Consider the following 56,464-nt stretch of genomic DNA (forward strand, 5'->3'; position numbering starts at 1 on the left):
GGGGCGACGCACCGGCGCAAGCCGGTTCATAATCAAAGAGCATCCGCAGCGTTGGATAATAAAGGTTCCACAAACACGACACTCGGCGACGAGCCGCCGCTGGTAGCGGACGGCCGCAGCGGCCCGCCCGATCGCCGCGAGATCTCCGCGCGATGGCTGCTGGGCACGTTTTTGACCGGCGTCACCTCGACCGTTCTCATGGGTGTCGCGCTCTCGGCCGCCCTCGACGGCCGCGAACAACTGGCCACCCCTCCCGAACTCGTAGGGCTCGGCGAGATGGAGCATGGTTCCGGCGAGGCCGCCAAGACCGCGCGTCTCATCCCCTCGCGCACACTGGCCAAGCCCAGCGACCGCCGGCGCATGGAAGTTTCCACGGTCCTGAAGGAAGGGGACCGCGACGTCGTGCGCACCCTTCCCTTCGTGCATGTCCGCATGGCGCTCGCAGCCGGCCACACCGCCGGCCGGGACTATCCGCCATTCGACCCGCTGACCGTGTTCGCAGAGGACGGCGCCACCGCCCATGCGCAGACCGGCCTCATCTATGGCGCGCGTGTGGAAAGCGAAGTCAGCCTGCGCACCCTCCCCTTCCCCATGAAAAGCGCGTCCTTCGACGAAAACAGCGACCTGTCGGCCGAGGAGGTCGAGGAGGTCGTGCGCAATACCAGCGCGATCCTGACCGACGGCGACGTCCAGGTCGCGGCACTTCACTATGTCGATCCCCAGCGCTTCGGCGGCGATGCGCTGTCCGCCCAGTCGCTGGCCAATTTCGGCGTCCGCATCGTCCAGGAGAACGTATCGGTTGCGCCGATGACGAGGCCGACCGGCCCGTCCGACGGCTTTGCCGAGGACGTCGTCTTTTTCCAGACAGACCAGGACATCGCCGAGGCGCTTGCCGGCTCGGGTTATGACGGAGACGACGCCGCCGACATGGCGGAGGCGATCGCGAAGCTGATGAACAGCAATGCGCTGAAGGCCGGAACGATGCTGCGGGTTGGCGTTCTGGTCGAGGGAGAGATGAGCCGCATCGTCCGCACCAGCGTCTATGACGGCCGCCAGCACATCCTTACCATCGCCGTCGACGATCGCGGCCAGCACGTGCCGGCCGAGGAGCCAAACGCGGGCACCGAACTTCTGGCCATGCTCGACAACGAGCCTCAGCCCCCCGCGCGCGCGCCGACCTGCCGCGCACCTATGACGCCATCTACAATGCGGCCTATTCTTACGGTCTCAACGAGCGTCTGACCCAGCGGCTGATCAAGCTGCTCGCCGCCGATGTCGACTATCAATCGCGGCTTTCCTCGTCGGACCGCATAGAGGTGTTCTTCTCGCAGCCGAATGAAGATGGCAGCGCCTCCGAAAATTCGGAGCTGCTTTATGTTTCGGCGGCGTTCGGCGGCAAGGTCCGCACCTATTACCGGTTCCAGATGCCCGACGGGACGGTCGACTACTTCGACAGCGAAGGGAAAAGATCAAAGCCCTTCCTCTTGCGAAACCCCGTGCCGAACGGCCGCTTCACCTCCGGCTTCGGCATGCGCCGCCATCCCATCCTCGGCTATTCGCGCATGCATACGGGCGTCGACTGGGGGGCCCCGCGCGGCACCCCCATCATCGCACCGGGCGACGGAACGGTGGAAAAGGCCGGATGGGCCGGCGGCTATGGCAGGCAGACGATCATCCGTCACGCCAACGGCTACCGCACCTCGTACAACCATCAGAGCGCCATTGCCAAGGGCGTGGTTCCCGGCGCGACGGTCCGCCAGGGACAGGTGATCGGCTATGTCGGTTCCACCGGCCAGTCGACGGGCAACCATCTGCACTACGAAATGATCGTGAACGACCGCAAGGTCGATCCGATGCGTGTGCGCCTGCCTGAAAGCCGCGCGCTCGAGGGCGAGGCCCTGGCCGCCTTCGAACGCGAGCGCAAACGCATCGATGAACTGCTCGGCGATTCCTTCGACGCCCCAGTGCCCGTCGCCAGAGCCCAGTAGAAGGCCGGGCTCCCCGCTCCTGCCGGCAAAGCTACTCGGCGAACTCGACGGTCACGCCGGGCTTGATCCTTTTGGCCAGTTCCTGCGCATCCCAATTGGTCAGGCGCACGCAGCCATGGGAGGAGGTCTTGCCGATCTTGGACGGCTCGGGCGTGCCGTGGATGCCGTAGGTGGGTTTCGACAGCGCGATCCAGATCGAGCCCACGGGCCCGTTCGGGCCCGGCGGGATCGTCAGAACCTTGTCGTTCTCCCCCTGCTTGAAATTGACCTTGGGATTGTAGGTGTATTCAGGATCGAAGGCGATGCGCGCCACCTCGTGGGTGCCGATCGGAGAAGGCGTATCGGCCGAGCCGATGGTCGCCGGATAGGCCCCCACCAGACGGCCCCGCTCATCATAGGCGCGCACCTGCTTGGCCGCCTTGTCGGCGACGATGCGCGCCACCTTGGCGTCGGCCGTCTCCCCTGGATTGACCACCTTGATCCGGGTTCCCGGGCGGCTGAAATCGGCATCGGGATTGAGAGCAACCAGATATTTCTCATCCATGTGGAACCGCTCGGCGAGCATCTCGCTCACCCGCGTGAAGCCGAGCCGCTCCAGCCTGGCCTTCTCGCCGTAGTCTTCGGGTACCGACGCGATATAGGGTCCGGCGGCATCCGCCGCCGTGATCGTGTAATCCACAAAGGCGGGACCGCCGGTCCTTTCCAGCTCGGCCTCGATCCATTCCTTGTCGTAGGTCCTCAGGCGCTGGCCGGTGATCTCCCGATAAGCGCTGATGGCCTTGTTCACATTGTCGCCGGTGCGCCCGTCTATCACGCCGGGCGAAGCGCCCGCGCGATCAAGGAGGACCTGGAACTGGGCTACATCCTCGCTGGCGCCGCGCGCCCCCGGAACCGTGACGGCGCGCTCGTCGCCCGGCAGCGCCGGCCGCAGGTCATCGCCGCCGGTGGGTGGCAGGCCCGTTTCATCCTGGGGGACAGCGGCATAGTCGTCGCGTCCGCTTCCGGGCGGGGCCAACGGTTCGCGGCGCACATCGCCATCATCCCCCCATTGGCCCGGCTCATCGGCAAAGCCATCGAAATCGTCATAGCCAGGCTCGCGCTCATAGCCGTAATCGTCCAACCCCCGATCGCGATAACCGGGGTCGCTATAGCGGGGCCCGCCATAGGGCGGCGGCTCGCGCGCGATGATGGCTTCCCGGTCGCGGCGAAGCCGCTCCAGGTCCCGCGGGTCGGTGAGATCGTAGCTGCGGCGGCCAAGCTCCCTGTCGCGCGCCGCGCGGCGCGCGGCCGGCGGCGGCTGCAAAGCAGGGCGCTGCATGACCGGAGGGCGGATTTCGACCACACGCCCCGTCCGCGGATCCACCACCACCTCTCGGCCATACTGGTCGATATAAACGTCGAAATCATAGGCCTGCGCAAGCTGAACCTGCGCCTGCGGCAGGACCGCTGGCGCATTTGCACGGCTGTCCGTAAACGGCACCGCGCCCGCCTGCGAGGCCATGGCCAGCCCGGAGAAAAATGGCACCAGATAGCGTGTCAATTTCGGCTCCCGATCGATATTGCCCCTGCCGCACCGCACATGCCTGCAAAGCAGTGTTAGCCGTTATGGTATGAACCGGGCATGAAAATGGCCGAACGGTCGCCACAGCATCGATCCGCCGTTTCCGTTACTCGGCAAAACCCAGCTCCCGTCGCAGCTTTGCGGTCAGTCCCAGCGCAACGAGACGATGGCTCTCCGTCAGATATTCGCATAGCGCCTGGTCATCCATGGTCTCGTCGGTCTGTCGCTGGATCCATTTCATCCCGCGCGACGCCAGATAGGGCGCCGGCCGCAGCCCCGGTTGCTCGCTGAGAATGTCGAAGGCAGCCGGAGAGCATTTGAACGTGACGGCAAGGGCCCCGCCATCGCCCCAGCCGCCGATAGCAAAGACTTTGCCGCCCACTTTCCAGACATGCGCGCCGCCCCACTGCACCACATGGGTGGCATGGGGCAAGGAGGCGCAGAAGCGGTTGTACTCGTCGAGCGTCATCCGCGCCTCCCCCGCTGGCGATTTCAGGCGGCCTGTTCGGCCGCGTCCGCAGTGTCGTTGCGGCGGGCCCGGAAGTCCAGGCGGTCCGCTCCGGCCGTCACCTTGACCGTCGAGCCGTCGAGAATGTCGCCCAGCAGGATCTTTTCGGCCAGCGGATCCTGCAGCTCCTTCTGTATGACCCGCTTCAAGGGCCGGGCGCCGTAGGCCGGATCGTAGCCCTTGTTGGCCAGCCACGCGACGGCCTCGTCGTCGAGCTCGAGCTGGATCTTGCGGTCCGACAAAAGGCGCTCCAGCCTTTCGAGCTGTATCCTGACGATCTGCCCCATGTCCTCGCGACGCAGCCGGTCGAACAGAATGACCTCGTCCACGCGGTTAAGGAACTCGGGCCGGAAGGCCGCCCGCACCACGCTCATCACTTCGTTGCGCACCTTGTTCACGTCCTCGCCCTCGCCAAGGCCCACGAGATACTCCGCGCCAAGGTTGGAGGTCATGATGATCAGCGTGTTGCGGAAGTCGACCGTGCGGCCTTGCCCGTCGGTCAGCCGTCCGTCGTCGAGCACCTGGAGGAGCACATTGAAGACGTCCGGATGCGCCTTCTCGATCTCGTCGAACAGGATCACCTGGTAAGGCCTGCGGCGCACGGCTTCCGTCAGGACACCGCCCTCCTCGTAACCGACATAGCCGGGAGGCGCGCCGATCAGCCGGGCGACGGAGTGCTTTTCCATGAACTCCGACATGTCGATGCGCGCCATCGCATGCTCGTCATCGAACAGGAAGTGGGCCAGCGACTTGGTGAGCTCCGTCTTGCCCACGCCGGTGGGGCCGAGGAACATGAAGGAGCCGATGGGCCGGTTCGGGTCCTGCAAGCCGGCGCGGGCACGCCGCACCGCCTTGGAGACCGCCTGCACGGCCTCGCCCTGGCCGACCACGCGCTTGGCGAGCTCGTCCTCCATGCGAAGCAGTTTCTCGCGCTCGCCTTCCAGCATCCTGTCGACGGGAATGCCGGTCCACCGCGACACGATGTGGGCGACGTGGTCCGGCGTCACCGTCTCTTCGACCATGCTGCCTGGCGCGCCGTCTTCCTGCGCTTCTGCCGCTGCCAGTTTCTTCTCGAGCTCGGGAATGACCCCGTAGGCCAGCTCGCCGGCGCGTTGGAACTCACCCTTGCGCTGGGCGATGGCAAGGTCGTTGCGCGCCTCGTCGAGTTGCCGCTTGAGGTCGGCGGCAAGTCCAAGCTTGTCCTTCTCCGCAGCCCAGCGGCTGGTAAGCCGGGTGGACTCCTCCTCGAGCGCCGACAATTCCTTCTCCAGCTTCTCCAGCCGGTCCTTCGATGCCGCGTCCTTCTCGGCCCTCAGCGCCTCGCGCTCGATCTTGAGCTGCATGATGCGGCGGTCGATCTCGTCAAGCTCTTCCGGCTTCGAATCGACCTGCATGCGCAGGCGCGCGGCGGCCTCGTCCACCAGGTCGATAGCCTTGTCGGGCAGAAAGCGGTCGGTGATATAGCGGTTGGAAAGGGTGGCAGCTGCGACCAGCGCGGAGTCCGAGACCCGCACCTTGTGGTGCTGCTCGTATTTCTCCTTCAGGCCCCGCAGGATGGAGACCGTGTCCTCGACAGTGGGCTCGTTGATGAACACAGGCTGGAAGCGGCGGGCGAGCGCGGCATCCTTTTCCACATGCTTGCGGTACTCGTCGAGCGTGGTCGCGCCGACGCAGTGCAGCTCGCCCCGCGCCAGCGCCGGCTTCAGAAGATTGGAGGCGTCCATGGCGCCATCGGCCTTGCCGGCGCCGACCAGCGTGTGCATCTCGTCGATGAACAGGATCACATCCCCGCTGGTCGCGGTCACTTCCGCAAGCACCGCCTTCAGCCGCTCCTCGAACTCGCCGCGATATTTGGCGCCGGCGATCAGCGCGCCCATGTCCAGCGCCATCAGCCGCTTGTCCTTGAGCGATTCGGGCACGTCCCCGTCCACGATCCGCAGGGCCAGGCCCTCGGCGATCGCCGTCTTTCCGACGCCGGGTTCACCAATCAGCACAGGATTGTTCTTGGTGCGCCGCGACAGCACCTGGATGGTACGGCGGATCTCGTCGTCGCGGCCGATCACCGGATCGAGCCTGCCCGAGCGTGCGTCCGCCGTCAGGTCGCGCGCATATTTCTTGAGCGCATCGTAACCCTGTTCGGCGCTCGCCGAATCGGCGGTGCGGCCCTTGCGGATATCGTTGATCGCTTGATTGAGAGCAGTCGGCGTGACGCCGGCCTTTGAAAGGATATCGGCCGTCTTGGCGGATTTTTCCACCGCGAGCGCCGTCAGCAGGCGCTCCACGGTGACGAAGCTGTCGCCGGCCTTCTTCGCCATGTCCTCGGCGGTCGCGAAGACCTTGGCCAAAGGCTGGGCGAGATAGAGCTGGCTGTTGCCGCCCTCCACCTTGGGCATGGCTTTCAGAGCCGCTTCGACGCTCAGGCGCACGTTGCGGGCGCTGCCGCCTGCCCGCTCGATCAGCGAGGCCGCAAGTCCCTCGGGGTCGTCGACCAGCACCTTCAGGACGTGCTCGGGCGTGAATTGCTGGTGATTTTGCGAGAGCGCGTAGGTTTGAGCCGACTGGATGAAGCCACGCACCCGCTCGGAATATTTTTCAATGTCCATATCTGTCTCCATTTCCGCGCTGACCCGCTTGGCGGCGTCAGTCACGACCAATGCGACGGGTCCCCGCGACCGAAACGAACCGATCGATTGTGGCAGACCCAACCCGATGTGGATATGGGAACATTGGTCAAAGCGGACAAGATAGGACGCAAACGAAAGGCGGCGGGCCGAGCCTGCCGCCTCTACAGCATCGTGCTACAGCATCGGCCCGAAAATCGGAATCGATTTTCGGAAAGCACGATGCGTAGATTCAATGGTTTAGAGCGCCGTGCGTCTTGAAAGACGCACCGCGCTCTAACGTTCAGTCGCAGCAAGGTCTCAGCCTTGGGCTACGACTTCCTCGCTGATGTTTGCTTCGGACGCATCCTTGTTGGCGGTTGCGTCTTGCGAACCGGCCTCGTCGGCCTTCTTGGCACGGGGCCTGCGGGCGCGCTTGGCAGGCTTGGGCGCCGCCTCGTCGCCGGCGTCCGACGGCGGCGTACCGGCACTTTCCGCCCTGGCGGCGTTTTCGTCTTCGCCTGTCGCGCTGGCTCTGCCCCGACCGCGGCCGTTGGACCGGGCGCCGTTGCCCCGGCTTGATTCGCGGTCTTTCAGTGCAACTTCGGCTGGCGTACCCTCGATGACCGGCTGCGGCCCCGAACCGTCGCCGGACCGCTGGCGCGGCTGCTCCGGCGTGTGGTCGGAGAAACGATCCTCGCGATCGTCGCGATCCTCGTTGTCCTCGTAATTGTCCTCGCGCACATCACGATCGCTGTCGTCACGCGGGTCGCGCATGCTCTGCTGCTGGGCTTGCGCCTGGGCTGCGGCGATGATGCGGTTGTAATGCTCGGCGTGCTGCAGGTAGTTCTCCGCCATGACCCGGTCGCCCGAGCTATGGGCATCGCGCGCCAGAGTGGTGTATTTGTCGGCAACCTGTTGGGCGGTTCCGCGGATTTTCACGTCCGGCCCGTTGCTCTCGTAGCTGCGGGTAAGGGGATTGGGTCCCTTGCGGTTGTTGTTGTTACCGCGTCCGCGCATACGCCTGTTCTGCTGTTGTGGCCTCATTCCATTCTCTTTGTTTGAGACAGCTGATGATTTGTATTGTGATCAGCGGAGAAAAGCGCGCTAAGGCGCTGCAATTCTCGCAATTACCCCTTGGCGGTCTACCGCATCCGTAAGGCGGCCGCGAATGCCATCCCGTTCCGCGTCGTGTTCACTTGCCCGATGATCCCCGCACGAAGCATATGCGTCGATAACGCAAAAAGGCAGTCTGTCCGCGGGAACCGAATCTATGACGGCACTGCCTGCTTCGTCTCATCCGGCAGGCGGAAACTAGCGGCATTGTAAACGCTTGCCAAGTCTTTTTTCGCGTCCGTCTTTTGCCTCAACAGGCAACGAACAATATCGCGCGGTCGTGCCCCGCAAGATCGGCCGCGACGCTTGCCGTCCGAAAGCCGCTGGAAGCGAATACTTCTTTGACGTCAATCGCTTGGCTGCTTCCGACTTCCACGGCTACGGCACCCGCCGCATTGAGATGGCGGCCCGCCTTTGCGGCAATCTTCCTGTAGGCATCAAGCCCGTCGGCCCCGCCGTGCAATGCGGTGATCGGATCGTGCTTGCGCACTTCCCCGGGAAGATCGTCCATTTCAGCCGTTGCAATATAGGGCGGGTTCGACACGATGAGATCGAATGATTCTTCGATTTCGCCGAACCAATCGGACCTTCTGGTCACGAACCGCTCGCTATATCCATTCATATCGGCATTCGCCCGCGCCGTTGCAAGGGCATGGCCGGAAATATCGGTGCCCACGGCGCGGGCTTCCGGCACCGCGCTCAGGAGCGCCAGCGCGATGGCCCCCGTTCCGGTCCCCATATCGAGGATGGTGCAGGTCCCTTTGCGGCCGACGGTTTGGCGCAGATGCGGCAGCACCATATCGACCAGCGTTTCCGTGTCCGGCCGGGGCTCCAGCGTCTCCGGCGACAGCATCAGCTTGAGGCCGTAGAATTCGCGGTAGCCCAATATCCGATGGACCGGCTTGCCCTCTGCCCTCTCCCGCACGGCGGCAAGAACGGCCTTGGCTTCGTCGTCGGTCACCGCCCGGTCGGGTGATGCGATCAGCTCGGCCTGGCTTGTGCCGGCAAAGTGCTCGACGATAAGCCGGGCATCGAAGGCGGCTCCCGCTATGCCGGCTTCCCGAAGAATGGTCCTTGCCTGCCGCAGCAAAACGTCCAGCGAGCCGGGCAGGCGCGCCTCACCCATCGGCCGTCGCCGCCAGCAGCTTGGACTGGTGGTCGGAGATCAGCCCGTCGATCACCTCGTCCAGCTCGCCCTCCAGCACCCGGTCGAGCTTGTAGAGCGTCAGGTTGATGCGATGATCGGTGACGCGCCCTTGCGGGAAATTGTAGGTGCGGATGCGCTCGGAGCGGTCGCCGGTCCCGACCTGCAGCCGGCGCGCCTCCGAGCGCTCGTCGTCCGCCCTTGTGCGCTGCGCGTCAAACAGGCGGGCGCGCAGGATCTGCATGGCGCGCGCGCGGTTCTGATGCTGCGACTTCTCGGCCTGCATCACGACGATACCTGTCGGGATATGGGTGATGCGCACGGCCGAGTCGGTGGTGTTGACGTGCTGTCCGCCCGCGCCGGAGGCGCGCATCGTATCGATGCGCAGGTCTTCCGTCCTGATATCGACGTCGATCTCCTCCGCCTCCGGCAGCACCGCCACCGTCGCCGCGGACGTGTGGATGCGCCCCTGCGCCTCGGTCGCCGGCACGCGCTGCACCCGGTGGACGCCCGACTCGAACTTCAGCCGCGAGAACACGCCTCGTCCCGAGACCGTGGCAATGATTTCCTTGTAGCCGCCGGCCTCGCCCTCGCTGGCCGACACCACCTCGACGCGCCAGCCGCGCTCGGCGGCGTAGCGCTCATACATGCGAAAAAGATCGCCGGCGAAAAGCGCTGCCTCGTCGCCGCCCGTGCCCGCGCGGATTTCCAGGATGACGTTCTTGTCGTCCGCCTCGTCCTTGGGAAGCAGCAGAAGCTGGAGATCGGCCCGCAGCTTCTCGACGCGCTCTTCCACCGTCTCCAGGTCGGCTTCCGCCAGCTCGCGCATTTCCGCGTCGGTCGATTTGTCGGCGAGCATAGCCTCCAGGTCGCGGAGCTCGTCTTCGGCCTTCCTGAGCGAACGGATCGCGTCCGCAACCTGCTGAAGGTCGGAATATTCGGAGGCAAGCTTCACATATTCGTCCGGCGACGGGCCGGCAGCCATCTGCGCCTCGATCATCTCGAAGCGCTTCAGCACCTGGTCCATACGCTCGCGCGGCAATTCGGTCATGGCATGTATTCAGTCAAATAGGGATATCGTGTTCGCTGGCAAATTGCCGAAGCTCAGCGCGGATATCGGTTGTCGCGGCGTTCTTGGCAAGGGCAATCTCCATGCGCTCGCTCAGCGCCTCCAGCGGCAGCTCGCACAACATGGCCTTTACTGGGCCGACCGAGGCCGGCGCCATGGAGATCGCCCGATAGCCGATGCCAAGAAGCGCCATCGCTGAGATCGGCCGCCCGGCCAGTTCGCCGCACAGCGTCACGGGCTTGTCCGCTTCCTTGCCGGCTTGGGCGATCTGCCGCAGCAGACGCAGGAACGGCGCGCACAGCGGGTCGAAGCGATCGGCAATACGCGTATTGCCGCGGTCGGTCGCCATCACGAACTGAAAGAGGTCGTTCGATCCGACCGAGACGAAGTCCACCGCACTCATCAACTCGTCCAGTTGCCACAGGAGCGAAGGCACTTCCACCATCGCCCCCAGCTTCAGGCTGGTCGGCAGATGATGGGCGAAGCGGGACAGATGGCGCACCTCACGGTCGATGATGTCGCGCGCCCTGGTGATCTCGGAGATTTCCGTCACCATGGGCAGCATCAGCTTCAGCTCGCGCCCGCCCGACGCCTTCAACAGCGCCCGGACCTGCGTGCGCAGCAGGCCGGGACGATCGAGCGTCAGGCGTATGGCGCGCCAGCCGAGCGCCGGGTTTTCCTCCTGCTGTGCGCCCTTGAAATAGGGCAGCACCTTGTCGCCCCCGATATCGATCGTGCGGAAGGTGACCGGCTTGCCGTCCGCCGCATCGATCACTTCCCTGTAAAGGCGCTCCTGCGCCTCCACCCGCGGGAAGGTCGAGGCCACCATGAACTGCAACTCCGTGCGGAACAGCCCGATACCCGCCGCGCCGGACTGCGCGAGCTGCGGCAGATCCACCGCCAGCCCGGCATTCATCAGCAATTCGACAGCCACGCCATCCTTGCTGACGGGCGGCCGGTCGCGCAGTTCGCGGTAAAGCTGCTGACGCCGTGCCCGGAACCGCACCTTCTCCGAATAGGCGGCCTCGATATCGGCCTGCGGGCGCAGATGAACCTGTCCTTCCTCGCCATCCACGATGATCGCGTCGCCATTTTCCGAGAGCGAGACCGCGCCCTTTACCTGGCCCACCGTCGGCAGGCCGATGGCGCGGGCGACGATCACGATGTGGCTCGTCGGCGCCGCGTCTTCAAGCACCAGGCCGCGCAGCTTCTGCCTTGGATAATCCAGCAATTCGGCCGCGCCCATATTGCGGGCGACCAGTATGGCGTCCTTCGGCAGCACCTCCGCCAACGCATCCGGGCCCCGTCCCATGAGCTGCCGCAGCAACCGGTTGGCCAGATCGTCGAAGTCGCTCATGCGCTCGCGCAGATAAGGATCGGTCATGTGCAGCATGCGCGCCCGCATGTCGCTCTGCACCTTCTCCACCGCTGCCTCTGCCGTCAGCCCGTTCCGTACGGCCTCTTCCAGCCGCCGCACCCAGCCGCGGTCGTTGGCGAACATGCGATAGGCTTCCAGCACCGCCCGGTGCTCGCCCTCGAACGCGACGTCGCGGCGCGACAGCATGTCGTCGATGGAAAGGCGCAGCGAGCTCAGCGCCACCTCCAGCCGCTCCATCTCCTGGTCGCTGTCTTCGTTGAACAGATTGGTGACGACGATGCGCGGCTCGTGCAGGACGACATGACCGAGCCCGACGCCTTCATTGAAGGAAAGCCCTTCCATGCTGACGGAACGGCGCAGGTCGAGCTCCATGCCGGGGCGCGTCAGCCGTGCCAGGTCGCCCGTGGCGATCATTTCGGCGATGACCATTGCCACCGTTTCCAGCGCTTCCACCTCGTCGTCGCGATAATGGCGCTTGGTGCGGTTCTGCACGACCAGCACGCCGAGCGTGCGCCCGGCGCGAAGCACCGGCACGCCGAGGAAGGAATGATAGATCTCCTCGCCCGTTTCCGGCAGATAGGCGAAGGCTGGATGCTTCTGTGCGTCCGACAGGTTGAGCGCCCGTGCGCTTGCCGCGATGGTGCCGACGAGCCCCTGGCCCAGCCTCAGTTGCGCAAGGTGAACGGAGCCGGGGTTGAGACCCTCGGTCGCATAGAGCTCAAGAAAGGAATCGGCGCGCAGGATGTAGAGCGAGCAGACCTCGGCCACCATGTTCTGCGCGATTTCGCGCACGATGCGGTCGAGCCGCTCCTGTGGCTCCAGCGCCTCCGCCATCATCTCGCGGAGACGCCTCAGTAGAATGCGCGGACCGGCGGCTGTCTCTCGCATCGGACCCCTCTTTTTTCTGGTGCCATCCCACGACAGCACTGACAGGCGGCCGGCGGGAATTGTTCCAGTTATTGCTTATCGAGACCGTAGACAGAATGCAAAGTCCGCACGGCCAGTTCCGCATAAGCGCCGTCGATCAGGATCGAAATCTTGATCTCCGACGTCGTGATCGCCCGGATGTTGATGCCCTTCTCGGCGAGCGCTTTGAACGCCGTCGCCGCGACGCCGGCATGGCTGCGCATGCCGATGCCGATGACCGACACCTTGACCATCCCGGCCTCTGACTGAATGGCGTCGAAGCCGACCTGCTCGCGCACCTTGTCCAGCACGCTCAAGGCTTTATCAAGGTCGCCGGTGGGCACCGTGAAGGTCATGTCCGTGCGCGACCCGTCTTCCGAGATATTCTGCACGATCATGTCGACATTGATGTTGGCTTCCGCCAGCGGCCCGAAGATGCCCGCCGAAACGCCGGGCCGGTCGGCCAGGCGGCGCAGCGAGACCTGCGCCTCGTCCTTTGCATAGGCGATACCGGTGACGACTTGCTGTTCCACGATCTCTTCCTCGTCGCAAATGAGCGTTCCGGGCGGGTTGTCGAAATCGCCCATCCCCGGCGCATCCGGATCATCGAGCGACGATCTCACGAACGTCCGCACCTTGTATACCATGGCAAGCTCGACCGACCGGACCTGCAGCACCTTGGCACCGAGCGAGGCCATCTCCAGCATCTCCTCAAAGGAGATTCTGGCCAGGCGGCGCGCCTTTGGCTCGATGCGCGGATCCGTCGTGTAGACACCGTCCACGTCCGTATAGATATCGCAGCGGTCGGCCTTCACGGCGGCGGCCATCGCCACGGCGCTGGTGTCGGAGCCGCCACGGCCCAGCGTCGTGATGCGGTTGTCGGCGGCCAGGCCCTGGAATCCGGTGACCACCGCCACCTGTCCCGTTCCCATCCGGCGCACCAGTTCGCTCCCGTCGATTTCGAGGATACGGGCCGCGCCATGCGCATTATCCGTCTGGATTGGCACCTGCCAGCCCTGCCACGACCGGGCGTCAACCCCGATGGACTGCAGCGCGATGGCCAGGAGGCCCGCAGAAACCTGCTCTCCGGAGGCGACGATGGCGTCATATTCGCGCGCGTCGTAAAAAGGCGAATTGCCCCCCGACGCCTTCGGCATGTCGCGAACCCAACCGACCAGCTCATTCGTCTTGCCGGCCATGGCGGAGACGACGACGGCCACCTCGTTGCCTGCGTCGACCTCGCGTTTGACGTGGCGCGCGACATTGTGAATGCGGGCGATGTCGGCGACGGACGTCCCGCCGAATTTCATCACGATGCGCGCCATGGTCGCAAGACTGCCTTTGCCTGAAAGTTCCGGCCGCCCGGGGCGGGCGGATTTCACGCGGCCGCAGCGGCGGATTCACGCCACGGCCGCGGTTTCCATAGCCAAAAGCCGGTATATTCGCAAGCGATGCGCGCGCCTATTCCTTCAGCGGCGAGCCGATGGCCCAGCTATGGCCGAACGGGTCGCGCAGTTGCCCGTAGCGGCTTCCCCAGAACGCGTTCTCCAACGGCATGGTCGCGGTGGCGCCGGCATCGATTGCCCGCTGATACCATTTGTCGGCATCGTCCACCTCCAGGTGAATCGTGACGCCGCGCGGCGCGTCCGCCGACATGCCGAATTCGGGGAACAGGTCCCACATCATCAGATCGCTGCCATTGATGCGGATATGGGCGTGCATCAGGCGTTTGCCGTCTTCCGCCTCGGCCCGGCTCACCTCCTCCGCACCGAACGCCTTCTTGTAAAAATCGATTGCCGCAGCCGCGCCGTCGATGGTGAGACACGGGATGATTCCATTCAATTGCTGCATGGGAAATCTCCTCCTGGGAAAACAACCGCCGCTTGACGTGAGCATGGCATCGGATTAGCTGATATTCAAGAAATTACTTGAATGAGGAGCCGGATGGCGAGACGCTCGGCCGCCCACGATGTTTTCGGCGCGATCGCCGACCCGACGCGCCGGCGTCTTCTTGAGCGCTTGGCCAATAGGGAACGTTCGGTGAGCGAGCTGGCGGCGGGCACCGGCCTTACGACTTCCGCCATCTCCCTGCATCTGCAGGTGCTCCTGCGCGCCGGTCTGGTAAGCCGGCGCACTGCCGGCCGCCATCGCTTCTATCGTCTCGACCCTGGGCCGCTGCGCGACGTGGCGGACTGGGCAGCGCAGCTTTCAGCCTTCTGGGCCCACAATCTCGACCGCCTGCAGCAACTCGCCGAGGAGAAGGATGCTTCAATCAATCGAACTGAGGATTGAGCGGCGCATCGGGGCCTCGCTGGCCACCGTATGGGCCTGCATCACGACGCCCGAGCTGATCGCCCACTGGTTCTTCACGGTGGATTTCAAGCCGGTGGCGGGCCACCGGTTCACGATTACCGGCGCAAGCGTGCCTGGCTGGCGCGGCTGGACGAATGTCGAGGTTCTGGAACTCGAGCCGCCGCACCGGATGGTCTGGAAATTCGACTGCGTGGATGAGGCGCCGCCATCGCGCGTGACCTTTGACCTGACGGAGGAGGACGGAGGGGTGCGACTGGTCCTCACTCATGAAGGCGAAGTTCCCGCAAGAACCCGGCAGTTGCTGAAGGAAGGCTGGTCGAGCTACCTGCTCCGGCTGTCAAAACTTGCGGCCAAGATCTCGTCTTGACAATCTGCCCGCAGGACCCGACTTCATGACGGCGCGTTGGCGCAAGCCCAAGCGGCAACCAATGGAAACCAGAAGGGACCGGCGACGCCATGCCCCAGGCACGACAAACATCCATCGACCCGCGCGAGGTCGAGCGTTTTTCGGCGCTGGCCGCCGAGTGGTGGAACCCCAACGGCAAGTTCCGCCCCTTGCACAGATTCAATCCGGTACGCCTCGCCTATATCCGCGACCATGTCGCCGCGCATTTCGGCCGCGACCCGCGGGCCGCGAAGCCGTTTAACGGGCTGCGCATCCTGGACATCGGCTGCGGCGGCGGCCTTTTGTGCGAGCCGATGGCCCGGCTCGGCGCGTCGGTTGTCGGCGCCGACGCGTCGGAGACCAACATAGAAGTGGCCAGGCTCCACGCCGCCGAATGCGGCGTCGACATCGACTACCGCGCGACACCGGCCGAAACGCTCGCCGACCAGGGCGAGAAATTCGACGTCATCCTCAACATGGAAGTTGTCGAGCATGTCGCCGATGTGGACTATTTCATCGGGAAATGCGGCGAGATGCTCAAGCCGGGCGGGCTGATGTTCGTCGCCACTATCAACCGCACCACCAAAGCCTGGGGCCTTGCCATCATCGGCGCCGAATATGTGCTGCGCTGGCTGCCGCGCGGCACGCACCAGTATGAAAAGCTGGTGCGGCCGACCGAATTGGAGAAGGCCCTGGAGAAGGCGGGTCTTTCCATCAAGGAGAGGACCGGCGTCGTCTACAACCCGCTCGCCGACCGCTGGCAGCGCTCGAAGGACATGGACGTCAACTATATGGTGCTGGCGGAGAAGTCTTAGAGCGTCCCTTGTTGCCGGTTTATTCGGCTGTCAGGTGATTCCACCCGACGGCAAAAGCCTCGCGGCATCTCAGGGCTAGTTCCGATCCTCTGGAAACACCGGCAGCGGCAGGAAGTCGACCCCATCATCCACCAGCCCCTTCACGTCCTCGCTCGTCGCCTCGCCATAGATGCCCCGCGGATCGGTCTCGCCGAAATGGATCTTGCGGGCCTCCTCGGCGAACTTGTCCCCCACGTAATCGGCGTTCTCGCGAACCTTCTCGCTCAGCGCCTTGAGCTTCGCCAGCGCCTTCTTCTGCTCATCGCCCATGGCCAGCGCCACCTGCGATTTCTTGCGACTGGTGGAAACGGCGGGCGCCATCAGCGCCTTGCGCACGTCGTTGGAGCCGCAATGGGGGCAGGCGATGAGCCCCTTCTCGTTTTGAGCATCGAAATCCGCGCCATTGCGGAACCAGGCATCGAAAGAATGGTCCTGCGCGCAGGCGAGATCGAAGCGGATCAAGATGCAGGCTCCGCGTATAGCGCACGGGCCAGGTTGAATTCCCGGGCGTTGGCGAGATTGGGAATTTTGCGGCGCGCCGCGCCCGACTGCTCCACATCGATGTCGGCGACGACCACGGCCGGCTCGTCGTGCCCCGCTTCCGCCAGCACCTTGCCCCACGGATCGACGATGATCGAATGGCCAAAGGTCTCGCGCCCGTCCTCATGCCGGCCGCCCTGCGCCGCCGCGATCATATAGGCGCCGTTCTCGATGGCCCGGGCGCGCGTCAGGACGTGCCAATGCGCCTCGCCCGTCTGGCGGGTGAAGGCGGCGGGTGCCGTCAGCACCTGCGCGCCGGCCATGGCCTGACTGCGGAAAAGCTGCGGAAACCGCAGATCGTAGCAGATCGCAAAGCCGAGGGCGGCGATGGGCAGATCGGCCACCAGCGTTGCTTCGCCGGGGGCATAGGTGGCCGATTCCCGCCAGCTCTCGCCATTGTCGAGATCGACGTCGAACATGTGGATCTTGTCGTAGGTGGCGATGCGTTCGCCATCCGGACCGAAGAGGAAGGACCGGTTGGCAACCTTGCCGCCGCCGACGGCGATCGCCGTCGAGCCGATATGCACGAATATCCCATGCTCCCGGGCCAGCCGCGCCGCACAGGCCACCACGGGATCATTCGCCTCATCGGTGATGTTCTCGAGAAGGAGCGCCCTGTCCCGCACCAGGAGACCCGTCATCTCCGGGCTCTGCACGTAGCGTGCGCCCTGCTTTGCCGCTTCGCGGACCAGCCGCTCGAACTCGGCCACATTGGCCGCGACCATCATGCCCGAGCGCATCTGAAGGGCTGCTGCGCGGAAGGTCGTCATCGCACGCTTCCGCCAACGCCCTGTTCGGTCAGCAGATCATCGAGCCTGCCGTCCGCCTCCAGCGCGTAGAGTTCGTCGCAACCGCCCACATGGACATCGCCGATGAATATCTGCGGGAAGGTCGTGCTGCCCTTCGACCGCTGGATCATCTCCTGCCGCAGCTCGGTCGAGAAGCTGGCATCATGTTCGGTAAGGTCGACGCCTTTGCTTTCAAGCAGGCGTTTGGCGCGGCTGCAATAGCCGCACCCCAACCGGGTGTAGATCGTCACATCGGGCATGCGCTTATCCAGATCCATTGACGCCTATATAAGCGCGTCGTCGTTTTCGGCAAAGTCCCCCGGAAGGACTCTCGCAAAGGTAATGACATCGACGGTCAGTGCGCCTGCCCGCTTGAGCGACCGCGCAGCGGCGGCCACCGTGGCCCCGGTGGTATAGACGTCGTCGACCAGCAGCACCCGGCGCGCACGCACGATATGGTTGCTTTCGTCCGGCACGAGGAAGGCGCCGCGCACATTGGCCTCCCGCTCCCGCGCGCCGAGCCCCACCTGCTGGCGCGTGCTGCGCTTGCGCACCAGCGCCGCGCTCGAATATTCGAGGCGCGCCAACCGCGCGAATGCCCGCGCCAGCTCGGCCGACTGGTTGAACCTCCTGGCAAAGAACCGCCGGCGATGCAGCGGCACCGGCACCACAACATCGCAGTCTTCGGCAAGCTCCTTTCCGGCCCGCAGCATCCACCGCGCCATCCAGGGCGCCAGGTCCGTGCGGTCGGCGAATTTCAGCCCCTGCACCAGCCGCCGGGCAACGCCGTCATAGATCACCGCCGAACGCGCCCGGGCGAAGGGCGGCGGGTTGGCGATGGCCTCGGCTGACAGGAACCCCTCGCCCATGTCGTGGCTGAAAGGCGTGCCCATGACCGGGCACCAGGGCTGCTCCAGAAATCGTACTTTCGGCCAGCACGAAGCGCAGAGCGTGCCGGGTCTGGCGGTCAGGTTGCGGCATCCCAGGCAGACCGGCGGGAACAGGAGCCGCGCCGGCGCCGACAGCGCCGCCCGCACCAGCCCGGCTTCGAGCAATCCCATCACTTGTCCGCCCCGTCCAATCTCCCATCTTTGCATCATATGCCAAACGTGCGATGGCAGGTACCTCTTTAGCGCTCAGCAGTCAGGTGGAATCACCTGACGCCCGCACGGAAAACAGGAAGGTTGAGTGTCCATTGCGCGTCTGAAGGGGCGCGCACGTCGCTCAAGAATGGAAGCCCGGCGAACAGATGGTCGCAATATTCGATACCGATCTACTGGCCGCGCGCAAGCGGCGTGCGCTGCGGCTGGGCGACAAGGGCGCCCGCTTTCTGATGCGGCGCGCGGCGGAGGATTTGTCCGAACGCCTGGCAACCGTCGAACGCCGGTTCGAGGACGCCGCCGCGATCAACTGCCTGACGGACGATGCTGCCCGGGTTCTCCGCGACAGCGGCAAGGTGGGGCGGCTTCGGCGCGTCGAGATGGATGAAGCGATGCTCGCAGGCGACGGGGGCACGGTGTCGGTTCAGCCGGAAGTTCTGCCGCTGGAGCCGGAAAGCCTCGACCTCGCTGTCTCGCTCCTCACCCTCCACGAGACCAACGATACCCCCGGCATGCTGGTGCAGATCCGCCGCGCGCTCAGGCCAGACGGCCTGTTCCTCGGCGCGATGGGCGGGGCCGGCACGCTGCAGGAACTCAGGCAGAGCCTGCTCGAGGCGGAAACTGAAATTTGCGGCGGCGCAGCCCCGCGCATAAGCCCCTTCGCCGATCTGCGCGATATCGGCGCGCTCCTGCAGCGCGCCGGATTCGCGCTTCCGGTAACCGACCTCGAAACGCTCACCGTGCGATATGACGATATGTTTGCCTTGATCAGGGATTTGCGCGCAATGGGCGCGACCAGTGCCCTTGCCGAGCGCAGCCGCAGGCCCCTGCCCCGCGAGGTTTTCCTGCGCGCCGCCGCCATCTATGCCCGCCGCTTTGCCGATCCGGACGGGCGTATTCGCGCTACCTTCAACATGGTGTGGATGTCGGGCTGGGCGCCCCATGCATCGCAGCAGAAGCCGCTCAAGCCGGGCTCGGCGAAAACGTCGCTCAAGCAAGCGCTGTCGGAGAGCGCGGGCAAACCCCGCAGGTAGCGCGACCTTGCGCGTCAGCCGCCGGCCTGCTCCAGTTCCTGCGCCGTGGAGGTGTAGCTGTCGGAGACGGCGCTGCCTAGGGCGGTGGCACCGCTGATGATGCCGGCCGACAGAAGAAGGGCGATCAAAGCATACTCGATCGCCGTCGCGCCATTCTCGTCAGACAGAAATTTCTTCAACATCGCGGCTCTCCTTGCGGGCAGCAGGGAGTTTACGGTCATTCCGTTAAGAAACCTTAACGGCGCCGGCCGGTGATTTACGAAAGGCGGTTCGGCGTTTCTGTGAAACGGTGAATTGATCTAGCAAGCGCCCGTTCGCACGCCGTTGGCGCGGATGACGCACACCGCCGAGGCCGTCGGCTGCAGGACGCTGCGGCGCAGGGTGATCGTCTCGCCGCGCCGCTGCGGCAGCGATCCAGTGGTCGTGCGGTCGATGCCGATGCCTTGCACGACAACGCCGCGCGACTGCCTGTCCGCGATAGGCGTCAGGATGAGCGCCAGCGCAATGCCCGCCGACCCGAACAGAAGCGCCAGCCGAAGCGCGCCGACACCCGCACTCGCCATTCGCGAGATCGGGCCGAAACCCGTGGAATGATCTTGATGCTGCAAGTTCACGCGCCCCTCCCCTGGCTGGTTCAGCCGCCCCCGAGGCGCCCGACGCGCCGATGCTGAAAATTCTCATGATTGGCTAAAGGAATTGTTAACGGTGACGAACGGAAGCCGTCTCGGAATTGGCCGCGAGGCTTAGGGTCAGGACCTATTAGTGTTGCTTGATTGGTATGAGTCAATTTGCCTGGAGAGGAGGCGCAAGCCTGCAGGAAACCATCGGGTTTTCAAAGGCTTGCAACGCTCTCTCCAGGCAAATTGGCCATATCCCGAAGGGACGGACGATGGACTTTGAACTGCCGCGTCGAGCCGATTGGACGGGCCTGAGCCCGCCCGGCGCATCTCTCCTTGCATTTCCGTGTCCATCGTCCGCCAATCAAGTAACATCAATAGGTCCTGACCCTAAAGCAGGTCGATCAGGAACGGGATAAGCGGGTCGTCCGCCGGCGGCATCGGATAATCGCGCAGGCGGTTCGGCCGGACCCATTTGATGGCCTGGCCCTCACGCGGCTGCGCAATCCCCCAGAAGCGGCGGCAGACATAGAGCGGCATCAGGAGATGGAAGCTCTCATAGGCATGGCTGGCAAATGTGAGGGGTGCCAGACATGCCGTCTTCGTTTCAAGGCCAAGCTCTTCCTCGATCTCGCGCACCACTGTCTGTTCGGGCGTTTCTCCGGGCTCGACCTTACCGCCGGGAAACTCCCACAAGCCGGCCAGCGGCTTTCCTTCGGGGCGCTGCGCGATGAGCACGCGCCCGTCGGGATCGACAAGCGCGCAGGCCGCCACCAGCAGCACCGGCTTCACGTCGGTCTTCATCGGCTTTCCCCCGGCTGGCGGTAGTGATAGCGGTAGATTTCACGAAAACCGACCGAACGGTAAAGGCCGAGCGCGGCGGCATTGTCCGCTTCCACCTGCAGCCATGCCACGGTCGCCCCTCGCAGCCGCGCCCATTTCAACGCCGAAAGCAGTGCCCGGCGCCCGAAGCCCTTGCCCCGCATGCCCTTGGCCGTCGCCACTTCGAACAGCCCGGCAATGGCGCCGTCATGCACGCAGATGGCGGTCGCCACCGGCTGCCCGTCCTGCTCAAGGATGAAGTGCCCCGCTTCCGGCTTGATCGAACCCACGAGGTCCTTGAAGCCCGACCTCAATGCCTCGTCATAGCCATGCACGCTGAAGGCAGCGGAGACGAAGCGTCCCAGATCCTTCAGCGGGATCTGGTGCATCGCATCGTCGACCACGCTGTCGCTCAAGGGCAGACGCATCACGATCGATTCGGAAAGATGGGCCCAGCCTTCCTTGTCGAGGAAAAGGCCGATGGATGGCGCGGCAAGCGGCGAGAGGCGAAAGGTCACCGTCCGCCCGATCGCCTCGAAATGCGGCCGCGCCCGGTCAATGCGCAAATCGATGTTCCGCGCGTCGCCGGGATCGAGCGGGTTGATGGAATTGAGGCGCTTGGCCGGATAGCCGGCCGTCAGCCGCACCGCCCAGGTGCCGTCATAATGGACATTGGCCGCCGGCCAGGCCCTGAAGCCGGCCCCTTCGAAACGCCTGATCGTCGGCAGGTTCACCTGCGCCTCGTGCTGCACGCCCAATCCCGCCGTCCTCAGCGCCTGCTTTGAAAGTGGTCAAGGCGAGCCGAAAAGGGTGATTTTCGAGAACCGAAGCGCAGCATACTTGAGGTACGTGAGCACCGGAACGCGGGAAATCGCCATCTGCAGACCGTCGTCACGACTTTCACAGCACGCTCTCAGCTCCGATAATCGCCATTGATGGCGACATACTCCTTGGTGAGATCGCAGGTCCACACCGTCGCGCTGCCCCGGCCGAGGCCGAGGTCGACGCGGATCGAAATCTCATCCCGCCGCATATAATCGGAGGCTTGCTCTTCGGAGTAGCCAGGGTCGCGCTCGCCTTCGAAGGCGACGCGGATATCGCCGAACCAGATGCTCAGGAGATCGCGGTCGGCCGGCTCTCCGGCTTTGCCCACCGCCATCACGATGCGCCCCCAATTGGCATCCTCGCCGGCAACCGCCGTCTTGACCAGCGGCGAATTGGCGATGGAAAGCGCAACCCGCTTGGCCGAACGCGCGGATTTCGCGCCGGTCACGGTGATTTCCACCTGCTTGCGCGCCCCCTCGCCGTCGCGCACAACCTGCAGCGCCAGTGTCTTCAGCAGTTTGCCAAGCGCGCGCTTGAACGGCGAAAGCCGGCTGTCCTTGGCGTCCGTGATCCAGGGCGCGCCGCGTTCGGCCGCCTTGCCAGTGGCGAAAAGCATCAGCGTATCGCTGGTCGAGGTATCGCTGTCCACGGTAACGGCGTTGAAGGTCTTGGCTGTGGCCTTCGCCAGGATGTCCTGCAGCACAGGAGCGGCGATCGGCGCATCTGTCGCCACGAAGGAGAGCATCGTCGCCATATCCGGCGCGATCATGCCGGCGCCCTTGGCAATGCCGTTTATGGTCACCGTGCAATCGCCCAGCCTGGCCGAAGCGGTGACGAACTTGGGATAGGTATCGGTGGTCATGATGGCGCGCGCGGCCTCTTCCCACCGCCCGGCTTCGGCTCCCGCGGCCAGCTCGCCGAGAAGATGGGTGAACCGGCCGGCCTCCAGCGGCTCGCCGATCACACCGGTGGATGCCAGGAACACCGTATCAGGTTCCGCGCCGGCGGCTCGCGCTGCCGCTTCCGCCGTCAGCGACGTCGCCTCGCGGCCTTTCCTGCCGGTAAAGGCATTGGCGTTGCCGGAGTTCACGACAAGTATCCGCGCCTTGCCGCCCGAAAGGTTACGCCGGCAAAATTCGACCGGGGCCGACGGACATCTGGACCGCGTGAAGACGCCGGCCACCGCCGTGCCTTCGTCAAACACCATGACCAAAAGGTCCTTGCGGCCCTTGTACTTGATGCCGGCTTCGGCGACGCCGATCCGCGCCCCGGCGATCTCCGGCATCTCGGGATAGGACTTGGGCGCAAGTGGGGAGATAGATGCAGACATCCGAACTTCCGGTTCACATACTGGCTCGCCCGCTTCGTCTGCCCGATAAATTTGGCGGACGCAAGCCGAGCGGCGGGCACAAAAAAGCCGCGCCGCCCGCCATACGCGGACAAACGCGGCTTTATATGGATGCAGCCAGGCGGGCGGGCCTTACTGCTGGCCCTGCGCCGCGCCAGCCGGGGCGGCATTGCCGAGCTGCTGCTGGAGCAGGGCGTCGACCGATGCCTTCAATTCCTCATTCGGAATGTCAACCTCGGCGTCTTCGCGCATGGCGCCCAGCTTCTCGATGTACTTCTCACGCAGGAGCATCGACTTGATCTGGTTCTGCACCTGCTCGAATGCCGGCGGCTGCTGCTGGCGGCGGTCCTCGACCTTGATCACGTGGTAGCCGAACTGCGACTTGACCGGCTCCTTGGTGAATTCGCCCGGCTCGAGCGCGAACGCGGCTTCCTCGAACTCCGGAACCATCCGCCCCTTGGTGAAGTAGCCGAGATCGCCGCCTTGGCTGGCCGACCCGTCGCTCGACTTCTCCTTGGCGATTTCGGCGAAATCGCCGCCTCCCTCGAGCTGCGTGATAATGGCCTGGGCTTCTTCTTCCGTCGCCACCAGGATGTGGCGGGCCTGCACCTCCTCGGGAGGATTCATCTTGGCGACTTCCTCATCGTAGCGCGCGCGTACGGCCTCGTCGGAAATCTCCTGGACGACGTTCTGGTCGATATAGGCGCTGTGCAGCGCGCGCTGGCGCAGGAAGTCCATGCGGCGCTGGAAATCCTCGCTGTCGTCAAGGCCCTGCTCGTCGGCTTCATTGGCGAAAAGGCGAACGTCGATGACGGCCGAAAGCGCGGCGGCCCGGCGCTGCTCCTCGGGCAATTGCTCGAACTGGGGGTCGAGCTCCTGTTCGGCCAAGGCGATGTCGGCCGCGGTGATGGGCTCGCCGTTCAGCGTGGCGACAACCTCCTCCTCCTCCTGCGCGAAAGCCGGCGCGGAAAGAAGGGCAGCGATCATGGCTGCAACACCGGCATGGGCGCGCAGAGACTGGCGGAAGGGTCGTTTCATGAGAAAATTCTCCGTTCATGCGTATAAGGCGTGGCCCCATACGATAGGGCAGCGATCCAAACCATCCATAAATATGGCGGAATTTTGCGCCTTCGAAGCGCGTTGGCGCAAAGTTGACATCGCAGGTGGCCCCTCTTATCTCTCCTTCGACTTCGCGTCCAGAATCCATTTCCGGCCGCCCTTTTTGGCCAACCGCCTGCAATGACCGGAACTGGCCGATCAAACCTTATCCGACCGGCGGAAACCGTCGGCGTACCGCGAACTGAAAGGACCATAAGATGGTCAGCTTCGGCGGCATAGCCCGCAAGATTTTCGGCTCCTCGAACGACCGCCGTGTGAGCGGCCTGCGCCCGCGCGCCGAGGCCGTCGGCGCCCTGGAGCCGGAAATGCAGGCGCTGTCGGACGAAGCCCTGCGCGCCAAGACCGATGAGTTCCGCCAGCAATTGGCCGACGGCAAGACCATCGACGACCTTCTTGTGCCCGCCTTCGCCGTGGTCCGCGAGGCGTCGAGGCGCGTGCTCGGCATGCGGCCTTTCGACGTACAGCTCATCGGCGGCATGGTCCTCCATGAAGGGTCGATCGCGGAGATGAAAACCGGCGAAGGCAAGACGCTCGTCGCCACCCTGCCCGTCTATCTCAACGCGCTTGCCGGCAATGGCGTCCATGTCGTCACCGTCAACGACTACCTGGCCCGCCGCGATTCCGAATGGATGGGCCGCCTCTACGGTTTCCTGGGGCTGACCACGGGCGTCATCGTCCACGGCATGTCCGACGACGAGCGCCGCGCGGCCTATGGCTGCGACGTCACCTACGCCACCAACAACGAGCTCGGCTTCGACTATCTGCGCGACAACATGAAATATGAGCGCGGCCAGATGGTCCAGCGCGGCCACAATTTCGCGATCGTCGACGAGGTGGACTCCATCCTGATCGACGAGGCGCGCACGCCGCTGATCATTTCCGGCCCGCTCGACGACCGCTCGGATCTCTACACCAAGATCGATTCCCTTATCCCCCAGTTGGAGGAAGGCGATTACGAGATCGACGAAAAGCAGCGTACGGCGACCTTCACCGAGGAAGGCACCGACAAGGTCGAGCGACTGCTGCGGGCCGAGGACCTTTTCAAGGGCGAATCGCTTTACGACATCGAGAATGTCGCGATCGTCCACCACCTGAACAACGCCTTGAAGGCGCACAAGCTCTTCCAGCGCGACAAGGATTACATCGTCCGCAACGATGAATTGGTCATCATCGACGAGTTCACCGGCCGCATGATGCCGGGGCGCCGCTACTCCGAAGGCCTGCACCAGGCGCTCGAGGCCAAGGAGCACGTCAAGATCCAGCCCGAGAACCAGACGCTCGCCTCCATCACCTTCCAGAACTACTTCCGCATGTACGACAAGCTGGCCGGCATGACCGGCACGGCATCGACGGAGGCCGAGGAGTTCGGCAACATCTACGGCCTCGACGTGGTCGAGATCCCGACCAACCTGCCGATCCAGCGCCTGGACGAGGACGACGAGGTCTACCGCACGGTCGAGGAGAAGTTCCGCGCCATCGTCGGGGAGATCAAGGACGCGCGCGAGAAGGGCCAGCCGATCCTGGTCGGCACCACCTCCATCGAGAAGTCCGAGTACCTGGCCGAGCGCCTGCGCAAGGAAGGCGTCAAGGACTTCGAGGTCCTGAACGCCCGCCACCACGAGCGCGAGGCGATGATCGTCGCCCAGGCCGGCAAGCCGGGCGCGATCACCATCGCCACCAACATGGCCGGCCGCGGCACCGACATCCAGCTCGGCGGCAATCCGGACATGCGCATCGCTGAGGAGCTGGGCGACATGCCCGAAGGCCCGGAGCGCCAGGCCAAGGAAAAGGCCATCCGCGAGGACGTGCAAAGGCTCAAGGAAAAGGCGATCGCCGCCGGCGGGCTCTATGTGCTGGCCACCGAGCGTCACGAAAGCCGGCGCATCGACAACCAGCTCAGAGGCCGCTCCGGCCGCCAGGGCGACCCCGGCCGCTCGAAATTCTACCTGTCGCTGCAGGACGATCTGATGCGCATCTTCGGCTCCGACCGCATGGACGGAATGCTGCAGAAGCTGGGCCTCAAGGAGGACGAGGCCATCGTCCATCCCTGGATCAACAAGGCGCTGGAGAAGGCGCAGAAGAAGGTCGAGGCGCGCAATTTCGACATCCGCAAGAACCTGCTCAAATATGACGACGTGATGAACGACCAGCGCAAGGTCGTCTTCGAGCAGCGCCTCGAGCTGATGGACGGCGAGAACCTTTCGGAAACCGTGGCCGAGATGCGGCAGGACGTCATCGACGACCTGGTCGCGCGCCATATGCCGGAAAAAGCCTATGCTGAACAGTGGGATATCGCAGGGCTGAAGGAAAGCGTCCTTCGCGACCTCAACCTGGACCTGCCGGTGGACGAGTGGGCGCGGGAAGAGGGCATCGCCGAAGATGATATCCGCGAGCGCATCACCGCGGCGGCCGACAAAGCCGCCGCCGAGCGCGCCGAGCGGTTCGGCCCCGACATCATGACCTATGTCGAGAAATCCGTGCTCCTGCAGACGCTCGACCATCTGTGGCGCGAGCACCTGGTCAATCTCGACCATCTGCGCTCGGTCGTCGGTTTCCGCGGCTATGCCCAGCGCGACCCGCTCAACGAGTACAAGACGGAGGCCTTCGAGCTGTTCCAGGCGATGCTCGGTAATCTGCGGCAGGCGGTCACCGCGCAGCTCATGCGCGTGGAGCTGGTGCGCGAGGCCGCAGAGGCACCGCCCCCCCAGACGCCGGCGATGCAACCCCACCATGTGGACCGCACCACCGGCGAGGACGAGTTCGGCGGCGAGACGATGACCCTGTCGCGAGCCGAAACGGGCGTCGTGCCGGCCGAGGAGCGCGATCCCGCAGATCCTGCGACATGGGGCAAAGTCGGCCGCAACGAACCCTGCCCCTGCGGCTCGGGCAAGAAGTACAAGCACTGCCACGGCGCGTTCGCGTAAAAGCGCCGGTTCGTCATCCGGAAGGCCAAAGGGCTGATCGGGGAACGACTGGACGAATGTCGTAGGGCACGGCCCGATCTGTCCGAGCGCGCTTGGCACCGGCAGCCCCTGCTACGGGAGCCGGCCGCGCGCGCCCTCCTCCTTTTCCGCCAGTGCGATGAGGTTGGCAATCGCGGCCACGCCCATGCGGTTCATGTGCTTGCGGCCGAGGGCGATGTCGATGCGCATGGCGAGGGATGCGGCGTCCTGCCCGCACAGGTCGCTCAGCCTTTCGATGCCGATTTCCTCCAGATAGCTCACCGTTTTCGGCCCGATCGAATGGGCCCTGAGCATCTTGCGCCTCTCCTCCTCGCTGATCAGCCGATCCTCCCGCCGAACCGTTTCTTAAAGACTTTCCACTAGACCTCGCGCCCGTAAGGACCGACGAAGCGGAGTGTACTGCGTGCGCTTTTCTGCAGCAACGACTGCTGAACGCCTCCTGCCGGCGAGTCTGGCGCGGCGCGCGCATCCATGGGCAGCGCGGATCGACCGGCTCGTCTTCACCGAGGACGCGCGAAGCCAGGCCGGCCGCATGTCGCTGATCGCTTTCAGCCTGCGCATCGTCAACGCCGTCATCGCCTTCGTCAGCCAGGTGCTGCTTGCCCGCTACATGGGCGGCTTCGAATACGGCATCTTCGTACTGGTCTGGGTGACGATGATCATCCTCGGCAACATCTCGTGCCTGGGGTTCCACACCTCCATCCTCCGGTTCGTGCCCGAGTATCGAGGCTCGGGAATGATACCGGAACTGCGCGGCATCCTGCTGATGAGCCGGGTATTCGTGCTGATCTCGTCGACGGTGTTCGCGATGGCAGGCGCGGCCGGCATCTGGCTGCTCGAGCCGGCCATCGAGCAGTACTACGTCGTCCCCTTCTATCTCGGCCTCATCTGCCTGCCGATGATCGCGCTCAGCGACCAGCTTCAGGGCGTCGCGCGGGCCAACGCCTGGGCGCTTTGGGCGATGGCCCCTACCTATCTGATGCGGCCGGTGCTCATCCTGTTCTTCCTTTGGGCCATGCACATGGCCGGCTATGATCCCGATGCCAGGGGCGCCGTCATCGCCGCCATCCTCGCCACTTATCTCACCACGATCTCGCAGCTTCTCACCATGGGAAGGCGGCAAGAGCACCGCCTGCCGCCTGTCCAGCCGCGCTTTCTCGTGCGCCTGTGGGTGCAGGTTTCCCTGCCGATCTTCCTGGTGGAAAGCTTCTATTTCCTGCTCACCAATGCCGATGTTCTGATGGTCGGCAGGTTCATGCAGCCGACGGACGTTGCCATCTACTACGCCACGGTCAAGACGCTGGCCCTCGTCCACTTCGTCTATTTCGCCGTCAAGGCCGGCGTTGCCTCGCGCTATGCGGCCTTCATTCACGACGGCGAGCGCCAGGCGCTTGAGAACTTCGCCCGCGAGACCGTCAACTGGACCTTCTGGCCTTCGCTTTTCATGGGCATGATCGTGCTCTTGGTCGGCAAGCCGATTCTCACCCTGTTCGGACCCGGATTCGATGCCGGCTACCCCTTGCTGTTCCTGCTGGTTTCCGCGGTGGTGGCCCGTTCGTCCGTGGGGCCAGCCGAAAGCATGCTGACCATGAGCGGCCACCAGAATGTCTGCGCCGGCATCTACGCCGTCATCCTGGCGATCAATATCGGCCTCAATATCCTGCTGATCCCGGTCCTGGGCCTGTGGGGCGCGGCGCTGGCCACGGCCATAGCCATCATATTCGAGGCCACGGTGCTTGCCTTCACCGTCTGGCGCAAGCTCGGCATCGTGATGGCGGTTTTCCTGCCGGTTCGCACGCAAACGGAGAAAGGCTGATGGCTGCAACCCCCTTGATCGAGGAAGTCGGCGGCACCGCTTCGGGGGCCATGATTGGAAAGCTCGCCGGCCTCACGGACATCGCCGAGGGCGCGGAGATGGAGCTGTTTGCCCATGGCCGTCCCCAGCGCAAGCTCGCCGTCTACGCCGCCACCGCCGGCTTCGAGCTGGTCGAGGAACTGGACCATCTGTGCGCCCGCGCCATCGAGCCCAACATCTTCTTCAATCCCCGCTTCCTGGCTCCGGCGATGCCCAGGCTGGAGGACCGCGAGGTGCGCCTGGCCGTCATACGCGATGGCACCGAAGACAGAAGCCGCCTGCGCCTGCTCGTGCCCTTTTCGATCGAGAAGCCGGCCATTCCGCTGGGCGTGACCGTCATGCGGACCTGGTCGAATCCTTTCGGCCCGCTGGGTACGCCTCTGGTCGATTGCGACGACCCGGTAGGCGTGCTGGAGGATTTCTTCGCCATGCTTGCGCGCCCGCATCTGCGCCTGCCAAAGGTTCTGGTGCTGCCCGAAACGCGGCTGGACGGCCCCTTCGCCGCCGCGCTGCGCTCCGTCGCCGAGACAAGGAACCTGCCGCTGATAACCGCGAACGAGGTCGAAAGGCCGTTTCTCGAATCGGACCTTGAAGGCGACGACTACCTGCGCAACAGCCTGCGGTCGCATCACTTCCGCGAGTTCCGCCGCCTCAAAAAGCGGCTGGCCGAGCATGGCCGGCTCGAATACGAGATCGCGCGCCAGCCTGGCGAGATCCGCCACGGCATAGAAACCTTCCTCACGCTGGAAGCCTCCGGTTGGAAGGGACGCGAGCGCACCGCCATGGCCACCGACCGGTATCGCGCGGCCTTCGCCCGCGAGGCCGTCGACCGGCTGGCCGAGCGCGATCTCTGCCGAATCCATACGCTTACACTGGACGGAAAACCCATCGCCTGCCTGGTCGTCTTCGTCGAGGCGGGCATGGCCTATACCTGGAAGACCGCCTATGATGAAGCCTATGCCGCCTACTCGCCCGGCGCATTGCTGGTCATTGAGCTGACCGGCAACCATCTCGACGATCCCAACATCATCGCCACCGATTCCTGCGCCGTACCGGACCATCCGGTGATGAGCCGTCTGTGGTCCGAGCGGCGCACGGTCGGCAGCTTCGTGGTCGGCCTCACCCCCGGCACGGAAAAGCTCGCGCACCAGGCTGCGGGGCAGATCCACTTTCACCGCGAGGCCCGCAACGTGCTGCGGCTCATCCGCAATCGCGTTCGCCGCCTCGTCTGGCGCTAGAGCGCCGTGCGTCCCTTCGGACGCACAAAGGACGCTCTAACAGCTTGAATCTACGCATCGTGCTTTCCGAAGATCGATTCCGATTTTCGGGCCGATGCTGTAGCGAACCCTATTCCGCGAGCCCGGCCTCGCGGCGGGCCCTGTCGCGGAAAATGCGGCGGATCACCTTCCCGGTCGTTGTCAGGGGCATGGAATCCACGAACTCCACCTCCCTCGGATATTCATGCGCCGAAAGCCGCTCCCGCACAAAGGATCGGATCTCGCTGGCCAGCGCTTCATTGCCGGAAAAGCCGGGCTTCAGCACCACATAGGCCTTGACGATCTCGGTGCGCACGGGGTCGGGCTTGCCCACTGCGGCGGCAAGCTGGATTGCAGGATGGCCGGTCAGGCAGTCCTCGATCTCGGACGGCCCGATGCGATAGCCCGACGAAGTGATGACGTCGTCGTCGCGGCCGACGAAATGAACGTAGCCGTCGGGGTCGATTGCCCCCTGGTCGCCCGTGGTCATCCAGTCGCCGATGAACTTCTTCTCGGTCGCCTCGCGGTTCTGCCAATATTCCAGGAACATCACCGGATCGGGCCGCCGGACGGCGATCTGCCCCGTCTCGCCCGCAGGCAGCGTGCGCCCCTCCGCATCAATGACGGCTACCTGGTGGCCCGGCACCGGCTTGCCGATGGCCCCGCCCCGGCTGACGCCCAGCGCGGCGCAGGAAGACAGGACGATGTTGCACTCGGTCTGGCCGTAGAACTCGTTGATGGTGACACCGAGAGCCCCGCGCGCCCAGTCATAGGTCTCGCGCCCGAGCGATTCGCCACCGGAAGCCACCGACCGCAGGTTCAGGTCGAAGCGCTTGCCGATATCCGGCACCGATTTCAGGATCCTGAGCGCGGTCGGCGGGATGAAGGCGTTGCGCACCCTCATGCGCTCCATCAGGCCGAGCGCCGCCTCCGGCTCGAATTTTTCGAACCGGCCCGCGACGACCGGCAGGCCGAAATAAAGGCCGGGCAGCAGAATGTTGAGCAATCCCCCCGCCCAGGCCCAATCCGCCGGCGTCCATAGGAGATCGCCCGGCTGCGGCAGGAATTCGTGGTGGAACTGTACGCCCGGCAGATGCCCCAGCAGCACGCGATGCCCGTGCAGTGCACCCTTCGGCGGGCCGGTCGTGCCCGAGGTGAAGATCATCATCGCCGGATCGTCGGGCCCGGTCTCGACCGCCTCGAAATCCGCATCGGCGTCGGCGATCAGCCGGTGGAAATCCCGTGCCTCCCGGTCCGCGCCGTCGACCGAGATAATCGCCTCGAGCCCGCTGATGCGGCCGGCGACGGCGCGCACCTTCGCGAGCCCCGCCTCGTTTGTGACGACCGCCCTCACCCCGGCCGTCTGCAGGCGGTATTCGAGCGCCTCGGTGCCGAAGAGCAGCGCCAATGGCACGGCGACCGCGCCCAGCTTGTAGATGGCGGCATGCGCGACTACCGTCTCGAAGGATTGCGGCAGGAGCAGCGCCACCCGATCTCCCCGCGCCACGCCCAGGCCCCGCAGCGCGGCTGCAAATCCGTTCGACTGCCGCGCCAGCGCCGCAAAGGTCATGCTGCCGGCCCCGCCGTCGGGCCTGTACTCGTAGAGCGCGATCCTGTCGGGCGCTATGCGCGCCCAACGATCGCTGATCGCCGTGCCTATATTGAAGGATGGGGGCAGCTTCCACCGGAAGTCCCTGTACAGCGCATCATAGCTATCACGCCGCTCAAGCATCGATGGCGAAGGGCTCTCCCGACCCGATATATGGTGCCCCTGGCCGGACTCGAACCAGCACTCCTTGCGGAAACCGATTTTGAGTCGGTCGCGTCTACCAATTCCGCCACAGGGGCCCGGGGCCCCGATGGGGCCGGACAGGCTGCGGACTATACGGCGAACCCTATCGGCGTCAACCTGTGTCGCTGGCCCATCGGCCCTAAAATCGGTTTCCGGTTTTGTGGAAAGCCGGATGTCCGGATCAGCGGCCTTGCATGGCGTCCGGTCCGACATCGGCCCCTCCGGAAATCCCGCGCGGATGTGAAAAATGCCGCGCTCGAGGCCGTTGCGCCCGGCTCGCGGGCCGGCTAGACATGCAGCCTCACCGAGGGCTGCCAATGCTTCGCAAGCTTTATGACTACACCATGTCGCTCGCCTCCACGCGGCATGCGGAAAAGGGCCTGGCGGGCGTCTCCTTCATTGAAAGTTCGTTCTTTCCCATTCCGCCCGACGTTCTGCTCATTCCGATGGTGCTTGCCGAGCGGGCCAAATGGCTGCGCTACGCCTTCGTCTGCACGCTTGCCTCGGTTGCCGGCGCCCTGCTCGGCTATGTCATCGGCGCATTTCTCTACGAGGCCGTGGGCCAGCCGATCCTGGCATTCTACGGCAAGGAGGATGCGTTTGAGCGGGTCGCCGAATGGTATAACCGCTGGGGCGGCTGGGGCGTGCTGTTTGCCGCCGTGACGCCTTTTCCCTACAAGGTGCTGACGATATTTTCAGGCGCGACGGGCCTCAGCCTGCCTGTGTTCATCATCGTGTCGATCATTGGCCGCGGCCTGCGCTTCTATTTCGTTGCCTGGCTGCTTTTCCATTTCGGCCCGCCGATCCGCGGCTTCATCGAAAGAAATCTCGGCCTTCTTTTCACCGCCTTCATGGTTTTGCTCATCGGCGGGTTCGTTGCAGTACGCTACGCATTCTGAGGCTTTGATGTCGATTACCGCGCCCACCGGCAAGTTCCACAAGTACATCGCCGCGCTTCTCGCCGCCGGCATGGCCGCCACCGTGGGCACCGCTCTCGCTTTCGAGCACATCGGCGGGTTCATTCCGTGCAAGCTGTGCCTGGAACAGCGCATTCCCTACTATATCGGCATCCCCCTCATGCTGCTGGCGCTGGGCTCGTCGGTTCTCAAACTGCCCGGCGTGCTCACCCGGGGCCTGCTGCTCGCCGGCGCGCTGCTGATGATCTGGGGGCTTTATCTCGGCGTCTATCATTCCGGCGCCGAATGGGGCTTCTGGCCGGGACCCACCGATTGCGGAGCGGTCGCCGGCCCTTCCACTAGCGGCAGCCTGCTGGACCAGCTCAATGCCTTCGTTCCGCCTTCATGCGACGAGGCCGCTGGTCGCTTCCTCGGCCTTTCCTTCGCCGGCTGGAATGTGGTCGCAAGCGCCATACTGGCCACGATCGCATTGCGCGGTGCGTTCAAGCGCTGACAACGCAGCCGTCACGGCTCCAGTTCGACATCCCAGTAGAGATAGTCCATCCAGCTTTCGTGCAGATAGTTCGGCGGGAAAAGGCGGCCATTGTTATGCAGGTCGTGGACCGTCGGCCGGAACGGCTTCTGCTGCGGCCACATCCTCGCCTTGGCTGGCATGGCGCCCCCCTTCTTGAGGTTGCAGGGCGAGCAGGCTGCCACCACGTTCTCCCACGACGTGATCCCGCCCAGGCGCCGCGGCACCACGTGATCGAAGGTCAGATCCTCCCGGGTTCCGCAGTACTGGCACTCGAAGCGGTCGCGCAGGAAGACGTTGAACCGCGTGAACGCAGGATAACGCGAAGGCTTCACATAGGATTTCAGGCTGACGACGCTGGGAACCCGCATCGAAAAGGACGGCGAGGAGACTGCATGCTCATACTCGGCAACGATGTTCACCCGGTCGAGGAACACGGCTTTGATCGCATCCTGCCACGACCACAGCGACAGGGGATAATAGCTGAGCGGACGATAGTCCGCATTCAACACCAGAGCGGGCATCCCGTCCGGCGAAACAGCGATCGTCACGTTCTTGAAGCTCCTTCGCTACGCAGATCGATCGATGCGGATACTGTAAGCAGGTGATGACAGGAATGTGAAGCGGTTATTAAGAATAATGACCCGGCAAAAGGGGTCATTTGGGCTGGCTTTTGCCGATTCTCAGCTCGTTTTTGGGCCCTTTCAGCTCATTCAGCCCACCGTCAGCGCCTCGCGACCCCTCATTTCCCGGTAATAAGCCCAAAAAAGACGCGCCGCCACAGAGCGCCAGGGGCGCCATGATTCGGCCTCCAGCGCGAGCCGGCTCGCGTCGGGCCGTACCTCCCAACCAAGCGCTTGCGCCACTGCTGCCTGGAGCGCCACATCGCCAGCCGGAAAGACATCGGCATGGCCTGCCGAGATGAGCAGATAGACCTGAGCCGTCCACGGCCCGACGCCGGGCAGCGCCGTCATCAGCGCGATCGCCTCCTCGGCTTGCAGCGCGCAAAGCCCTTCCAGGTCGATCGCCTCGCCGGCGACCTGCTCGGCCAAGCCCGTTATCGCCCGCTGTTTGCCCCGCGAAAGGCCGGCCTCGACAAGCGGCTCCTCACCGGCGGCGATAAGATTTTGCGCCGTCAGCGGATCGATCAGCCGGCACAGCCTGCCGAAGATGGCGTCGGCGCTCGCCCGCGATACCTGCTGCGACACGATGATGGACGCAAGGCTGGCAAAGCCCGGCGCCGTTCGCCTGAGCGGAATGTCGCCGGCGGCGCGGCGCACGGCGGCAAGGCGCCCGTCCAGCGCCACCAGGGCTTCAAGCCCGAGGGCCATATCGTCGAGGGTTTCGATGCGCTGCATGGCGATCCTTGCGTCCGGAGACCAACGATCGTAGCAATCGCCTCATGAGGTCCACAACCCGTTTCCGGCGGCTTTGATGACAGTTCCTGTCTTCCGCTTCGCGCCAAGCTCGAACGGTGCGCTTCATCTCGGCCATGCCTATTCGGCCATGCTCAACCACCGGCTGGCGCGCGAGGCGGGCGGGCGTTTTCTCCTGCGCATCGAGGACATCGACACGAGCCGGTGCTCGCCGGAGCTGGAACAGGCGATCTACCGCGATCTCGAATGGCTGGGCATCGAATGGGAACTGCCGGTGCGCCGCCAGTCGGATCATTTCGAGGACTACCGGGCAGCGCTCGACCGGCTGGAAGACGCCGGCCTTGTCTACCCCTCCTTCATGACACGCGGCGAAGTGCGTGCGTTCATCGCCGAGGCGGCGGCGGAGGGCAAGCCGTGGCCGCGCGATCCCGACGGGGCGCCGCTCTTCCCTTCCATAGACCGCGAGCGGGCACCGTCCGAGCGAAAGCGGCTCGCCGCCGAGGGCCTGCCCTTCGCTTGGCGATTGGACATGGAAAGCGCCTGCACAGCTCTCGGCCACGGCGTCGACTGGGACGAGGAAGGCGCGGGACCGTGCGGCGAGACCGGACGCGTCCGCGCCGACCCCCGCGCATGGGGCGACGTGGTCCTCGCCCGCAAGGAAACGCCCACCAGCTACCATCTGGCCGTCACCGTGGACGATGCGCTGCAGGGCATTACCCATGTCGTGCGAGGCCGCGATCTTTTCTTCGCAACCGCCGTCCACCGCCTTCTGCAGGAACTGATGGGCCTGCCCGTGCCCCGCTATTATCATCATGCGCTGATGCTGGGCGCGGATGGCCGGAAGCTGTCGAAGTCTGAGGGCGATACGGGCATCGCGGCCCTGCGTAAGGCTGGCGCGACGCCGGCGGACATTGCAAGAATGGTTGGGCTGGACAACCCGCTTTGACCGCTACAAGAGCCTGAGCAGTGCCGATTTGACCAGCACCAGGACGAGCAGCACGACAAACGCGCCGCCCATCCCAGCCAGCACGGCGTCGAGCAGGCTACTGAAGCGAAGGCCATACCAGTTGGCCGCATAGATCGTGCCGAAAAAGGCGGCCGTGATGATGACGGCACTGCCCGCCGCGCCAAAACCGGCTTCCTTCATGACCGCATCCAGCGCCATTGAGAAGATGAAGGACAGCATGGCGACTGCGACGACGGCAAACAGGAGCCAGGTGGAATCGAGCTTCATCAGCATGCGGTTGCCCCGTGCCGGCTGGTTCAAGTCAAGGAACGTTCAGTGCCCTTGACACTGGCATGAAAAACTTTCGTTTTCCTTGCGCACTCAATGTTCATAAGACCCCCGCAAACAGGAACACCTTGCCTTGGCCTCACTACCCCGCGCATCCAGCGTGGTTCCGGCGCTGTTTGTCGTCCTCTGGGCCACCGGCTTCATCGGCGCGCGCTATGCCATGCCATGGGCCGACCCGTTCACGTTCCTCTGGGTTCGCTTCGCCATCACTTTCTTTCTCCTGCTGGCGTTCATCCCCTTTCTCGGCGCAAGGCGGATTCCCGCGCGGGTGGGCGCCCATGCGGCGATCGCGGGAATGCTCATGCACGGGGTCTATCTCGGCGGCGTCTTCTGGGCGATCGCCCACGGGCTGCCCGCCGGCCTGGCCGGCCTCATCATCGGCCTCCAGCCCATGCTGACAGCCATATTGGCCGGCGTTTTCGTCGGCGAGAAGGTCAGCGCGCGCCACTGGCTGGGTCTCGCCGTCGGCCTCATTGGCGTTGCCATCGTCCTGGCGCCGAAGCTGGGCGCGGTCTACGGCGGCGTCACCGCGGCAACGGTGACGGCCGGGCTGATCGCCGTCCTGGCCATGAGCGCGGGAACCGTCTGGCAGAAGCGCTTCGTCGTCAACACCGACCTGATTTCCGGCACGCTGTGGCAATATGCCGGCGGCTGGGTCGTCGTCTTTACCGCCTCGCTGTTTTTGGAGGATCGCCGCTTCATCATAAACGGCGAGTTGATCTTCGCCATGACCTGGCTCGTGCTGGTCCTGTCGGTCGGCGCGATCTTCCTGCTGATGTTCCTGATCGAGAAGGGCGAGGTGGCGCGGGTGGCCTCGCTTTTCTACCTCGTGCCGGCCGTCACGGCGGTCATGGCCTGGTACCTGTTCGGCGAGACGCTGACCCTTGTGCAGATGGCCGGCATCGCCGTCACCACCTTCGGCGTTGCGCTCTCTACGTTGCGTCCATCACGGCGCGCCGGGCTTCCCGGTAGCGCATAATGGCCGCGTTCAGCTCTCCGCCGAGGATGAACATCGCCGAAAGTATGTAGAGGAAGACCACGGCGATCATGATCGACGCCAGCCCGGCATAAGTGTTGGCATAGCTGCTGAACCGGCTCAGATAGGCCGCGAAAAGGCTGGAACCGAGCAGCGAGCCCAGCAGCGTGAAGGCGATGCCGGGCAGCACGTCCAACACCGAACGCTTTCCTCCCGGCAGCCACAGATGCACCAGCACCAGCGCCAGCACCAGGATCGCCAGCGCGATCGTGTAGCGCCAGAAGGTTATGGTGCCGGCATAGGGCGCGAGCCACTCCAGATTGTCGCTCGCGATCTCCAGTACGACGGGTGCCACGACCAGAAGCAGGCTGATGGTCAGGAAGCCTATCGTTGCAACCAGCACGAACAGCAGGCTCTGCATGCGCAGGAAAAAGATCGAGCGCTGCTCGCGAACGCGGTAGGCCCGGTTGAGCGCGAGCCGCAGCGCCTCCACCCCGTTGGAGGCGAAGACGCCGGCCAGCACCACGCCGAAGGTGAGCACGCCTCCGCGCCGCACGCCAAGCACATTGTGCACCTCCTCCGCGATCGGCTCGGCCACCTCCTGTGGCCAGGTATCGAAAATAAGATCGACGGCATCCTCCGCATAGGCGTCCGCGCCCATGAAACTGGCCAGCGCCGTGGCGAAGATCAGAAAGGGAAACAGCGCCATCAGCGCCGAAATGGCCACGTGGCTTGCCATGGCCCAGCCGTCGTCGGCGTTGAAATGGCCGAACGCATCTCCCAGGATGCGGCGGATAGCCACGATGGTACGCACGCTTCACCTCTCGATTGTTCCGCCGGTCCGAATATGTGAAACACCAGCTTATAGGCAAGCAGCACGGGCAGGTCATCGAAAGATGAATTCGAAAAAGACGATAATCGTTACCGGCGCCTCGTCCGGCATCGGCGCCTGCTGCGCCCGAGCGCTTGCGAAGGAAGGCTGGCGCGTGTTCGCCACGGCGCGCAGACCGAGGGATATTGCCGCACTGGAAGAGGACAGCCTTGAGGTCTTCTATCTCGACTACCGCGACGCCAACTCGATCGAGGCGCTGGTGAAGGCCGTGCTGGAGCGTACCGGCGGCACGCTGGACGCGCTTTTCAACAACGGCGCCTATGCACAGCCCGGCGCAGTGGAGGATCTGCCGGTCGAAGCCCTGCGCGAGCAGTTCGAGGCGAATTTCTTCGGCTGGCATGACCTGACCAGGCGGGTACTGCCGGCCATGCGGGTCCAAGGCCACGGGCGGCTTGTACATTGCTCCTCTATCCTCGGCCTGCTGCCGGCCAAGTACCGTGGCGCCTATGTGGCCTCCAAACACGCGCTGGAGGGCTTGATGCTTTGCCAGCGCCAGGAACTGGCGGGCACCAGCATCCACGTCTCGCTCATCGAGCCCGGTCCAATTGATTCCCGCTTCGCCTCCAACGCTCTCACCTGGTTCGAGCGCAACATCGATAGCGATCATTCGCATTATCGCGACGAATACGAATCCCAGCTCAAGCGCATGCGGTCGGGCGGCAGCCGATCACGGATGAAGCTTGGTCCCGAAGCAGTTCACGCGGTTTTGCGCCATGCGCTTCTTCACCCGCGCCCGCGTCCGCATTATCTCGTCACCAAGCCGGCGAAGATCGGGGCTGCACTCAAGCGCCTCCTTCCCGCCAACCTTTTCTATCGCTTCCTCTCTACCCAGGCATGACCCGTGGCACCGTTCATACACTCACATCCCAGCTGCCCGGCCGGCGTCGGCTCAAGCGGCCTTTTCCGTCCCCGGCCAAACCTTTGGCGGCCTGATTAGTTGATCTCACGCGGTTCCGGAGGAAAGCCGGTTCGCACAGCCACGAAAGAGACCGAAACCATGTCCACAGCATTCAATATTCTCGCCGTCCTCGTCATGATCGCCGTTGTTTTCGTGCTGATCCGCGGGCTCATCAACATGATGCGCGGCGGCTCCGGCAACACGTCGAACAAGCTGATGCAGGCGCGCGTGGTCTTGCAGTTCGTCGCGATCGTGCTCATCGTGCTGGCAATGTACTACGCTCGCTCCGAAGGCGGCTGACGGCAATGGTCAAGCTCAACAAGATATATACCCGCACCGGCGATGACGGCACCACGGGGTTGGGCACCGGTGAAAGGCGGCTGAAGAGCGATCTGCGGGTTGCGGCCTACGGGACCGTCGACGAGGCCAATGCCTGCATCGGCATGGCGCGGCTGCACACCGGATCGCAGCCGCAGATCGATGCGATGCTGATGCGGGTTCAGAACGACATGTTCGATCTCGGCGCCGACCTGGCCACGCCGGACACCGGCAAGGAACTTGCCTACGAGCCCTTGCGCATCGTTGCCTCACAGGTGGAGCGCGTGGAGCGGGACATCGATACGCTCAATGCGCTTCTGTCGCCGCTCAAATCTTTCATCCTGCCCGGCGGCTCGCCTGCCGCCGCCCATCTGCACCTGGCGCGCACGGTGGCACGCAGGGCCGAAAGACTGATGATCGCCCTGTCGCGGAAGCCCGATGAAATCGTCGGCGCCGACGCCGTCCGCTACATCAACCGGGTCTCCGACTTCCTGTTCGTGGCTGCCCGCGCGGTCAATGACAACGGCGCGAACGACGTGCTATGGGTTCCGGGTCAAAACCGCTAAAAGACTGTTTGAGAATTCGCTGCGGCCAGGCAGATGGCCTGGTATTCGAGACCCGGAGCGGAGCGTGACCCGGCTCGGGGCTGGGGGAGGTCCCGATGTTCATACCGCTGCACGACGCCAATAGCCTCACCCACATCAAGCGCCAATACGTGACGCTGACGATCATATCGATCAACGTCCTCGTGTGGCTGATGACCTCGCTCGGGGGCACGGACTTAGCGCAGGCGACTGCCCTTGGCCTCGGCTACATCCCGTCCGTTGCATACGATCTGGCCGTGCTGCCGCCAGAACTGGAACTCGTGCCCACCCCGTTCACCTATGTCACCTACTCCTTCCTGCATGCCGATGCGCTGCATCTGGGCGGAAACATGCTTTTCCTCTGGGTTTTCGGCGACAATATCGAGGATGCGCTAGGCCATTTTCGCTTTCTGATCTTCTATCTTGCCTGCGCCATCGCGGGCGCTGCCTTCCATGGCATGGTGGTTCCCGATTCCCAGGCGCCGCTGATTGGCGCGTCGGGAGCCGTGGCGGGCATCGTGGCCGCCTATCTGGTGCTGCATCCACGGGTCAAGGTCTGGGTACTGGCCTTCGCCCGGATTCCCCTGCGCGTGCCGGCTTTCTTCGTCCTGGCACTGTGGATCGTCTACCAGTTCGTCATGTTCGCGCTCGACCGCGAGAACCAGGTTTCCTGGGCTGCACATATCGGCGGCATCCTTGCCGGCGCCGCCCTCGTCGTCCTCATGCGGCGTCGCGGCGTTCCCCTGTTCGACCGGCAGATCGTCAAGCCCGAAGCAGCCGAACTCGACGCGCCCCGACCGACCGAGAACACCCGGCCGCCGCCGCATTGGGGGCGCTAATCGATTAGGGCCGGAGCCGGCCGTGCCACGCTATTGACGTGCGCGTCAAGCGTCTCTACGGTCCCGCCGCTTCCGGCAGAACCTGCGCCGCGGCAGGGTGAACGGGCAGCCGTCGCGGCGATGTCTGCTTTTTCCCCAACCATGTCGGCTTTCGGCTAAAGGTCGGGTCCCATAGCTGTTATCCAGCGCTGTGAAATTTCGTCAGAAAGGGTGAATGCGCATGAAAGTCCTTGTACCGGTAAAGCGGGTCATCGACGCGAATGTGAAGCCGCGCGTGAAGGCGGACGGTTCAGGCGTCGAACTGGCTAACGTCAAGATGGCCATGAACCCGTTCTGCGAGATCGCCGTCGAGGAGGCGATCCGCATGAAGGAGGCCGGCAAGGTCGAGGAAATCGTCGCCGTTTCCATCGGCCCTGAAAAGGCCCAGGAAACGCTGCGGACCGCGCTCGCCATGGGCGCCGACCGCGCCATCCTGGTCAAGACCGACGAGACGGTCGAGCCGCTGGACGTCGCCAAGATCCTCAAGGCCGTGGCCGAAGAGGAGAAGCCGGAACTCGTCATCCTGGGCAAGCAGGCGATCGACGACGACGCGAACCAGACGGGCCAGATGCTGGCCGCCCTGCTCGGCTGGTCCCAGGGCACGTTCGCCTCCAAGGTCGAACTCGCCGACGGCAAGGCCACCGTCACGCGCGAAGTGGACGGCGGCTTGCAGGTGGTCGAGCTCAAGCTGCCGGCCATCGTCACCACCGATCTGCGCCTCAACCAGCCGCGTTACGCCTCCCTGCCCAACATCATGAAGGCCAAGAAGAAGCCGCTCGACCTGAAGGAGCCCGGCGACTACGGCGTCGAGCTCAAGACGCGCCTCAAGGTGCTGAAGACCGAGGAGCCGGCCGGCCGCAAGGCGGGTGTCAAGGTGGGGTCGGTCGCCGAACTGGTCGACAAGCTCAAGAACGAAGCCGGCGTGCTTTGATCGCGCGATAGGAAAGGAACGACAATGGCAATTCTCCTGATCGCAGAACACGACAACCAGTCGCTGTCCGAGCAGACCGCGAAGACGCTTTCTGCCGCCTCAGAATTCGGCTCGGACGTCGACATCCTCGTCGCCGGCAACGACGCCCGGGCGGCGGCAGACGCGGCGGCAAAGCTGGCCGGCGTGCGCAAGGTGCTGCTGGCCGAAAGCGCAGCGCTGGCCGAGCGCCTGGCCGAGCCTCTTGCCGCCACGATCGTGGGGCTCGCCGACGGCTACGACACCTTCGTCGCGCCCGCCACCACCACCGGTAAGAACGTCATGCCGCGCGTGGCCGCCCTGCTCGACGTCATGCAGGTCTCGGATGTCGTGGAAGTGATCGACGGCAAGACGTTCAAGCGCCCGATCTATGCCGGCAACGCCATCCAGACGGTGGAATCGACCGACGCCAAGCGCGTCATCACCATCCGCACCTCGTCCTTCCAGCCTGCCGGCGAAGGCGGTTCGGCCGGCGTGGAAACCGTAGAGGCGGCGGCTGATCCCGCCCTCTCGTCCTTCGTCGAGAACCGCATTGCCGCAAGCGACCGTCCGGAACTGACCTCCGCCAAGATCATCATTTCCGGCGGCCGGGCGCTCGGATCAGCGGAGAAGTTCGAGGAAGTCATCCTCCCCGTCGCCGACAAGCTCGGAGCCGCCGTCGGCGCCTCCCGCGCCGCCGTCGACGCCGGCTATGCGCCGAACGATTGGCAGGTGGGCCAGACCGGCAAGGTCGTCGCTCCTGACCTTTATATCGCCTGCGGCATCTCAGGTGCCATTCAGCATCTGGCCGGCATGAAGGATTCCAGGGTCATCGTCGCCATCAACAAGGACGAGGAAGCGCCGATCTTCCAGGTCGCCGATTACGGCCTCGTCGCCGACCTGTTCGACGTGTTGCCGGAGCTTGAGAAGGCCCTTTAAAGCGCCCTGCGTTCGCCCGCGCTCACGGCGCTTTGGCTCTTGGCCCTGGCACAGGCCGATACGCAGGCGCGAGCGGCTTGATTCGCGCGGGAGGCGCGCGCAAGATGCCGAAAGCGGGGCGGCCGGTCTGCTCCGCTTTCCTTTTCCGCACGCGTGCGGCTATCAGGAGATTCCACCGGGCTGCAAAATGTTATAGTTTGCGCTGCAACAATAAACAGGCATGGGCGGTTCACGCCCTGCGACGGGATCGGTGAGATGACGGGCAAAATTGAGACGGTTGGCATTGTCGGCGCCGGCCAGATGGGCAGCGGCATTGCGCATGTGGCGGCGCAGGCCGGTTACAAGGTCAAACTCTACGACCTTTCGGAGGATCGGATCGAGGCCGGAATTGCCACGATCAGCGGCAACATGGCCCGCCAGGTCTCTTCCGGCAAGATGGAGGACAAGCTCCGGCAGGAATCCCTCAGCCGCATCACCCCTGCGACTAGGCTCGATGAGCTTGCCGATGTCGATCTCATCATCGAAGCCGCCACGGAAGACGAGACGGTCAAGCGCAAGATCTTCACGCAACTTTGCCCTCTGCTCAATCCGGAAGCGCTGATCGCCTCCAACACCTCCTCCCTTTCCATTACGCGGTTGGCCGCGCAGACGGACCGGGCTGAGCGCTTCATCGGCATTCATTTCATGAATCCGGTTCCCGTGATGAAGCTGGTGGAGCTGGTTCGCGGCATCGCCACGGAGGACTATACCTTCGAGACCGCGCGCAGCTTTGTCGAAAGCCTCGACAAGACCATCACCGTGGCCGAGGATTTTCCCGCCTTCATCGTCAACCGCATCCTGCTGCCGATGATCAATGAGGCCATTTACACGCTCTATGAGGGGGTGGGATCGGTCGATGCCATCGACACCGCCATGAAGCTCGGCGCCAACCATCCCATGGGCCCTTTGCAGCTCGCCGACTTCATCGGCCTCGACACCTGCCTGTCCATCATGCAGGTGCTTTATGAAGGCCTCGCCGATTCAAAGTACCGCCCGTGTCCGTTGCTGGTGAAATATGTCGAAGCGGGCTGGCTGGGCCGCAAGACCGGCCGGGGCTTTTACGATTATCGCGAAGACCCGCCGGTGCCGACCCGGTAGAACCGCCTCAATGCAGCAATGGGACCGGCTGCTGGGCCTCACCAAGAGCGCCCAGTACCACTCGATTTCGGCCAGCGTTCTTGGCTTCATAGAGCCGCTCGTCCGCCACCCGGAACAGTTCGCTGAACCCCGTCTTCCGGTCGAACGCGGCGCAGCCGATGCTCACCGACAGTTTGCATTCCTTGCCACGCGGCAAGAACGCCACGTCACAGACCGCCTGTCGGACGCGCTCGGCAACGCCGGCGGCTGCATGCTCGGTCGCGCCCGGCAGGAACACTCCGAACTCTTCGCCGCCCAGACGGCCGACGAGGTCGTCCTTGCGCACCACTGACTGGATCGCGCCGGCAATCGCCTTCAGCGCCACGTCGCCTTCGTGATGGCCGAAACGGTCGTTGATCTTCTTGAAGTGGTCCGCGTCGATGACGAGCAGGGCTCCGCTCGCCAAACACTCCTCACCGCCGCGATGTATCAGCCAGTCTTCCACGTGCTTTGAGAACGCACCTCGGTTGAGGCAGTTCGTCAGGAAATCGATGGCCGCGGCATCGGCCAGCTTGTAGTTGGCGATGACGAGCTCGCGCAGCTTCAGGGTCAGATAGAAGAACAGCGGGCCGGCCAGAACAATCGGGATGATGATCGCCGAAAGGAGAGCGCGTGTCAGAACCTCTTCGCCAAAGGCCCTGAAGAACATGACGTTGATGATGATGGCCACGCCGACACAACCGGCCGTGCCGATTATCGTCCAACTCGCGAGCTTCCACCGGCCTTTGGCAGACATGCCGCGCAGTGTCGCTAACAATCCCATACATGCCCCCTGAACATGATCGGACAGAATGCGTCGCCATCTATGAAGATCGCGTTACCTGCGCCTGATTTTTCTATTCTGCCGCCTGCCGCCGCACCGCCCGGCGGTTGGCCGCTCGTCTGTGCTGGCTGGCGATGGGCGAGATTTCGTCCATGGGAAAGGCGTCCACCGCGACGACCCGCTGAACCGCCTCGCGCGCCTGCGCCAGATGATCGAACTCAGCCGCTGTGATCAGTCCCTTGCGACGTGCCTCTTCCGCATCATGCTCGCCCCCGTCGCGCATTTTCTTTTCGATGGGCGCGACATCCGCAACCAGCCGGAACGCCTCCTCGAGATCCTTGATCGGATGCTCCTCATGCCCTTCACCAAGATAAAGCCCCGGCGTCAGCCGGTCACGCTGCGTCGATGGCCGGGTGATGATGCCGGCGAGCCTCGAAATCAGCCGGTCGGAGGGAGCGGGATCGGGAACGCCCATGGGAAAGGCTACGATCCGCGTCAGCCACGCCGCCCACCGCGCCGGAAGATTGTCGAGAACGCCGCGGAAGGCGCGCCCGATGCGGCTTTCGCCCTCCAGCATGAGATAGTCCACGATCGGCCGGTCATCCGCCTGGCGCCCCTCCGTCTCGAACCGCTTGAGAACCGCTGCCAGCAGATAAAGCTCGGCCAATATGTCGCCGAGCCGGGCCGAGATCAGTTCCTTCCGCTTCAGCGAGCCGCCGAGCGTCATCAGAGCGAGGTCAGCGACGAGCGCGAAGGCGCTGGCATAGCGCGACAGTCGCTTCCAGTGCCGGGGCATGGCGGCATCGGCGGGCGCCGGTCCCACATGTCCGCCCGACCAGCCGCGAACGAAGGCGCGACCCGTGTTCTTGAATGCGTGGCTGATATGCTTCCAGAACGCCTTGTCGAAAGCATCGAGCCCGCGCTCCCTGTCGTCGTCCGAAAGGGCGAGCAATTCCTCCAGCATATAGGGATGCGACCGGATGGCGCCCTGGCCGAAGATCATCAGATTGCGGGTGAGGATGTTCGCGCCCTCGACCGTGATGCCGATCGGCACCGAGCGGTAGGCGCTGCCAAGATAGTTGCGAGGACCGTCTATGATCGCCTTGCCGCCGTGGATATCCATCGCGTGCTCGATGGAGCGGCGCATGCGCTCGGTCGCGTGATATTTCATGATGGCCGAGATGACCGAAGGCTTGTGTCCTTCATCCAGCGCGGCCAGCGTCACCCGCCGCGCGGCGTCGATGAGATAGGCGTTACCGACGATTTCGGCCAGCGGCTCCTGGATGCCCTCGAACATGGCGATGGGCACGTTGAACTGGGTGCGCACCCGCGCATAGGCCCCGGTCGCCCGCGCGCACATGGCCGCAGAAGCGGCGGACTGGGAAGGAAGGGAGATGCTGCGGCCGGCCGCCAACGCCGTCATCAGCATCGTCCAGCCCTGGCCGATCTGCTTCTCGCCGCCCAATATCCGCTCCAGCGGGATGAAAACATCCCTACCATAGAGCGGACCGTTCTGAAAAAAAGTGAACTGCGGGATATGCCGCTCGCCATAGCTGACGCCGGGCGTATTGGTCGGCAGCAGCGCCACCGTTATGCCCAGGTCTTCGCCGCGCCCCAGATGGTTCTCCGGGTCGTGCATCTTGAAGGCCAGCCCCATCACCGTGGCGACAGGCCCGAGCGTGATATAGCGCTTATGGAAGTTGAGGCGCACGCCGAGCGTCTTCTTGCCCTTCCAGGTGCCGTATTCGACGACGCCTGAATCCGTCATCGCCGCCGCGTCCGAGCCGGCATCCGGCGACGTCAGGCCGAAACAGGGTATGTCGCGGCCATCGGCCAGCCGCGGCAGCCAGTAATCGCGCTGCTCATCCGTGCCGAAATGCATCAGCAGCTCGCCCGGCCCGAGCGAGTTCGGCACCATCACCGTCACGCCCGCAACCACGCTGGTGGAAGAGACCGTGCGAACGACTTCGGAATGCGCCGTATTCGAGAAGCCGAGCCCGCCATATTCCTTCGGGATGATCATGCCGAAGAACCTCTTCTTGCGCATGAAATCCCAGACGGCCTTGGGCAGGTCCCGGTCGACCCAGTTGAGCTTCCAGTCGTCGACCATGGCACATAGTTCGCGCACCGGGCCGTCCAGAAAGGCCTGCTCCTCGTCCGAAAGCGTGGCGGGGGGCATGGCAAGAAATTCGTTCCAGTCGGGATTGCCGGTGAAAAGCGCGCCATCCCACCACACGGACCCCGCATTGATCGCCTCCCGCTCCGTCTCCGAAATGGGCGGCATGATGCGCGAGGCCCAGCTGAATATGGGCTTCGTCATCCTGTTGCGTCGAAATTCAGTGAAGCCCACCTGCTGCCTCCGTTTGGCTGCGCCCTTGCCGCAAGTTAACGTCGCTTGCGATGGCAATGGCCTTCCGCGATACCAGCGCTACGCGGGACTGCCTTCAATATAGCAGGAATGCGCCGGCAGACGACAGGGTTCCGGATGGGAGGTGGTCCTCAGCCCGAGATCTCCTCGCATTCGGCCCGCGGCGGGGCGTCCTCGCCAGCCGCCAGGTCGAAAAGAGATGCGGTTTTGCCCTTTGTCCACCAGACAAAGGCATCGCCCGCATAGCGGGCGCCCGAGCCGGAGATCACATTCGACGCGACGACCGGCCGGTCGTCGACCACGAACACCGCCAGCGAGACGGGGCCGGCATTGACGTAATCGACGGTCATTTGGAAGGCGCCGCAATCGTAGTCGACGCGGATCTCCTCGACTTCTTGTTCGCCGGGCAGCACAAGATTGACCTCGCTCGCATGCCCGCTCGTGACGGCGCCTGCAAGAACTGCCATGCCGGCCAATGAAATTGCTCCAGATCGAAACATAGGCTGCCTCCTTTAACGCTGAAAAGTCATGTTCGCATGAAGCGCGTCAAGCAAGGCGTGCGTCAGCCTTCGGGGGTGGCCACCGCCGCCTCGATCAGCCTCTCCGCATCCGCGCTGTCCCATGCCGCCGGCCCGTTCATATGGGCGAGCAGATTCCCCTCGCCGTCAAGCAGCAGCGTGACGGGCAGGCCGAGCGCCAGCCCGCGGGATTTGAGGTCGTTGAAAATCTTCATCTTGTTGTCGCGATAATGGGCAAGCGCCGTGATGTTGGTCTCTTCCAGAAAGCGTTTCGGCTTAGCGTCGTCGCCGAGGTCGACATTGACAGCCACGACCTCGAACGCATCGGAGCCGAGTTTTTGCTGAAGTGCATCGAGCGCCGGCATCTCTTCGCGGCACGGCGTGCACCATGTAGCCCAGAGATTGATGAGAAGCGTCTTGCCACTGAAATCAGCCACCGTCAGCGGCTGGCCGTCCGGGCCGTTGAAGGCAAGGTCGGTGAGCGGGCGCGGCGGATCGGCCGGCAGCATGGCCGCGACTTCTCCCGTTATATATGGGTCGATTGCGGCGACCTTGGCCAGCGTGGCCGCGCCGACATTTGCCGTCGCGCCGTTGTTGCCATCGGCGGCACCCATGACGTATACGGCAATCGCTCCGGCAACGATGCCTGCGGCCGCGGCAATTGCGGCCATTCGAAACGCCGGCTTGGTCAATTTCTTGTTCGGCATAAAATCACTCCAGGACCCGGTTATCACGATGAGCGAAGACAAAGCCAGCAACCGCATGTGGGGCGGACGTTTTGCCTCAGGTCCGGACGCCGTGATGGAAGCCATCAACGCGTCCATCGACTTCGACAGGAAGCTGTATGCGCAAGACATTCGTGGCAGCCTCGCGCACGCGGCTATGCTTGCTGAAACTGGCATAATTTCGACGGAAGACGAACAGAAGATCGCTCACGGCCTCAACACGATCCTGTCAGAGATCGAAGCCGGAACTTTCGAGTTTTCGGCAAGGCTCGAAGACATCCACATGAATGTCGAGGCCCGTCTGGCCGAGCTCATCGGCCCCGCCGCCGGCCGCCTGCACACGGCCCGCTCGCGCAACGACCAGGTGGCGCTCGACTTCCGGCTCTGGGTGAAGGAGGAACTGGAGCGGACCGACCAGGCGCTGAGCCGGCTTCTCGGGGCGTTCCTGGCCCGAGCCGAGGAGCACGCCGCCACCATCATGCCCGGCTTCACCCATCTTCAGACTGCGCAGCCCGTCACCTTCGGTCACCATCTCATGGCCTATGTGGAGATGCTCGGCCGCGACCGCTCGCGCGTGCGCGATGCGATCGAGCGTCTCGACGAATGCCCGCTCGGCGCGGCCGCGCTTGCCGGCACCGGCTTTGCCATCGACCGGCACATGACGGCGGAAGCGCTGGGCTTCCGCGAGCCCACGCGCAATTCCATCGACACCGTGTCCGACCGCGATTTCGCGCTGGAATTTCTGTCTGTCGCCGCCATTTGCGCGACCCATCTGTCCCGTCTCGCGGAGGAGATCGTCATCTGGTCGACCCCGCAATTCGGCTTCGTGCGGCTCTCCGATGCCTTCTCCACGGGCTCCTCGATCATGCCGCAGAAGAAGAACCCCGATGCCGCTGAGCTGATCCGCGCCAAGACCGGACGCATCAATGGCGATCTCATCGGCCTTCTGACCGTTATGAAGGGGCTTCCGCTCGCCTATTCCAAGGACATGCAGGAAGACAAGGAAAATGTTTTCGACGCGGCCGAGACGCTGGATCTCATGCTGGCCGCGATGACCGGCATGATCGGCGATCTCGAGGTCAACAGGCAGGCCATGAAGAAGGCGGCCGGCAGCGGCTATTCCACGGCAACAGACCTTGCTGACTGGCTGGTGCGCGAAGCTGGCCTGCCATTCCGCGACGCCCACCATGCTACCGGCCGCGCGGTGGCGCTGGCCGAAGAGAAAAAATGCGCATTGGAAAAACTGTCGCTCGAAGAGTTGCAGGCAATCAACCCGGCCATCACCGATGACGTTTTCTCGGTGCTGTCGGTCTCCAACTCTGTCAGAAGCCGCACCTCCTATGGCGGAACGGCGCCCGCAGAAGTGCGCCGGCAGATACGCAACTGGAAGAAGCGACTGAAACGGGATGCAAGCGCCGCGAAAAGCGGCTAGAAAGCCCCTTCCACAGTCACAGGCCGTACGGACGGAACATGACCGCCAGCAGAATTTGCGCCCTTATCGCCCTCAGCGCCGCGCTTGCGCTTGCCGCCTGCGGCCGCAAGGCCGATCTCGATACGCCCTATGACGCTGCCATCGAGGCCAGGAAACAGGCGGAACGCGACGACAAGCCCCTGCCGCCTGAGCCCGAGAAGCCGGTCGAGGACCGTCCTTTCATTCTCGATGGCCTGATCTAAGGCCTTTTATCCAGCGAAAGCGCCCGACGTGAACCATTTCGAATATCGTGACGGCATCCTCCACGCCGAGGATATAGCCCTGCCGGACATAGCCGCCGCCGTCGGGACTCCCTTCTATTGCTACTCAACGGCAACGCTGACGCGGCATTACCGGGTTTTCGCCGAGGCTCTGTCGGGGCTGGACGCGCTCATCTGCTACGCCATGAAGGCCAATTCCAACCAGGCGGTCCTGAAGGCCCTCGCCAATCTCGGCGCCGGCGCCGACGTGGTTTCGGAAGGCGAGTTGCGGCGGGCGCTGGCGGCGGGCATTCGCAGCGACAAGATCCTTTTCTCCGGCGTCGGCAAGACCGCCCGCGAAATGGATTTCGCTCTGGAGGCCGGCATCCTGTGCTTCAACGTGGAATCCCTGCCGGAGCTGGAAATGCTGTCGCAGCGGGCCACGGCGCTCGGCCGCACAGCATCCGTGTCGCTGCGCATCAACCCGGATGTCGACGCCCGGACCCACAAGAAGATCTCCACCGGCAAATCCGAAAACAAGTTCGGCATTCCCTGGAAGGATGCGAAGGCCGCCTACGAACGCGCCGCCCGGCTGCCGGGGCTGCGCGTGGCCGGCATCGACATGCATATCGGCAGCCAGATCACCGAGCTGCAGCCCTTCGACGACGCATTCGCGCTGCTGACCGATCTGACCGAGACGCTGCGCGCGGACGGACATGCGATAGAGCATGTCGATCTGGGCGGCGGGCTCGGCGTGCCGTACCAGGAAGATAACCTGCCCCCGCCCCTTCCCGACGCCTATGCCCAGGTCGTGCAAAAGCACGTGAAGCGGCTCGGCCTGAAGGTGATCTTCGAGCCGGGGCGGCTGATCGCGGCCAATGCCGGCATCCTCGTGAGCCAGATCATCTATGTGAAAGAAGGCGACGCCCGGAACTTCGTCATCGTCGACGCGGCGATGAACGATCTGATCAGGCCGACGCTCTATGAGGCCTATCATGCGATCAGGCCGGTTGCCGAGCCCGGTCCCGACGCCGGGCGGATGAACGCAGATGTCGTCGGCCCCGTTTGCGAGACAGGCGACTTCCTCGCGCAGGACCGCGATCTTCCAGTGCTCAAGGCCGGCGATCTCATCGCGATCGGCACGGCGGGCGCCTACGGGGCGGTGCTGGCGAGCACCTATAATTCGCGCCTGCTCGTGCCCGAAGTCATCGTCAGCGGCGACCGCTACCACGTGGCCCGTCCGCGCCCCAGCTACGAAGACCTGATCGGCCTCGATTCCCTGCCTGACTGGCTCTGACGGAGCGCGATGACGAAAAGCGCACAGCGGTTTTCGGGAAAGATCACGCTCCGCCGGCAGAACAGATCATGACGATGCGAAGAAGCGTCATGATCTGGATATCTATGCCTGCACCAGCGGCGTCTTGGAAGGAGTAGTCGCTTCTCCGACCGCCTTCCGCCTCCGGGCCTTCTTCTCCGAGACGGTGGAAAGGAACAATGCCACGCAATATTGCAGGAGGATGCCCGACAGAAGCAACGCTCCATCTTCCAGAACGCTCATCTCATAGCTTGTGCGCAGCACCTGAAAGGCGATCGCCAGCACCGAACCTGTGGCGAACACCGCCAGCCCGTTCTGCCCCATCAGTGCAATGGGCGCGAAAGCCCGCCGCGACAGGAAAGCGCCCATCCCCGCAATGTTCGTCGCCACATAGGCCAGCGCCACCGCGTGGAGGAAACGTGGCATCGACAGGAATGTCTTGTCGAACCCCGAAATATAGTAGGGCAGGATGGAACTGCCGGGCAGCCCGCCCATGCGAAGTTTCATCCATACCAGCGAAAAAAGCAGGAATGCGCTGGCGCCCCAGAAAAGCGCCGGGCGGAAGGCAACGAATTTCCGCCCGTCAGCCACGGCCAGCCCGCCGGCGATGCCCACAACATAGATCAGCTGCCACGAAAACGGGTTGAAGAACCAGCCTCCCGGGTTGGGAAAATTGGGCAGATTGATGCGGAAATGCGCGGCCGCGAGCCAGATCAACGCCGCGCATCCGACCATCGCCCAACGATTTCGCAGACCGATCAGGATGTAGACCGGCGAGATGAGAAGCAGCACGAAATAGAGGGGCAGGATGTTGAAATACCCTATCTGGTGCCCGAGCGTCGGCAGGCCGATCATGGCCGACAGGGGACGGTCGAGCAGCCGCGTGAAATTGACCCTCTTCACTATCTCGATGGCATCGAGATAAAGGATGCCCCACGCGATGATCGCAATCGCGACCACCGAGGTCACGACATGTGTCACATAGAGCGTGCCGGCCCGCCGCCAGACACGGAGCACGGCCTGCCCCGCATCGCCGGTCCTGAAGCCTCGGGAATAGGCAAGGCCGACGGCAATTCCTGACATCAGGACGAAGGCCTCCGCAGCATCCGAGAAGCCGAAATTGCGCGACGTGAAGCGCTCGAACGCGTTACCCGGAACGTGGTTGATGAAGATCGTCAGGAGAGCGAGCCCGCGGAAGACGTCGAGCCGCACGTCGCGCTCGCCCGCGCCGGGTATGAAGGGGGCGCTCATTCAGGGCTTCCTTCACCCGCCTGCAGCGCGGCGTGCGCTACCGGCACCTCATCCTGTATGGCCGGGAGTGACGAGGATCTCCACCGCTTCAGCAGGTCCTCCTGCAGCATTACGGCCGCCGGAACCGACCGTTCCTCGGCGGTCGCGAACAAGCCGAAGCGGCGACCGAGCGCGGCACCAGAGAACGAAGTCCAAGAGATCAGCAACGGCGCAACGAGCTGCGGGCCTGCAACCAGCATCACCCATGGCAGGTAATCGGGCGCCAGCCGGTAGGCCGCCCCGATGGTGATGGAGCCGCTCACGACGATCCACCAACTCGCCGACCAGGCCTCCGAAAGGCTGACGCGGTTCGCTTCGCGATTGGCCGCCGGCCAGCCGCCATCGGCCCCCGAAATGACCTCGACGACCGAGCGCGTCTGGAACAGCATCATCAGCGGCGCCAGAATGCTGGTGCAGACGATCTCGCAGATCACGCTGAGGAAACATCGCAGCGTGCCGCCGAACTGCCTGTTACGGCCGCTCAGCGCGCCGTCCAGCACGACCAGGATCTTGGGCCCGATCAGAAGGCCGAAGACGCCGCTGAGCAGCGCCAGCGCGTTTTCCTGCGCCACGCGCGGAAACACCGGCAGAAGGCCGGGCACGGGGAAATAGTCCGGGATCACCTGCATGGCGGGCGCAACGATGCTGGCGAGAAGGAACAGCGCCCATAGCGGCGCGGCGACATAGGCCATGATACCCTGCAGGAAGACGAAGCGGCTCCACAACTTCAGCCCCGGCGCACCGATCAGCCGGCTATGCTGCAGGTTGCCCTGGCACCAGCGCCGGTCGCGCTTGGCATAGTCCACCACATTGTCCGGCCCTTCTTCGTAGGAGCCGCCGAGATCGGCGTCGATCCGCACCTTCCACCCGTTGCGGGCAAGGAGTGCCGCCTCGACGAAGTCGTGGCTGAGAATATGCCCGCCGAAAGGCGGCTTTCCCGGCAGTTCCGGCAGGCCGCAGCTTTGCGCGAAGGCCTGCGTCCGGGTGATCGCATTATGTCCCCAGAACGGCCCTTCGCGGCCCTGGAGCGTGGCCACGCCTGCGGCGTAGACCGGCGAGTAGTAGGAGGCTGAAAACTGGATCGCCCGGCCGAAGAGTGAGCGCGCATGGACCACCTTCGGCAGTGTCTGCAGCAGCCCCAACTCCGGATCGGCCTCCATGCGCCGCACCATCTCCATCATCGTCGCGCCTTCCATCAGGCTGTCGGCGTCGAGGATGATCAGATAGTCGTAAAGCGCCCCGGAACTGCGGATGAAGTCGGCGATGTTGCCGGCCTTCTTGCCCGGATTGGTCGGACGGCGGCGATAGAAGAGGGGAAAATCCGGCCCCATCTCCTGCCGCAGGCGGCCGAACCAGAATTCCTCCTCCTGCACGGCTCGAGGATTGTTGCTGTCGGACAGGATCGCGAAGTGGAACCGTCCGGCGCCGCCCGCCGCGTGCAACGAACGGGCCATGGCCGCCACATGGGAAAAGCTCTTGGCCGGCTCCTCGTTGTAGATCGGCACCAGGATCGCGGTCGTCGCTTTCACAGCTTCGCCGGCGCGGACGTCTTCCCGGCCCTCGAAACGCCGGCTCAGAAGGCCATTCAGGGCCAGGGCGGCACCCCAGGCAAGCCAGGCCGTGCTCAGGGCCAAAAGCGCGATCCGAACCAGATCGATCCACTGCGCCCCATCGGTAAAGAAATAGCCTGCCGCCAGGGCACTGGCGATAGCCGCCATCGCGACGGCGAAGAGCGTGGAGGCTGCCCGCCTGAGCTTCACCATCCAGGAAATCCCGAAGTCACCGCCTATCTCCACGCCAGCCAGCTGATCAGGGGCCGGAACAGCACGATGCGCCGTGGACGGGTCAAGACCTGCTCGGGCATTGCCAGTGGCGCGGTGGGCAGCCGGCACGCTTCCGTGAGGCCGGCGCTGCGTGGAGCCTTCTCGAACTCAGCCATCATCGCCTCTTCTCCATTGATATACCCAGGTTTCCGAAAGCAGGCGGTCGCCCGAACTCAGCTTTGCGCTCAACTCCACGGGCGCATCGCCCTCGGGAAGCAGGTCGAGCACCAGGCGCCAGGCGCCATTGGCCTCTACCCGCGATACCGTTTGATGGACAATCTCCGCCCGGTTAACCGAAACCGCCGCTTCAACATCCTCATCCGCGGGAAGGTCCCTCAATAACTCCCCTTCGAAATCGATCACGAATTTGCGCATGTTCTCGTCGTTCTCGACCCCGGAGACGCCACCCATCCCGGTACGCAGCGCCGTGACGCGGGCGAGTTCCTTGCCCGGCTCATCGAGCAAGCCCCAGCTCAGACGATACCGGAATTCCAGTGCCTGCCCGGCCTCGACCTCTCCGGCGGGCACCCAGAAGGCCACGATATTGTCGTTGACCTCGAGTTCGGTGGGTATCTCGACGAGGTTGATCCAGCCGTCGCCCCAGTCGTCCAGCGGCTCCACAAGCAGCGATGGCCGCCGCTCATAGCCGGCGCCGGCATCCTGGTAATGCGCGAATGCCCGGTCGCGCTGATACAGCCCGAAGGCTTTCGGGCTAGCCTCTGCGAAGAACGAATTAGCGAGTTCACGGGGATTGTTGAGATTGCGCCAAAGCTCCTCGCCGCTCGCCCTGATGATCTTCAGACCGTCGCTGTCGTGCACCTGGCCCCGATAATCATCGAAGGCGCCGTCATTGTTCTCAGCGAAGAGAAACATCGACGTCATCGGCGCGATGCCCAGCCGCTGGATCGCTGCGCGCGTATAGAGCCGCGCCGTGACGTCCACTTCCGTCGGCTGGCCGGGCCTTATGGTGAAGGCGAAAGCGCCGGTGACGCTCTGGCTGTCGAGCGCGGCGTAGAGCTTGATCTGCCTGGCCGTCCGCCCTGGCTTCTCGATCCAGAACTCGTAGAAGCGGGGAAACTCCTCGCCCTGCGATGTGGCGGTGTTGACGGCGAGCCCGCGTGCGGAGAGCCCGTAGAGATTGTCCTTGCCGAGAGCACGGAAATAGCTTGCGCCTAGGAACGCGACGAGCTCATCCATCACGCCGGGGTTGTTGAGCGGGTAATGCAGGCGGAAACCCGCCACGCCAGGCAGTTCGATCCCTTTGAAGGCTTCCGGGTCGAGCGGCTTGTCATACACGAAACGGTTGCTGTCGATGTCCAACGGCAGTGCCTTTCCCGCCTCCACGACATTCAGCTTCACCGGCTGTTTGAACAGCCAGCCCGGATGAAACGCCTGAAGTTCGAAGGCCGCCTCGTCCCGCCATTCGGCCAGATCCGGCTTGAAGCGAATGGCGCGATGCTGATCGTAGGTCAGTTCCGCAAGCGCATCGGGCAGCGTCGCCGAAGGCTCCTCATAAGGCTGGCTGGCCCGCTCCTTCATCGCCGCGCTTAGCCCGTCGAAGGAGAACGACCCCGCTTCCGCAGCGGGTTCTGCCCGACCGTCCTGCGCGCGTGCCGATGGGACCAGGAAGGCGGGCATGCAGGCCAGCGCGCTTGCCCCAGACATGAGAAATGAACGTCGATGCATGAAATCCCTGTTGTCGTGATTGTTGGCGCGGAATGCGCAGTCGCGCCCCGGAGAAGTCCTCCGAAACGCCACACCCACTAATGCCAAGAGTTGGAAAAGGTTGGGGCGGAGAACGTCAAATTCCACAACGCCCTGTCACAGAAGATGATCCGTCAAGGCAGATGCGAACCGCCGATGGTTCCGCCTCGTTCACCGCCTGCCGTCTAAGGCGGAACGGCGCCGTGGAACGAAACTTGCCCGCAACGGGCACAAACGGCCCCTTTACCCACGGACAGGGCGATGGGCGCGCAGGGAACGCAACGCGAAGACATGATGTCAGGACCGTAAATCAGGGGACAATGAGAACGCGATTTAGCCCATTTCCGCAGAAAACAAAAAGGGGCCAATGGCTTGGAGCGCATTCATAAATGCATGGCAGCTATGCAAATTGGCAGGAGGTGAGGGAAATCCGGCCTGCCTCGGTGTAGTTCATTTCTCCCGAACGGACTTGTCGCGTGACACGCACCTGCCCTTGGCTCTTCCTGGTTCGTTGAAATTCGACAAGTCAGATCCGGGAACTCTCGGTTATTTCGCCCTTTTTGCCACGGCAGAATTGCCCCTGCGCGCAGCGTCGCAAAGAATGGATAACGGGTCCTTCGCCACCCGATCTGAACAACGGTCTGCGAGCATTGCCGCTGTTGCCGCGACACCCGCGAACGCTCGGATCACGTCTCCGATCG

The 56,464-nt window shown here is 64.2% G+C and carries 54 protein-coding genes, 1 tRNA gene and 1 pseudogene (1 of these 56 running past the window's edge); 22 read left to right on the forward strand and 34 right to left on the reverse strand.

All coding sequences use genetic code 11. The features are described 5' to 3' along the window. The first annotated feature begins 51 nt into the window (after window positions 1-51). Window positions 52-1,988 (forward strand): annotated as a pseudogene (locus NTH_RS07670) (M23 family metallopeptidase). A 31-nt stretch (window positions 1,989-2,019) separates the two neighbouring features. Here NTH_RS07670 and NTH_RS07675 read toward each other — a convergent pair. The 9 genes from NTH_RS07675 to NTH_RS07715 form a co-directional block, all read right to left on the reverse strand. Further along, window positions 2,020-3,489, reverse strand: a complete 1,470-nt coding sequence (locus tag NTH_RS07675) for a L,D-transpeptidase (protein ID WP_338531833.1) — start codon at window positions 3,487-3,489, stop codon at window positions 2,020-2,022. 166 nt (window positions 3,490-3,655) lie between these two features. Then, window positions 3,656-4,018: an MmcQ/YjbR family DNA-binding protein gene (locus NTH_RS07680; RefSeq protein ID WP_338529463.1), complete on the reverse strand. Its 363-nt coding sequence runs from the start codon at window positions 4,016-4,018 to the stop codon at window positions 3,656-3,658. Between the two features lie 23 nt (window positions 4,019-4,041). Further along, window positions 4,042-6,660, reverse strand: a complete 2,619-nt coding sequence (gene clpB, locus NTH_RS07685; protein ID WP_338529464.1) for an ATP-dependent chaperone ClpB — start codon at window positions 6,658-6,660, stop codon at window positions 4,042-4,044. A 318-nt stretch (window positions 6,661-6,978) separates the two neighbouring features. Continuing rightward, complete coding sequence (locus tag NTH_RS07690; RefSeq protein ID WP_338529465.1) at window positions 6,979-7,677, reverse strand: DUF4167 domain-containing protein; 699 nt, start codon at window positions 7,675-7,677, stop codon at window positions 6,979-6,981. A 346-nt stretch (window positions 7,678-8,023) separates the two neighbouring features. Beyond that, a complete protein-coding gene (gene prmC, locus NTH_RS07695; protein WP_338529466.1) occupies window positions 8,024-8,899 on the reverse strand; it encodes a peptide chain release factor N(5)-glutamine methyltransferase in 876 nt (291 codons plus the stop codon). Further along, complete coding sequence (prfA, locus tag NTH_RS07700; protein WP_338529467.1) at window positions 8,892-9,968, reverse strand: peptide chain release factor 1; 1,077 nt, start codon at window positions 9,966-9,968, stop codon at window positions 8,892-8,894. Before prfA ends, prmC begins: the two co-directional genes overlap by 8 nt. 13 nt (window positions 9,969-9,981) lie before the next feature. Then, window positions 9,982-12,252: a phosphoenolpyruvate--protein phosphotransferase gene (gene ptsP, locus NTH_RS07705; protein ID WP_338529468.1), complete on the reverse strand. Its 2,271-nt coding sequence runs from the start codon at window positions 12,250-12,252 to the stop codon at window positions 9,982-9,984. Window positions 12,253-12,320: 68 nt separating this feature from the next. Continuing rightward, window positions 12,321-13,595 carry an aspartate kinase gene (locus tag NTH_RS07710; RefSeq protein WP_338529469.1) on the reverse strand — a complete coding sequence of 425 codons (1,275 nt, stop codon included), beginning with the start codon at window positions 13,593-13,595 and terminating at the stop codon, window positions 12,321-12,323. Between the two features lie 136 nt (window positions 13,596-13,731). Beyond that, a complete protein-coding gene (locus tag NTH_RS07715; RefSeq protein WP_338529470.1) occupies window positions 13,732-14,121 on the reverse strand; it encodes a VOC family protein in 390 nt (129 codons plus the stop codon). A 93-nt stretch (window positions 14,122-14,214) separates the two neighbouring features. On the opposite strand from NTH_RS07715, the gene NTH_RS07720 reads away from it, so the two are divergent. The 3 genes from NTH_RS07720 to ubiG all read left to right on the forward strand — a co-directional run bounded on the left by NTH_RS07720 (window position 14,215) and on the right by ubiG (window position 15,783). Further along, window positions 14,215-14,562: an ArsR/SmtB family transcription factor gene (locus tag NTH_RS07720; RefSeq protein WP_338529471.1), complete on the forward strand. Its 348-nt coding sequence runs from the start codon at window positions 14,215-14,217 to the stop codon at window positions 14,560-14,562. Beyond that, a complete protein-coding gene (locus NTH_RS07725; RefSeq protein ID WP_338529472.1) occupies window positions 14,534-14,950 on the forward strand; it encodes an SRPBCC family protein in 417 nt (138 codons plus the stop codon). Before NTH_RS07720 ends, NTH_RS07725 begins: the two co-directional genes overlap by 29 nt. Window positions 14,951-15,039: 89 nt before the next feature. Further along, a complete protein-coding gene (ubiG, locus tag NTH_RS07730) occupies window positions 15,040-15,783 on the forward strand; it encodes a bifunctional 2-polyprenyl-6-hydroxyphenol methylase/3-demethylubiquinol 3-O-methyltransferase UbiG (protein WP_338529473.1) in 744 nt (247 codons plus the stop codon). A 75-nt stretch (window positions 15,784-15,858) separates the two neighbouring features. Here the strand turns inward: ubiG and NTH_RS07735 are convergent, their stop codons facing one another. The 4 genes from NTH_RS07735 to NTH_RS07750 are packed head-to-tail and all read right to left on the reverse strand — an operon-like array spanning window position 15,859 to window position 18,211. Next, entirely contained in the window at window positions 15,859-16,284 is a 426-nt protein-coding gene (locus NTH_RS07735) for a DUF1178 family protein (protein ID WP_338529474.1), read from the reverse strand. Beyond that, on the reverse strand, window positions 16,281-17,132 hold the full coding sequence (locus tag NTH_RS07740) for a carbon-nitrogen hydrolase family protein (protein WP_338529475.1): 852 nt from the start codon (window positions 17,130-17,132) through the stop codon (window positions 16,281-16,283). The genes NTH_RS07735 and NTH_RS07740 overlap by 4 nt, the downstream gene beginning before the upstream one ends. Continuing rightward, window positions 17,129-17,410, reverse strand: coding sequence for a glutaredoxin 3 (gene grxC / locus NTH_RS07745; RefSeq protein WP_338529476.1), 282 nt, complete (start codon window positions 17,408-17,410; stop codon window positions 17,129-17,131). Before grxC ends, NTH_RS07740 begins: the two co-directional genes overlap by 4 nt. A 24-nt stretch (window positions 17,411-17,434) precedes the next feature. Next, entirely contained in the window at window positions 17,435-18,211 is a 777-nt protein-coding gene (locus NTH_RS07750; RefSeq protein ID WP_338529477.1) for a ComF family protein, read from the reverse strand. A gap of 188 nt (window positions 18,212-18,399) precedes the next feature. Here NTH_RS07750 and NTH_RS07755 point away from each other — a divergent pair, with 188 nt between their 5' ends. Further along, window positions 18,400-19,284: a methyltransferase domain-containing protein gene (locus tag NTH_RS07755; protein ID WP_338529478.1), complete on the forward strand. Its 885-nt coding sequence runs from the start codon at window positions 18,400-18,402 to the stop codon at window positions 19,282-19,284. Window positions 19,285-19,298: 14 nt separating this feature from the next. On the opposite strand, the gene NTH_RS07760 is transcribed toward NTH_RS07755, so the two are convergent. The 6 genes from NTH_RS07760 to NTH_RS07785 form a co-directional block, all read right to left on the reverse strand. Beyond that, window positions 19,299-19,466: a Flp family type IVb pilin gene (locus NTH_RS07760; protein WP_338529479.1), complete on the reverse strand. Its 168-nt coding sequence runs from the start codon at window positions 19,464-19,466 to the stop codon at window positions 19,299-19,301. Window positions 19,467-19,583: 117 nt separating this feature from the next. After that, window positions 19,584-19,898, reverse strand: a complete 315-nt coding sequence (locus NTH_RS07765; RefSeq protein WP_338529480.1) for a hypothetical protein — start codon at window positions 19,896-19,898, stop codon at window positions 19,584-19,586. A 393-nt stretch (window positions 19,899-20,291) separates the two neighbouring features. Continuing rightward, window positions 20,292-20,705 carry a (deoxy)nucleoside triphosphate pyrophosphohydrolase gene (locus NTH_RS07770; protein ID WP_338529481.1) on the reverse strand — a complete coding sequence of 138 codons (414 nt, stop codon included), beginning with the start codon at window positions 20,703-20,705 and terminating at the stop codon, window positions 20,292-20,294. After that, complete coding sequence (locus tag NTH_RS07775; protein WP_422392429.1) at window positions 20,702-21,475, reverse strand: GNAT family N-acetyltransferase; 774 nt, start codon at window positions 21,473-21,475, stop codon at window positions 20,702-20,704. The genes NTH_RS07770 and NTH_RS07775 overlap by 4 nt, the downstream gene beginning before the upstream one ends. Window positions 21,476-21,636: 161 nt before the next feature. Continuing rightward, window positions 21,637-22,878 carry a bifunctional glutamate N-acetyltransferase/amino-acid acetyltransferase ArgJ gene (gene argJ / locus NTH_RS07780; RefSeq protein ID WP_338529483.1) on the reverse strand — a complete coding sequence of 414 codons (1,242 nt, stop codon included), beginning with the start codon at window positions 22,876-22,878 and terminating at the stop codon, window positions 21,637-21,639. A 150-nt stretch (window positions 22,879-23,028) separates the two neighbouring features. Beyond that, complete coding sequence (locus NTH_RS07785; protein ID WP_338529484.1) at window positions 23,029-23,934, reverse strand: peptidylprolyl isomerase; 906 nt, start codon at window positions 23,932-23,934, stop codon at window positions 23,029-23,031. 278 nt (window positions 23,935-24,212) lie between these two features. Here NTH_RS07785 and secA point away from each other — a divergent pair, with 278 nt between their 5' ends. Further along, window positions 24,213-26,939, forward strand: a complete 2,727-nt coding sequence (secA, locus tag NTH_RS07790) for a preprotein translocase subunit SecA (protein ID WP_338529485.1) — start codon at window positions 24,213-24,215, stop codon at window positions 26,937-26,939. A gap of 111 nt (window positions 26,940-27,050) precedes the next feature. On the opposite strand, the gene NTH_RS07795 is transcribed toward secA, so the two are convergent. After that, window positions 27,051-27,272, reverse strand: a complete 222-nt coding sequence (locus tag NTH_RS07795; protein WP_338529486.1) for a hypothetical protein — start codon at window positions 27,270-27,272, stop codon at window positions 27,051-27,053. 109 nt (window positions 27,273-27,381) lie between these two features. Between NTH_RS07795 and NTH_RS07800 the strand changes: the two genes are divergently transcribed. Together NTH_RS07800 and NTH_RS07805 are read left to right on the forward strand one after the other, a co-directional pair. Further along, complete coding sequence (locus tag NTH_RS07800) at window positions 27,382-28,794, forward strand: lipopolysaccharide biosynthesis protein (protein WP_338529487.1); 1,413 nt, start codon at window positions 27,382-27,384, stop codon at window positions 28,792-28,794. Continuing rightward, window positions 28,794-30,071 carry a GNAT family N-acetyltransferase gene (locus tag NTH_RS07805; protein WP_338529488.1) on the forward strand — a complete coding sequence of 426 codons (1,278 nt, stop codon included), beginning with the start codon at window positions 28,794-28,796 and terminating at the stop codon, window positions 30,069-30,071. The genes NTH_RS07800 and NTH_RS07805 overlap by 1 nt, the downstream gene beginning before the upstream one ends. A 109-nt stretch (window positions 30,072-30,180) precedes the next feature. Here NTH_RS07805 and NTH_RS07810 read toward each other — a convergent pair whose 3' ends face one another. Further along, window positions 30,181-31,821 carry an AMP-binding protein gene (locus NTH_RS07810; RefSeq protein WP_338529489.1) on the reverse strand — a complete coding sequence of 547 codons (1,641 nt, stop codon included), beginning with the start codon at window positions 31,819-31,821 and terminating at the stop codon, window positions 30,181-30,183. Between the two features lie 31 nt (window positions 31,822-31,852). Further along, a tRNA-Leu gene (locus tag NTH_RS07815) sits at window positions 31,853-31,937 on the reverse strand. 261 nt (window positions 31,938-32,198) lie between these two features. Between NTH_RS07815 and NTH_RS07820 the strand changes: the two genes are divergently transcribed. After that, complete coding sequence (locus tag NTH_RS07820) at window positions 32,199-32,780, forward strand: YqaA family protein (RefSeq protein WP_338529490.1); 582 nt, start codon at window positions 32,199-32,201, stop codon at window positions 32,778-32,780. Window positions 32,781-32,787: 7 nt separating this feature from the next. Further along, window positions 32,788-33,291: a disulfide bond formation protein B gene (locus NTH_RS07825; protein WP_338529491.1), complete on the forward strand. Its 504-nt coding sequence runs from the start codon at window positions 32,788-32,790 to the stop codon at window positions 33,289-33,291. A gap of 11 nt (window positions 33,292-33,302) precedes the next feature. Here NTH_RS07825 and NTH_RS07830 read toward each other — a convergent pair whose 3' ends face one another. Together NTH_RS07830 and NTH_RS07835 are read right to left on the reverse strand one after the other, a co-directional pair. Further along, complete coding sequence (locus NTH_RS07830) at window positions 33,303-33,860, reverse strand: HNH endonuclease (RefSeq protein ID WP_338529492.1); 558 nt, start codon at window positions 33,858-33,860, stop codon at window positions 33,303-33,305. 162 nt (window positions 33,861-34,022) lie between these two features. Next, window positions 34,023-34,667: a DNA-3-methyladenine glycosylase family protein gene (locus tag NTH_RS07835; protein WP_338529493.1), complete on the reverse strand. Its 645-nt coding sequence runs from the start codon at window positions 34,665-34,667 to the stop codon at window positions 34,023-34,025. 76 nt (window positions 34,668-34,743) lie between these two features. Here NTH_RS07835 and gluQRS point away from each other — a divergent pair, with 76 nt between their 5' ends. After that, window positions 34,744-35,631, forward strand: a complete 888-nt coding sequence (gene gluQRS / locus NTH_RS07840; RefSeq protein ID WP_338529494.1) for a tRNA glutamyl-Q(34) synthetase GluQRS — start codon at window positions 34,744-34,746, stop codon at window positions 35,629-35,631. A gap of 3 nt (window positions 35,632-35,634) precedes the next feature. Here the strand turns inward: gluQRS and NTH_RS07845 are convergent, their stop codons facing one another. After that, window positions 35,635-35,925 carry a hypothetical protein gene (locus NTH_RS07845; RefSeq protein ID WP_338529495.1) on the reverse strand — a complete coding sequence of 97 codons (291 nt, stop codon included), beginning with the start codon at window positions 35,923-35,925 and terminating at the stop codon, window positions 35,635-35,637. Between the two features lie 127 nt (window positions 35,926-36,052). On the opposite strand from NTH_RS07845, the gene NTH_RS07850 reads away from it, so the two are divergent. Continuing rightward, window positions 36,053-36,958 (forward strand): DMT family transporter, encoded by a 906-nt coding sequence (locus NTH_RS07850; protein WP_338529496.1) that lies wholly within the window; start codon window positions 36,053-36,055, stop codon window positions 36,956-36,958. Here NTH_RS07850 and NTH_RS07855 read toward each other — a convergent pair. Beyond that, window positions 36,912-37,769, reverse strand: a complete 858-nt coding sequence (locus NTH_RS07855; protein ID WP_338529497.1) for a YihY/virulence factor BrkB family protein — start codon at window positions 37,767-37,769, stop codon at window positions 36,912-36,914. The genes NTH_RS07850 and NTH_RS07855 overlap by 47 nt on opposite strands. Window positions 37,770-37,851: 82 nt before the next feature. Between NTH_RS07855 and NTH_RS07860 the strand changes: the two genes are divergently transcribed. The 7 genes from NTH_RS07860 (at window position 37,852) to NTH_RS07890 (ending at window position 43,547) form a co-directional block, all read left to right on the forward strand. Continuing rightward, entirely contained in the window at window positions 37,852-38,685 is an 834-nt protein-coding gene (locus NTH_RS07860) for an SDR family oxidoreductase (RefSeq protein ID WP_338529498.1), read from the forward strand. Between the two features lie 159 nt (window positions 38,686-38,844). Continuing rightward, a complete protein-coding gene (locus NTH_RS07865; RefSeq protein WP_338529499.1) occupies window positions 38,845-39,045 on the forward strand; it encodes a twin transmembrane helix small protein in 201 nt (66 codons plus the stop codon). Between the two features lie 5 nt (window positions 39,046-39,050). Further along, the gene (locus NTH_RS07870; RefSeq protein ID WP_338529500.1) at window positions 39,051-39,629 is read left to right on the forward strand and encodes a cob(I)yrinic acid a,c-diamide adenosyltransferase; all 579 of its coding nucleotides are present in this window, start codon (window positions 39,051-39,053) and stop codon (window positions 39,627-39,629) included. Window positions 39,630-39,724: 95 nt separating this feature from the next. Next, window positions 39,725-40,486, forward strand: a complete 762-nt coding sequence (locus tag NTH_RS07875; protein WP_338529501.1) for a rhomboid family intramembrane serine protease — start codon at window positions 39,725-39,727, stop codon at window positions 40,484-40,486. A 220-nt stretch (window positions 40,487-40,706) separates the two neighbouring features. Beyond that, entirely contained in the window at window positions 40,707-41,456 is a 750-nt protein-coding gene (locus tag NTH_RS07880; protein WP_338529447.1) for an electron transfer flavoprotein subunit beta/FixA family protein, read from the forward strand. 24 nt (window positions 41,457-41,480) lie between these two features. Further along, window positions 41,481-42,410, forward strand: coding sequence for an electron transfer flavoprotein subunit alpha/FixB family protein (locus tag NTH_RS07885; protein ID WP_338529502.1), 930 nt, complete (start codon window positions 41,481-41,483; stop codon window positions 42,408-42,410). A 255-nt stretch (window positions 42,411-42,665) separates the two neighbouring features. Continuing rightward, window positions 42,666-43,547 (forward strand): 3-hydroxybutyryl-CoA dehydrogenase, encoded by an 882-nt coding sequence (locus NTH_RS07890; protein ID WP_338529503.1) that lies wholly within the window; start codon window positions 42,666-42,668, stop codon window positions 43,545-43,547. 7 nt (window positions 43,548-43,554) lie between these two features. Here the strand turns inward: NTH_RS07890 and NTH_RS07895 are convergent, their stop codons facing one another. The 4 genes from NTH_RS07895 to tlpA all read right to left on the reverse strand — a co-directional run bounded on the left by NTH_RS07895 (window position 43,555) and on the right by tlpA (window position 47,942). Then, a complete protein-coding gene (locus tag NTH_RS07895; RefSeq protein WP_338529504.1) occupies window positions 43,555-44,322 on the reverse strand; it encodes a GGDEF domain-containing protein in 768 nt (255 codons plus the stop codon). Between the two features lie 100 nt (window positions 44,323-44,422). Beyond that, on the reverse strand, window positions 44,423-46,699 hold the full coding sequence (locus NTH_RS07900) for an acyl-CoA dehydrogenase (protein ID WP_338529505.1): 2,277 nt from the start codon (window positions 46,697-46,699) through the stop codon (window positions 44,423-44,425). Between the two features lie 149 nt (window positions 46,700-46,848). Beyond that, complete coding sequence (locus NTH_RS07905) at window positions 46,849-47,184, reverse strand: MliC family protein (protein WP_338531834.1); 336 nt, start codon at window positions 47,182-47,184, stop codon at window positions 46,849-46,851. Between the two features lie 95 nt (window positions 47,185-47,279). Beyond that, window positions 47,280-47,942 carry a thiol:disulfide interchange protein TlpA gene (gene tlpA / locus NTH_RS07910; protein WP_338529506.1) on the reverse strand — a complete coding sequence of 221 codons (663 nt, stop codon included), beginning with the start codon at window positions 47,940-47,942 and terminating at the stop codon, window positions 47,280-47,282. A 28-nt stretch (window positions 47,943-47,970) separates the two neighbouring features. Here tlpA and argH point away from each other — a divergent pair, with 28 nt between their 5' ends. From argH to lysA, 3 genes are read left to right on the forward strand one after another with little or no spacing between them, the layout of a single operon-like run. Then, window positions 47,971-49,392, forward strand: a complete 1,422-nt coding sequence (argH, locus tag NTH_RS07915; RefSeq protein WP_338529507.1) for an argininosuccinate lyase — start codon at window positions 47,971-47,973, stop codon at window positions 49,390-49,392. A gap of 38 nt (window positions 49,393-49,430) precedes the next feature. After that, on the forward strand, window positions 49,431-49,634 hold the full coding sequence (gene lptM / locus NTH_RS07920; RefSeq protein ID WP_338529508.1) for an LPS translocon maturation chaperone LptM: 204 nt from the start codon (window positions 49,431-49,433) through the stop codon (window positions 49,632-49,634). Between the two features lie 28 nt (window positions 49,635-49,662). After that, window positions 49,663-50,928 carry a diaminopimelate decarboxylase gene (gene lysA, locus NTH_RS07925; RefSeq protein ID WP_338529509.1) on the forward strand — a complete coding sequence of 422 codons (1,266 nt, stop codon included), beginning with the start codon at window positions 49,663-49,665 and terminating at the stop codon, window positions 50,926-50,928. Window positions 50,929-51,030: 102 nt separating this feature from the next. Here lysA and NTH_RS07930 read toward each other — a convergent pair whose 3' ends face one another. From NTH_RS07930 to NTH_RS07945, 4 genes are all read right to left on the reverse strand, one after another. Then, window positions 51,031-52,197 (reverse strand): OpgC family protein, encoded by a 1,167-nt coding sequence (locus NTH_RS07930; protein WP_338529510.1) that lies wholly within the window; start codon window positions 52,195-52,197, stop codon window positions 51,031-51,033. Continuing rightward, complete coding sequence (mdoH, locus tag NTH_RS07935) at window positions 52,194-53,999, reverse strand: glucans biosynthesis glucosyltransferase MdoH (RefSeq protein ID WP_338529511.1); 1,806 nt, start codon at window positions 53,997-53,999, stop codon at window positions 52,194-52,196. Before mdoH ends, NTH_RS07930 begins: the two co-directional genes overlap by 4 nt. A 168-nt stretch (window positions 54,000-54,167) precedes the next feature. Beyond that, window positions 54,168-55,724, reverse strand: coding sequence for a glucan biosynthesis protein G (locus NTH_RS07940; RefSeq protein ID WP_338529512.1), 1,557 nt, complete (start codon window positions 55,722-55,724; stop codon window positions 54,168-54,170). 725 nt (window positions 55,725-56,449) lie between these two features. Next, window positions 56,450-56,464 carry the 3' end of a winged helix-turn-helix transcriptional regulator gene (locus NTH_RS07945; RefSeq protein WP_338529513.1) on the reverse strand. Its footprint extends 393 nt past the window's final position, so 15 of the gene's 408 nt are visible here — the last part of the coding sequence; its start codon lies beyond the right edge, outside the window; the stop codon is at window positions 56,450-56,452.

The sequence above is a fragment of the Nitratireductor thuwali genome (genome assembly GCF_036621415.1).
GTDB classification, from domain to species: Bacteria; Pseudomonadota; Alphaproteobacteria; order Rhizobiales; family Rhizobiaceae; genus Chelativorans; species Chelativorans thuwali.

Coding starts and splice junctions, on each gene's coding strand:
- NTH_RS07680 (WP_338529463.1), bottom strand. CDS start 4,018: ATGACGCTCGACGAGTACAACCGCTTCTGCGCCTCCTTGCCCCATGCC.
- argH (WP_338529507.1), top strand. CDS start 47,971: ATGAGCGAAGACAAAGCCAGCAACCGCATGTGGGGCGGACGTTTTGCC.
- ubiG (WP_338529473.1), top strand. CDS start 15,040: ATGCCCCAGGCACGACAAACATCCATCGACCCGCGCGAGGTCGAGCGT.
- NTH_RS07785 (WP_338529484.1), bottom strand. CDS start 23,934: ATGAAACGACCCTTCCGCCAGTCTCTGCGCGCCCATGCCGGTGTTGCA.
- NTH_RS07940 (WP_338529512.1), bottom strand. CDS start 55,724: ATGTCTGGGGCAAGCGCGCTGGCCTGCATGCCCGCCTTCCTGGTCCCA.
- NTH_RS07860 (WP_338529498.1), top strand. CDS start 37,852: ATGAATTCGAAAAAGACGATAATCGTTACCGGCGCCTCGTCCGGCATC.
- NTH_RS07875 (WP_338529501.1), top strand. CDS start 39,725: ATGTTCATACCGCTGCACGACGCCAATAGCCTCACCCACATCAAGCGC.
- NTH_RS07675 (WP_338531833.1), bottom strand. CDS start 3,489: ATGGCCTCGCAGGCGGGCGCGGTGCCGTTTACGGACAGCCGTGCAAAT.
- NTH_RS07880 (WP_338529447.1), top strand. CDS start 40,707: ATGAAAGTCCTTGTACCGGTAAAGCGGGTCATCGACGCGAATGTGAAG.
- NTH_RS07905 (WP_338531834.1), bottom strand. CDS start 47,184: ATGGCAGTTCTTGCAGGCGCCGTCACGAGCGGGCATGCGAGCGAGGTC.
- NTH_RS07825 (WP_338529491.1), top strand. CDS start 32,788: ATGTCGATTACCGCGCCCACCGGCAAGTTCCACAAGTACATCGCCGCG.
- argJ (WP_338529483.1), bottom strand. CDS start 22,878: ATGTCTGCATCTATCTCCCCACTTGCGCCCAAGTCCTATCCCGAGATG.
- lptM (WP_338529508.1), top strand. CDS start 49,431: ATGACCGCCAGCAGAATTTGCGCCCTTATCGCCCTCAGCGCCGCGCTT.
- NTH_RS07690 (WP_338529465.1), bottom strand. CDS start 7,677: ATGCGCGGACGCGGTAACAACAACAACCGCAAGGGACCCAATCCCCTT.
- secA (WP_338529485.1), top strand. CDS start 24,213: ATGGTCAGCTTCGGCGGCATAGCCCGCAAGATTTTCGGCTCCTCGAAC.
- NTH_RS07740 (WP_338529475.1), bottom strand. CDS start 17,132: ATGACGACCTTCCGCGCAGCAGCCCTTCAGATGCGCTCGGGCATGATG.
- NTH_RS07810 (WP_338529489.1), bottom strand. CDS start 31,821: ATGCTTGAGCGGCGTGATAGCTATGATGCGCTGTACAGGGACTTCCGG.
- NTH_RS07890 (WP_338529503.1), top strand. CDS start 42,666: ATGACGGGCAAAATTGAGACGGTTGGCATTGTCGGCGCCGGCCAGATG.
- prfA (WP_338529467.1), bottom strand. CDS start 9,968: ATGACCGAATTGCCGCGCGAGCGTATGGACCAGGTGCTGAAGCGCTTC.
- prmC (WP_338529466.1), bottom strand. CDS start 8,899: ATGGGTGAGGCGCGCCTGCCCGGCTCGCTGGACGTTTTGCTGCGGCAG.
- NTH_RS07835 (WP_338529493.1), bottom strand. CDS start 34,667: ATGCAGCGCATCGAAACCCTCGACGATATGGCCCTCGGGCTTGAAGCC.
- NTH_RS07710 (WP_338529469.1), bottom strand. CDS start 13,595: ATGGCGCGCATCGTGATGAAATTCGGCGGGACGTCCGTCGCCGACATC.
- NTH_RS07895 (WP_338529504.1), bottom strand. CDS start 44,322: ATGTCTGCCAAAGGCCGGTGGAAGCTCGCGAGTTGGACGATAATCGGC.
- NTH_RS07870 (WP_338529500.1), top strand. CDS start 39,051: ATGGTCAAGCTCAACAAGATATATACCCGCACCGGCGATGACGGCACC.
- clpB (WP_338529464.1), bottom strand. CDS start 6,660: ATGGACATTGAAAAATATTCCGAGCGGGTGCGTGGCTTCATCCAGTCG.
- NTH_RS07820 (WP_338529490.1), top strand. CDS start 32,199: ATGCTTCGCAAGCTTTATGACTACACCATGTCGCTCGCCTCCACGCGG.
- gluQRS (WP_338529494.1), top strand. CDS start 34,744: ATGACAGTTCCTGTCTTCCGCTTCGCGCCAAGCTCGAACGGTGCGCTT.
- NTH_RS07865 (WP_338529499.1), top strand. CDS start 38,845: ATGTCCACAGCATTCAATATTCTCGCCGTCCTCGTCATGATCGCCGTT.
- grxC (WP_338529476.1), bottom strand. CDS start 17,410: ATGCCCGATGTGACGATCTACACCCGGTTGGGGTGCGGCTATTGCAGC.
- NTH_RS07760 (WP_338529479.1), bottom strand. CDS start 19,466: ATGTTGAAGAAATTTCTGTCTGACGAGAATGGCGCGACGGCGATCGAG.
- ptsP (WP_338529468.1), bottom strand. CDS start 12,252: ATGCGAGAGACAGCCGCCGGTCCGCGCATTCTACTGAGGCGTCTCCGC.
- NTH_RS07770 (WP_338529481.1), bottom strand. CDS start 20,705: ATGAAGACCGACGTGAAGCCGGTGCTGCTGGTGGCGGCCTGCGCGCTT.
- mdoH (WP_338529511.1), bottom strand. CDS start 53,999: ATGGTGAAGCTCAGGCGGGCAGCCTCCACGCTCTTCGCCGTCGCGATG.
- NTH_RS07755 (WP_338529478.1), top strand. CDS start 18,400: ATGGTCGCAATATTCGATACCGATCTACTGGCCGCGCGCAAGCGGCGT.
- NTH_RS07930 (WP_338529510.1), bottom strand. CDS start 52,197: ATGAGCGCCCCCTTCATACCCGGCGCGGGCGAGCGCGACGTGCGGCTC.
- NTH_RS07845 (WP_338529495.1), bottom strand. CDS start 35,925: ATGCTGATGAAGCTCGATTCCACCTGGCTCCTGTTTGCCGTCGTCGCA.
- NTH_RS07750 (WP_338529477.1), bottom strand. CDS start 18,211: ATGGGATTGCTCGAAGCCGGGCTGGTGCGGGCGGCGCTGTCGGCGCCG.
- NTH_RS07805 (WP_338529488.1), top strand. CDS start 28,794: ATGGCTGCAACCCCCTTGATCGAGGAAGTCGGCGGCACCGCTTCGGGG.
- NTH_RS07885 (WP_338529502.1), top strand. CDS start 41,481: ATGGCAATTCTCCTGATCGCAGAACACGACAACCAGTCGCTGTCCGAG.
- NTH_RS07725 (WP_338529472.1), top strand. CDS start 14,534: ATGCTTCAATCAATCGAACTGAGGATTGAGCGGCGCATCGGGGCCTCG.
- tlpA (WP_338529506.1), bottom strand. CDS start 47,942: ATGCCGAACAAGAAATTGACCAAGCCGGCGTTTCGAATGGCCGCAATT.
- NTH_RS07720 (WP_338529471.1), top strand. CDS start 14,215: ATGGCGAGACGCTCGGCCGCCCACGATGTTTTCGGCGCGATCGCCGAC.
- NTH_RS07715 (WP_338529470.1), bottom strand. CDS start 14,121: ATGCAGCAATTGAATGGAATCATCCCGTGTCTCACCATCGACGGCGCG.
- NTH_RS07795 (WP_338529486.1), bottom strand. CDS start 27,272: ATGCTCAGGGCCCATTCGATCGGGCCGAAAACGGTGAGCTATCTGGAG.